This is a genomic window from Maribacter sp. UBA3344 (assembly GCF_002362375.1).
GTDB lineage: Bacteria > Bacteroidota > Bacteroidia > Flavobacteriales > Flavobacteriaceae > Maribacter > Maribacter dokdonensis.
In genome coordinates this window covers 57,672-115,342 of sequence record NZ_DERI01000010.1, presented here as the reverse complement: position 1 = coordinate 115,342, position 57,671 = coordinate 57,672, and the positions used below count along the sequence as shown (strand labels likewise).

The following is a 57,671-nucleotide window of genomic DNA, read 5'->3' as shown; positions in this document are numbered from 1 at the left end:
AGCATAATTTAGTCTATACCAACAATTTTACTACGCCTTTCAAAAAGCACGTTATCTACCCATTTGCCATGTAATTTTCCTATACGCTCGCGTTTACCTATCATTCTAAAACCTGTAGCTTCATGAACTTTTATGCTTCCATAATTTGTAGGGAATACGCCAGATTGTAATGTCCAGATGCCTTCTTTTTCACTTGCGATTATGACGTGTTCCAGTAACAATTTTCCAAGACCTTTACCTCTATTGTTACCAGCAATGTAAACGCTAATTTCTGCTACACCACCATAAACACATCTATTAGAAACGGGAGAGAGGGCAACCCAACCTAATATTTCACCATTGCTTTCAGCAACAAAACGACAGTTTTTCATGTGGGCTGCATCCCATGCTTCATAGCTTGGTGCACATGTTTCAAAAGTGGCTATGCCGGTTGAAATACCTTCTACATATATTTCTGATACAGCATTCCAATCAGTAGCCAACATTGCTCTTATGGTTATATTATTCATACTTTATTAGCTTTAATGGAATTCAATAATTTTAAGATTCATTAGCAACAATTACTTTTAGTAGTATTAAAAAATGAATTCAACAAGTCCTGTATTGCTGTCCATTTTTGGAGATTTATACAGTAACAAACTTTTTTGCCTTCAATTTCACCTCTAATTAAATCAATACTCTTCAATTCTTTTAGATGCTGCGATATTGTTGGTTGTGCCAAACCTATTTCATCAACAATATCATTGCAAATACAAGCATCTTGCCGACTTATGTATTGTAGTATGGCAATGCGAGCGGGATTAGAAAGCACTTTAAAAATAATAGCTAGGTCATTTTGCTCTGCATTGAATATTTGTGATTTCGTTAACCCCATAAGATATTTGTATATAGCAATATTACGATATTAAAAAATTAAAAAAAGCCAGATATATGATATCTGGCTCAAGTTATTTAGAACCAAGGTTTTTTACCTACTTGGTACGTGTTATAAAATTCTTCGTCTGATTTTGTTAGGTAGATGATACCTTCAATTAATCCAATAACGCTCGGTATCCAAATGAATAATAATCCAATGGCAAGGCATGACAATACCCAAGCAGCGATAGATACACCTAAAAGTATAAATCCTTCTTTTTGATAGCCTAAGATAAACTTGTGAACACCTAGTGAACCTAGTAATATGGCTAAAATACCTGCAAGGACCTTTTTGTTTTCTCCTCCTGCTCCACTAAAAGCTTCCCTTGCTCCAGCAGTAAATTCATCGGCAGTTTTCTTGGCATTCTCACTAAATTCTTTAGCTGATTCTTTTGCATCTTCAGAAAATTCTTTGGCCGATTCTTTTGCGCTATCAAAAGCATCTTCAGCCTTATCTCCGAAATTTTTATTCTCGTCTGACATTTTAATTGTTGTTTGGTGGTTAATAAGTGTTAAATGTAGCAATTATTTTAACATCATAAAAATGCTTTATCAACTGGTTCCCAAAGTTCTATCTTGTTTCCATCTGGGTCTAAAATCCAACCAAATTTTCCATATTCAAATTCTTCGATCTCACCAATTACCGTGACTCCCTCTTCTTTTAAAACTTTCAAAAGTTCTACAAGATTCTCAACCCTAAAATTCATCATAAAACTAGATTTGCTAGGGTTAAAATAGGTAGTGTCGTTATTCATAGGGCTCCATTGTGTAGAACAGTCGTTTCCTTCTTTGTCTTTCCACCAAAAAGTACAGCCATATTGATCGGTATTTAAACCTAAGTGTTTGTTGTACCAATTTTTTGAATGATCGGGATCTTTGGTCTTAAAGAAAAAGCCGCCTAGTCCCGTAACTCTTTTTTTCATATCTATTTATCTTTTAATAGTATTTTCATACAGATCGATCCAATTCTTTACGGTCATTTTAGTGCATAGTTCTTCTATTAAAGAATACGGGATGTCATCCATACTTTTAAATCGTATACAGCTTTTGCCCATATCCAATTTACGCTTGCAATATTTGGGGTATTCGTCCTTAAACCAACTCATTAATGTGTTGTCTGCATAAATACCGGAGTGGTACAGTGCAATATAATTTTTTTGCGATGCCAAATTAATGAAAGGTAGAGGTAGTTCTGGTTGAACATGATAACCTGCCGGATAAAGCGAATGTGGCACAACATAGCCCAGCATACCATAACTCAATTGCTCTGTAAAGCCCTTAGGCAAATTTTTAAGTAAAATTGCCCTTAACTTTTCAATTACCTCTTTACGTTCTTGTGGTAATTGAGCAATATATTCGTCTGGTGTGTTAGCTTTGTACTTCATTATAGCTTTCGAATTTTGCCTTTATTTTATCAACTACGGTTTGGGCCAATTTTATTTTGCTTTCTACCGTCCAACCGGCTACATGTGGCGATAGCATTACTTGGTCAGATGCAATTAAATACTGAAATGCCTCAGGAAGATTATCATCTGTGAACATGTTTTCAAACGAAGCTTTTTCATATTCCAATACATCTAAACCTGCCCCTAAAACTTTACCGGATTTTAAGGCATCAACTAAATCTTTGGTTTTTATACATTTTCCCCGGGCAGTATTAATAATCCAAATAGGTTTTTTGCACTTATCTAGATATTCTGCATCTATCATGCCTATGGTTAACTCTGTTTGGGGTACATGGAGGCTTATGACATCCACCCTGCTTTGAAATTCCATAATACCAACTTGGCGTGCGTTTTCATCTTCAACGCCGCCTTTAATATCGTAGCAGATCACTTCTTCCACATCAAAACCTTTTAGTTTTTTAGCAAAGGCCTTGCCCATGTTGCCATAACCGATAACACCAACTACTTTTCCTTCTAGTTCAATTCCGCGATTGCCTTCTCGGTCCCATTTGCCATTTCTAACTTCCTTGTCGGCAGTATTTAATTTGTTGAATAACGATAAAAGCATACCCAAGGCATGTTCACCTACGGCATTGCGATTGCCTTCAGGTGCAGCTGCTAAAAAAATACCCAATGATTTTGCATATTTGGTATCAATGTTCTCAAGTCCGGCTCCTAATCTGCCAATGAACTTTAGATTTTTTGCTTTATCAAGAAATTGTTTGTCTATTGTAAACCTACTTCTAATAATCAGACCATCATAATCAGCTATTTTAGCTTCTATCTGTTCTTTTGAAGAAGTATAATCTTCATCATTGGTAAAACCTAGTTCAGCAAACTGTTCAATTATTAATGGGTGGTTTATATCTATGTGTAATACTTTCATTTATGTTCAATTATATTTTGGGGTATTCTGTCTTTGTTTTTTCGTCTATTACATTACCGGTATGTGCAATGCCTTGTTTTTCAAATAACATAATATGCACTTCCTCATTGTCTTTGGTTAATGGGCAATGTTCTACACCTTTGGGTATAATAATTAATTCGCCTTGTCTTACCACTTCCGTACGGTCTCTAAATTGCATATATAGCGTACCTTTTGTCACTTGAAATAGTTCATCTTCATTGTCATGTGAATGCCATACAAATTCACCTTTAAGCTTAGCCAATAATACCTGCATATTATCCACGACGCCAATTTTGTGCGGATGCCAATACCCATCTACAAGTTTATGTTTTTCTTTAAGATTAATGCTTTTCATAGGGTTGCTTGCCTTATCCTTTTTGAAGGGTATGGCAAAGAATGATTTAATTAAGGTAAAATTGAATACAGTAAGATACGTAAAGCCTTAGTATTCTAAAAAAGATAGTGGGTTAATTATATGCCCAAAATCAATTTTGCGATAGAGAAGTAAATTAATATACCAAAAATGTCATTACTGGTCGTAATAAAAGGTCCTGTTGCAATGGCGGGGTCAATACCTCTTTTGTCTAAAAACAATGGCACAAATGTGCCTATGAAACCGGCTACTACAATAACGGCGATCAGTGATATGGAAATTGCCAATGAGGTGGGAAAATCCCCTTTCCAAATCCAAGTAAAAATAAGCAGTAAGCAAGACAGGATAAACCCGTTCAATAATGCCAATAACATTTCTTTTATCAATCTATTACTGATGCTTCCTTTAATGTCGTCATTGGCCAGACCTTGTACTATAATAGCACTAGATTGTACTCCAACATTACCTGCCATTGCCGCTATTAATGGTGTAAATAGAAAAAGTACGGTATACTCACGAAACATTTCTTCAAAACCGCCCATAATTACTGCGGCGGCTGCACCACCAAAAAGCCCTAAGATCAGCCATGGTAAACGAGCTCTAGTTAAATCCCAAATACTATCGTCTGCCTCAACATCTTGTGAAATACCCGCGGCCATTTGGTAATCTCGTTCCGCTTCTTCTTTAATGACATCTACAATATCATCAATTGTAATACGCCCCACCAACCTGCCAATTTCGTCAACCACAGGTATAGCTTCAAGGTCATATTTGCTCATAATCCTAGCTACTTCCTCTGGATCTTCATTAACGTTGACCGAATCTACATTTTTTATAAAAACATCCTTTATGTGGGTTTTGGTAGAAGTGGTCAATAAGTCTTTTAAGGATAAACGACCTTTTAGTTTATCTTCATCATCTACTACGTAGATAGAATGTACGCGGGTAACGTTCTCTGCTTGTGTGCGCATTTCTTTTACGCATGTAAGCACGTTCCAGTTTTCGTTCACCTTTACAAGCTCTTTTGCCATGAGTCCCCCTGCGGAATCTTCGGCATATCTTAAAAGATCAACAATATCTTTGGCATGTTCCCTATCTTCAATTTTAGAGATAACATCCTGTATTTGTTCTTTTGGTAGTTCACCAATAATATCGGCAGCATCATCTGTGTCAAGTTCTTCTAGCTCGCCCGCAATTTCCTTGGTAGATAAGTTACTAAGAATAGCTTCACGGACATCTTCATCTAGTTCTGTTAGAACATCCGATGTTTTATCGCTGTCCAATAATTTGATCAAATAAGTTGCCTGCTCCTTATCCAGTTCATTAATGATCTCCGCAACATCTGCATAATGCACGGTCCCTAACATAGCATTTAGTTCAGCGTCATTATTTTGTTCAATGAGCTGTTCTATTTCTGAAACTAATTCGTCTGTAAGTTTAAAGGGTGTCATCTGCTATTTTCTTCGTCAATGCAATAAAATCTTCGACCGATAATTGTTCCGGTCTAAGGTCAAATATAGTGTCTTCTCTTAGATTATCTGATAAAGTGAATGTTTTTAAACTGTTACGTAATGTCTTTCTTCTTTGGTTAAAAGCTGTCTTTACTACCCTATAAAGTAGTTGTTCGTCACAAGGGAGTTTAAAATTCTCTTTTCGGGTCAATCTTAAAACGCCCGATTGCACTTTTGGTGGGGGGTCAAAGACATCGGCTTCAACGGTAAATAAATATTCGGCATCATAAAATGCTTGTGACAATACAGAAAGAATACCATAGGCCTTGCTACCTTCTGAAGAACATATACGTTGTGCTACCTCTTTTTGAAACATACCCGAAAATTCTGGAATTTGATCTCGTAGCTCTAACATTTTAAAAACTATTTGGGTTGAGATGTTATAGGGGAAGTTACCCGTAATGCCAAACTGCTCATTGCCAAATAAAGTGGAGATATCGAAATTTAAAAAATCCGCTTCAACAACCTTAAAAGAACCTTCGCCTTGAAATGCCTTTGGATGCTCTAGTGGAAAAGTTTCGTTCAAGTAGTTGATAGACTCCGTATCTAAGTCCATGGCCACTAAATTACTGTTGCGTAATAGTAGGTACTTTGTTAATACCCCCGTACCTGGACCAATTTCAATTACATTTTTATAGTCTTTCTGTAATAACGTATCTGCTATTTGTTTGGCAATATTCTCATCTTTTAGAAAATGCTGGCCAAGGTGTTTTTTTGCTTTTACGGGACCTTTTTCTTGATGCTTTTTTTGAGCATATTTATCTCCATTGTATTTCTTTTTCTTTGTTCCCATAAATCTATTTTAAAAGCTTAAAATTTTGCAATATAAGCCCACGCTTTTTTACCGGATGCCAATTGAATTTCAATTCTTTCATACGCTTCGCCCTCGTATACATCGGCTTTTTGCAATTCTTGATGAGACAGGGTGTACACTTGGCCTTTAATGGAATCTTCCGCTTTTCCTGTATGTTGCAAAGTAGGGTAGAGGTCTGCTATTTTTTGGTCGGATATTATATATGACGGTAATTCATCTTCAAATCCGTTCAAAGGTCTTGCAAAAACTCCTAATTGAACTTCTCTTTCTTGTAAAGTGCCATATGTAAACAAAAAATGTGTTGCAGTAGCGCGTTGTACAAAATATTCATCTACAACTTCTAATTCTGTTTTGAAAGAAACCAACTGACCGGCAAATTTTTTCTGGATACTTTCCATGAGTGCCGGGGCATCTTCTTCATAGTAACGATCTAATGTTGCCTTATCGGGCACCGTATATTGCACGGAATACGTATAGCCTCCCATGTCTTCTTCTACTAGAACTTTGGTGAATTTTGCGCTCAAAAATTTACCGGTAGATAGTACTTGTGGTATATGGGTCTCTTTCATCCACTGCAGCCAAGAGTCATGTGCTGTTTCCTCTATATTGGTGGTAACGTTATATATGTACATGTATTATTGTTCAGATTGAATTGCAAAGTTAGTTCAACTAGACCTGACTATGAATTAGATATCCCTTGAATTTAATTAATGGAATCTCCCCTTAAAATTCTGAAGTTCTTGCGGGCTTCTGGGAAGTAGTAACTATCTTGATAGTTGTAAATGATTTTTTCATATTGCTCTTTTGCTTTTATGGGGTCATTGAACACTGTTCTGTAAAGTTCTCCCAAGGCATAATAAGCATCATCTGCAAGAATACCATTACCATAGAACGTGATGATTTTTTGGTAATTTAATTGCGCATCATCGTATTTTTTAAGTTTCTCGTATAATTGGGCTTGCTTTAATAAAGCCTCGTCCTCAATTTTTTCTCCCTTATGATTTTCTAGAATGTCACCCAAGGCATTGATCGCCTCATCGTTTTTATTTTGGTATGCTAAAAAATCTGCCCGTGCATATTTTTTCAATGCTGTTTGAGTAGAATCTTCTAATGAATTATCGGATATCAACAGGCTCAGCTGCATGGCATCATTTGCGATAAGCTGTGAGGTAGAGCTTCTTAAAACTTTTAGTTGAGTTAAGGCCCAATCAAAATCTCCCTTGTAGAAGCTGGTCTGTGCAACTTTAAACCGTGCATTTTGACCTAAAACGTCGTTTTTAAGTTTTTGCTGAATCTGTGAAAAATAGATGAGTGCTTCATTGAATTTTTTGTTGAACACTAAAATATCTCCAAGTGCCAATTTTAAATAGGCAGTGCCTCTATCGCTCATGGGCAGTTCAAGGCTGTTTTTCAATAATTTTTCGGCAGGTGCCGGGTCGTTCTTTTTAAAAGTTAGAAAATTGGCATAGGCTACCTGAAGCTGAAGGGTTTGTGATCTGTACCCATAAATATCCACAAGTTCCTCATATTTTTTTTGAATAACGTCTAACGTACTATCCGTTGCGCCAACCAATTCAATATCAATTAGATTTAATTCTGCATCTAGTTGAACTATTTTATCACTGGTGTTTTCAATGATATAGCTGTAAATATCTTTAGCAATTTCATATTCTTCATTCTCCAGAGCGCTTTGTCCTAAATTTTCTAAACGACTGGTAGAACTGCCATTCATACGCTTAAAAATGGCTTTTTCTTGCCTAAATGCACTACCGTATTGATTTTGTTTTTCAAATAACCAACTCAATAACTCGTTCCATAAAATATCAGGATTCTTTTGAGCGCGTTCCAATAACACTTTTTTTAGCAAAATGTTATTTTGGTTTTCCGGTTCTTCCGATACAAAATCGTCTATGCTTCTTAGAATATTGCTTTTTGAAGTTTTACCATCAATAACAAGATTTAAATACGAATTATACATAGCCTCAACGTTGCCCTGTTCCCCATAAATTCTTGCCAATTGAAAATTGAAGTTTAAAGCGGGGTTTAACTCCATTGATTTTTGAAAAGCCTTTATGGCCATATCCAAAAGGTTGTATTTCTGAAATTGAAGTCCCAAGGCATATCCGTAATTGGGATTTTTATCTATAATGGCCAAAGCTTTGTCGTAATTCTTTTGCGCCAGGTCTTGCTGTTCTTGTAGCGCATAATTGTAACCAAGGTCAATTAACAGGGTAGGGTAAGGATTGCGGTCATTTAACCGTGCATTCAAAAAAGATTCTGCTTTTTGGTATGCTTCCAACTGTTGGTAGCAAGCAACTAGGTCTTGCACATACTCTGTTCTTCGGGGATTTTTTTCTACCAATTTTTCGTAGAATACTACAGCTTTTTCAAAATCACCATCTGCAAAATATTGTTTGGCCAAAAAATCATCTTGGGCAAAACAAAATGTTGTAAAGGTTATGTATGTAATTAGAAAAAGGATAAACCGCATACTCAAAGATACATAGAATGCTGTAAGTTGTTACAAAGCATATATTATCACAGCATATTTTATGAAATGGTTACGGTGCCCTTATGAGACCCGTCGCAATTGGGCATTCTTTTTGAAAGTCCGCAAATACAATCATTAAGACCTTTTCCGCTTAAAATTCTATTGGTGTATTTATTGATTCGGGCTAACCTTGTCGAAGATTGTTTGGCTTTTGAAAAATATAATAAATATCCTTTTTGCCTACCAGGGGTCAATTTTTCAAATGCGTTTTTAAAAGTGGGATTTTCCTTAAAAATTATTTTCAATTCTTCAGGGACTTCATAGTCACTAACTTTTTTCGTGGGTATTATTAGATTTGATTTTTCAATTTCTACGGCTTCAAAAATGTAATCTTTGATCACCTTTTTCATTTTTAAAATATCTTCTGTATTCTTGAACCTTATTTGCCTGCCCGCTTGTACGTTTTCTGTCTGTTGTATTAAAATAGAATGCGGGTCTCTAAGCAGGGCACCTTTGTAAAATAGAAGAGCGCAGTATTGTTTGAAACCGTGAATTAAAACAATGTTCTTTCCATTTTTGGTGTAGCAAGGATGTTTCCATTTGAAGTCTTCTGTAACATCGCATACTAGGATTATTTCTCGGAGCAATGAAAGCTCATTCTTCCATACTTCTTGTTCGTTCAGAAAATCATCCACTTTTAGGTTCATACTTTTTCAATATTGTCTTAAGAACATTATGGTGTGAGCTAGTGTGAAACGACTTTAAGGCCTATTATGGATCCGATCAATGTAGTTAAAAATAGTATTCGTAAAAAAGTAGCGGGTTCTTTAAAAACAAATATGCCCACTAAAACCGTACCTACGGCTCCAATGCCTGTCCAAACCGCATATGCAGTGCCAATGGGAAGAGTTTGCGTTGCTTTTACCAAGAGTATCATACTTATAGCTAAGGCTATTAAAAAACCGATATACCATAAATACATTTCATTACCGGTAGATTCTTTTGCTTTACCCAAACAAAAAGCGAATGCTACTTCAAATATGCCGGCGATAATTAATATTATCCAATTCATAAGTAACAATTTTAAATATAAAAATCGAAGAATTAATTGGTATCAAAAAAAAACATCATGAAATTTATAAGTTTCATGACGTTTTAATGATTGTTGTAACCTTAAGTTAAATCAATCAATATTTAAAAGTTGGCTTTTGAGGATTTAATCAATCATATCAAACCCACAATAAGGTACTAACACCTCGGGAATTTTAATGCCATCTGGGGTTTGGTAGTTTTCTAAAATACCAGCTAATACACGTGGTAATGCTAATGAGCTGCCATTTAAGGTATGTGCCAATTGGCTTTTACCGTTCTCGTCTTTAAAGCGTAATTTTAATCTATTGGCTTGGTAGGTTTCAAAGTTTGAAACCGAGCTAATCTCAAGCCATCTATCTTGCGCAGTTGAGAAAACTTCAAAATCAAAAGTAAGCGCAGCGGTAAATCCTAAATCACCACCACAAAGTCTTAGTATACGGTATGGTAGTTTTAATTCACGTAGAATATTTTTCACATGCTCAACCATGCCGTCTAAAGCTTCATAGGATTTTGTAGGGTGTTCTACACGAACAATTTCAACTTTGTCAAATTGGTGTAAACGGTTTAGTCCACGTACGTGTGCACCATAACTACCTGCTTCTCTTCTAAAACATGGCGTGTAACCTGTATAAGTTATTGGGAAATCGCTTTCGTTTACAATAACATCTCTAAAAATATTGGTTACAGGAACCTCTGCCGTTGGTATCAAATAAAGGTCGTCTGCGGTTACATGGTACATTTGTCCTTCCTTGTCCGGTAATTGCCCAGTACCATAGCCAGATAGTTCGTTTACCAAGTGTGGTACTTGAATTTCAGTATAGCCTGCTTCAGTATTTTTATCTAAAAAATAAGCTATTAGTGCACGTTGTAACCTTGCACCTTTGCCTTTGTATACAGGGAATCCCGCTCCGGCAATTTTAACGCCCAATTCAAAATCTATGATATCATATTTTTTGGCAAGCTCCCAGTGTGGCAAAGAAGCTTCATCCAATTTTGGCACTTCGCCTTCACTGAATACTTCTTCATTATCCTCTTCAGAAGAACCTTTTACTACCGAGGTATGCGGAGTATTAGGTAATTGATATAATAATGATTTTAACTCTTCTTCAGCTGCATTTAAGTCGTCGCCTAATTGCTTAGACTCCTCCTTAAGTTTTACGGTCTGCTCTTTCAACAGATTTGCCTCTTGAACTTTACCTGTCTTGTACAATACGCCGATCTCTTTAGAAATCTTGTTAGATTCAGCTAAAACGTTATCTAAACTAGTTTGTGAAGCACGTCTTTTTTCATCTAATCTAAGCACATTGTCCACTAATGGTTGTGCATCAATATTTCTTTTTTCAAGAGCTAGGATAACTTCTTCTTTGTTATCTCTAATGGTCTGTATTTGTAACATTGTAGAATTGTATTTGGCTGCAAATTTACTTAATCTAATATTTTAAGTAGCTACTTTTTAAGACTAAACATCAATTATCTATTTTTCTGATTTGATGTAAGGGGATGGAAGAATCCAGCTATGGTGTTTTGTTCGGTACCATGTCTCGCCCGCCAAGTCGGTCTTTGAATCTATAAAGGGTTCGTACGGCTTACGGTTTATGCTAATTTTTGAATTTTCTAAGTATACGGAAACGTCCCTATTTTCCTCTTTGAATTCCTTTTTAAGATATTGGGCAAACTGCCAGGCAAAATCTGGGTAAGCAAATATCTTTCGCTCTTGACTACGAGATACGTAATCTTTGGGGTTGATTATAAAAACCTCTTCGGTATTCTTGTCCACTACTTTGTACCTGCCTTTGCCCTGTCTACTGCGTAACATCATACGCCAGCTCATTCTGTGTCCTTCTTCGGTCCATAGCACATCATCTTCAAAAGTATAATGTCTAACGGGTAATAACAGCTGTGTTAAAAAGTATACTGCAGCTACGATCAATAAGCTGTTTTTATAATTTGGGATGATGACTTTTGATGTAGTAAACGGAATTTTAGATTTAAAGAAAATTTTGCGGATGGTTTCAGGCTCAAAAAAGAAAACACTGAAGGCTATGGATAAATAAGGGAAAATACCAATTTGAAATATGATCGAATTAAATAGGTGAAAGAATAATGAAAGAAAGAAAGCCGCTTTTCTGGTCGGTTTCCAAAGTAATGCTGGTACAATGAGTAAATCAAACAAAATACCAACAGATCCTATAACAGTATGTATCCAAGGTTCCTGTAAAATATCGCCAACAAGCCAATAATTCCTCTTCGAATGCATTAAAACGGCTATGGTACTGAAGTCTAGCCAATCTCCATATATTTTAGCAATTGATGCGTATGTGTAAACAATGAAAAGTTGTAGCACCACGATCCATTTTATGTATGCATACATTGCATTGCTTTCTATTTTGGGGTTAAGCTTAACGTCTATTGAACGGCTTTTTTCGGCAGGAAAAAAGCACATGATCAATGAAATTAAAATAAGAAGATAGTAATGATTGTTATAGGCGGTCTTTTGCATTAAATAAGTAGCCGTCCACATGGTTGTAAACGTTATCATACTTGCCCGGTACTTAAAACCTAATGCAATGCATATGCCCATTAGCCCCATTATACCAAAGTAGAAATACATTCCGTTGCCTGGTAAAGGTTGTAAAAAATCGAAATCTATAAATGGAAATTTAAATTTTGGGGCAATTAAATTTCTATTCACCCAGCCGGTAGCAATAGCGCCAAAACATTCAAGTGAGATTAGAATGCCAAAGAAGATTCTAAAAATGATCAATGAGCTATTATCTATGCGTTGAAATAATAACCTATTAAGCATAATTACTTATTTATATAGTGAAGAGATTTTTCTTTGTCTATTGCCAATTGAGCCTTTAGGGCATCAACAGATTCAAATTTATGTTCATCTCGTAAACGAACCAAAATATTAACTTGTAATTTAAGATTGTATAAATCCGCATCAAAATCAAAAAAATTGACTTCTATGGATTGTTTGGTGCCGTCTACGGTAGGGTTAAAACCTATATTCATCATTCCGTAAACTATTTTACCGTTAATAGTACTATTTACGATATAGGCTCCATTTTTAGGTATAAGTTTATAATCTTCCGCAATGGAAAGGTTGGCGGTAGGGTAACCTAGTTGTTTGCCAATTCCCTTGCCTTTTATGATTGTTCCGGTAAGCATATATTCATAGCCTAAATAGCTGTTGGCGGTTTCAATATCACCTTCTTCCAAAGCTTTTCTGATCTTGGTGCTACTTACCGATACATCATCTATTTCTTGGGCGGGTATTTCGTCTACTGAAAATTCATACGTATTACCAAAAGTGACCAAGTCGTTTATGTTTGCATTACGATTTCTGCCGAACCTATGATCATAGCCAATAATTACTTTTTTGGTATTTAAGGTGTTAACCAAAATATCACGGACAAACTCTGTTGCCGTAAGTCTAGAGAATTCTTTTGTAAATGGGTGGATAATAAGAACATCTAACCCTAAGCGCTCTAAAATATTAATTTTCTCATCTATAGTGTTCAAGAGTTTTATATTGGCATCTTTCTGTAAAACCATTCTTGGATGCGGAAAAAACGTAAGAACCGATGATTTCAATGCCGTATTTTTGGCATGATTTATGATTTTATTAAGTATTTTCAGGTGGCCTATATGTACCCCGTCAAAGGTGCCTATGGTAATGACCGTAGGATATTCTTCTTTGTATTTGGAAATGTTGCGGACTGTAATCACCTTATGATAGAAAATAAAAAGACTTATATTTGATTTTGGTTAAAAGTCCCTTAATGATTGCAAAATTACGCCTAGTTTTTACAATTACCATAGTATTTCTTTCCTTTTCCGGTGTAGCGCAATCTACATATTGGAAAAATACGGAGTTGAACGGAGCGGCGAAGCGATTATCCAAACAACGCTTAAAAGTAAATAAAAGCAAGGCTTTTAAATTAGATCAAGAACAATTTACGAAGGTATTAAACGACGGTAAATCATCTAAAATTGTTTATTTCCCTAACGAGTTGGGTGAAATAATTCCCTTTTTAGTGGAAGATGCACATCTTTTTGCGAAAGGTTTAGCCGAGAAATACCCTTCCATAAAATCTTTTAAGGGAGTTGCCTTGAACGATGCAACAACGCAGATAAGGTTCAGTATGTCGCCAAAGGGTATACAAAGTACAATGAGTACATCTGGTGAAAATGGGGCTTTGTTCATGCAAAAATCTACTGATGATATTTATGTGTTGTACCGTAGAACGGAACAAGAGGAGAGTGATATAGATTTTGTTTGTAAAACAGTGCCGGAGGTTAAGGAGTATTCTCAGAATGTAACCGCTAAATTGGTAGATGATCAAACACTGAGAAAATTCAGGATAGCTATTTCTGCATCAGGTGAGTATACAGAATTTCATGGGGGAACCAAGGCAGATGCTTTAGCGGCCATAAATGCTACGTTGACAAGGGTCAACGCCGTTTTTGAAAGAGATTTGGCTATTACTTTAGAGTTGATCGCAAATACAGATCTTGTTATATATACCAATTCAGATACTGATCCTTACACCGGTAGTTTAAGCTCTCAGGTGCAAAACACCCTAACAAGTGTCATAGGAGAATCAAATTATGATATCGGGCATTTATTCAACCAACAGGATAATACATTAGATGGTAATTCTGGCTTTATTGGTGCTGTTTGCGTAGACGGAAGAAAAGGTAGTGGTTATACTACTTTGTCTTCTCCGGTCGGCGATGCTTTTGATATTGATCTGGTAGCGCATGAAATAGGGCATCAATTTGGTGCCAATCACTCTTTTTCACATACTTCAGAAGGCACTATAGTACAAGTGGAACCTGCCAGTGGTACAACTATTATGGGGTATGCCGGTATTACGGGGAATAATAATGTGGCCAATAATAGTGATGATTATTTTCACTACGTAAGTATTGTACAAATCAGGGATTATTTGGAAACAGTTTCATGTGGTAGTACCGAGGTACTTGGAAATACACCACCAACGTTAAGTCCATTGGTGAATTATAATATTCCAAAAGGCACACCTTTTGTGCTAACTGCAGAAGCTAACGATGTAGATACCGGTGATGTACTTAGTTATACATGGGAGCAAATAGATAACGGTATTGTAACCCAATCTACGTTCGGACCTACAAATCCGGCAGGAGCCAATTTTAGGTCTTTACCACCTTCACTAATTCCACAACGATATTTTCCTAACCTTACCCGTATTTTGAGCGGGGAACTTACAGAGGCGTTACCTTCAATTGGCGATGCTTGGGAAACTTTGTCAAACGTTGGCAGGGATCTCAATTTTTCAGTGACCGTAAGGGATAATGCCTTGAACGGAGGGCAATCTGTTTCTGATGAAATGACAGTTTCGGTGAGCGGTGAAGCCGGTCCTTTTTTGGTGAGTTCCCAAAGTACACAAGAGACCTTTGAAGCTGGATCGGTACAAACCATAACTTGGGATGTAGCCAATACGAACGTAGCACCGATCAATGCGGAAACGGTTACCATATTATTATCTACGGATCGTGGAATTACCTTTACTGAAATATTGGCAGAGAATATACTAAATGATGGAAGTCATGAAGTTATTATACCGAACCTTCCTACCAGTACAGGGCGTATAATGGTAATGGCGGATGATAATATATTCTTTGCAGTAAACGATGCTTTATTTTCCATAACACCTTCTGAAATTGTAATGGATTTTGATGAGGTAATATTTGATGTCTGTAAGCCAAATGATTTAAATGTTTCCTTTAATTACGAAACTAATTTGGGTTTTGATGAGGAAAGTACATTTAGTGTTCAGGATTTGCCTGCAGGCCTAACGGCAACCTTTACCCCGGCGACCGCAGATGCAACGGATACCGAAGTTAGTATAGCTATAGAAGGTGTGGCGGGTCTAAACATAGGAGAGTACCCTATAAAGGTGGTAGCTACATCCGCTACGGTCACTAAAGAAATTACGCTTCAAGTAAGGGTGTTTGAAGACAATTTTGAAGATGTTATTCTAGTAGCTCCTACAAATGGATTTGCAAATGCTTCTACAGATATTCTTTTGGAATGGGGTACATCGATCGGTAATACTCAGTACGAGTTGGAAATTGCGAGCGATTCTGCCTTTACTTCTATCGTAGAATCTGTATCCGTATCGGGTAGTTCCTACACGCCAACCCTTTTGGATAATAATAGCACATATTATTGGCGCGTAAAACCTAAGAACAATTGTGGTGAGGGAGATTTTAGTGAAGCCTTTAGCTTCTCTACCGTACATTTTAATTGTACCACAAAAGAATCTACTGATACGCCAATAGCAATATCAAGCAGCGGAACACCGGTAATAACGTCTAAGTTGATCTTTTTAGAAGATTTACCCATTGCGGATATTAATGTGCAGTTAGATATTGAGCATACTTTTTTAGCTGATTTGGTGGTCAGCTTAACTTCACCGGCAGGTACAACCGTTACCTTGGTTTCTAATTCTTGTGGTGATGCAAGTGACATTAATGCTATTTTCGATGATGACAGCCCTGCTTTTAATTGTGGTGTAAATCCTGGAATAGGTGGGTCTGTGAAACCATTGGGAACGTTAAGTTCCTTTAATGGGGAATCTATACTGGGTGAATGGACTTTGGAAGTAAAAGATAATGCGCCTTCTGATGGTGGACGCTTGGTTTCTTTTGCTCTTGAGGTTTGTGTTGAAGGTGACTTTAGACCAGATGCAGATAATGATGGTGTATTCGATGATGGTGACGATCTTTGTCTAAATACCCCGGAAGGGCAGGAGGTAGATGCTTCCGGTTGTGCAATTTATCGCTTTCCTTCAGAGAATTTTGTAATTACTTTAGAAAGTGAAACCTGTAGCGATAATAATGATGGGTCTTTGTCCATTTCCCCTAAATTGGCATTGGATTATCAAATTACCGTGTCGGGTAATGGGGTTGATTTAACGCAAAATTTTTCCAATAGCTTTAATTTGGCAAACTTAAGTGCGGGTACGTATACATTATGTATTACGGGTACGGATGGTACAGTCGTTTATCAAGAATATTGTGTTGAAGTACAAATAACCGAACCTGGTCCGTTAAACGTTTCTTCTAAAATTGCGGATGATGGGTCTTTAGTGACATTGAATTTGTCCGGGTCTTCATTTTATACGATAGAGTTGAACGGAATAGCCATACAAACGGAAGATTCTGTTGTGCAATTAGAACTGCAAAAAGGACTAAATTCTTTAAAGGTATATACTCCAATTGCCTGTCAAGGAGTTCATGAAGAGCAAATAGGTTTTTATGAGCGCCCGGTAGTTTTTCCAAACCCGGTAAAAGATGTAGTACAGGTGTATATAGGTGGGCAGCAAGAAGATGTTTTTGTAAGTATTTTTAGTATAGACGGTAGGTTTATCTATGATGAAACAACCACATTGGTGAATGGCATAATTCAGTTAGATTTAAGTGCATTGGCCGCGGGAATATACTATTTAAGGTATGAGGGAAATACAATTAATGGAACAACAAAAGTAATTAAGGAATGATACGTTTTCTAATGTTCTCTTTCTGCGTAGTTATAGCTTTTTCTAGCTGTAAAAAGAAGCGTTCTGCAACACCTCCAGAAGCAGTAAGTTTGGTATTCCCCGAAGAGAATTCTGAATGTACAACCGGTGTAAGCTTAGGTACTGAAACCAGTCAGGTAGAATTTAGATGGAACTTGGCGGATAATACGGAAACGTATGAGTTACGTGTTACCAATATTGCTACGAGTACGGTGCAAACCATTGTGTCTACTTCAAATTCAGCAAAGCTGCCTTTGGCCAAAGGAGAGCAGTTTTCATGGTTGGTACGATCACGTAATAGTGACGTAGAAGAAACGGTTTCCAGTGAAGAATGGTATTTTTATAATGCAGGGTCTAGAACTACATTTGCCCCCTTTCCGGCAACTATTGAGAGCCCGGCTTCCTCTTCAAGTGTTTTTAAGGACATCAATAATGAGGTAGAGCTAGTTTGGTCTGCATCTGATCTGGATAATGATATAACCGGTTATGAAGTCTATTTTTCGGTAGAAATGCCACCAATTGATCTTATACGTACGCTTTCATCAGATGTTACCAATATCAAAGTTTCGGTATCTTCAGATACGGTTTACTATTGGCGTGTAATTGTTATAGATGCAGAAGGTAATAGATCTAATACCGGGGTATATAGTTTTAAGGTGCTTTAATGCTAAGAATTGTTGAATTGATTCATTGTTCTGGCAATGCCGGCTAAGGCGAAAGAGTTGATAATCTCAGTTGATTTCTTTAATCGCTCTGGTAATAATGCTTGCTCGTCACTGTTCCATTGTCCTAACACGTATTCAACCTGTCTACCCTTACCAAAATCTGAACCTACTCCAAAGCGGTACCTGTTGTATTGAATGGTCTGTAGAAATAATTCTACATCCTTTAATCCATTATGGCCACCATTACTGCCTTTTGTTTTAATACGAATGGTTCCAAATGGCAGATTAATATCATCTGTAATTACAAGGACGTTACATTGCGGAATATTTTCTTTATCCATCCAATATTTCAATGCCTTGCCACTTCTGTTCATATATGTTGAGGGCTTAAGACAAATAATAGTTCTTCCTTTTACCTTATAAGAACCAATGTCTCCTAGTTTTGCCGTTTCAAAGGTAAAGTCGTTTGTTTTGGCTACTTCGTCCAGTATTTTAAAACCGATGTTGTGTCGGGTTTCGGTATATTCTTCTCCTATATTTCCAAGGCCAACGATCAAAAATTTTTTCATGGGATCTCTTTCTTCGATAATAATACTCTGTTTGGTAAAAAAGGATTTAAGTAAACGGAGCATTTGAACTATAATTTAGTGCGTAAAAATACAAAAGCATCCTGATACAAATACCAGGATGCTTTTTAATGAATTTTAAACCGTTAAGTCTATTCTTGAGTAGCTTCTTCAGATGCACCTTCTGCACCTTCAGCTCCTTCTTCATCTTCATCTTCATCATCAGTAACAACAGCGGTACGTGCAGTTTTAACCTGTACTACTACTTGGTTTTCTGGATGTAAAATAGTGAAATCATCACTTAATAATGATCCTACAGAAATATTCTGACCTATTCTTAATTTAGAAATATCGATATCGAAGAAATCTGGTAATTTGCTAGGTAAAGCTTTGATTGCAAGCTTACGTTTTCTGAACAATAAACGTCCACCATTACGAACACCCGGTGAATTCCCTTGTAATCTTACAGGAATGTTCATGGTAACCATTTTATCATCGAATAACTGATAAAAATCAATATGGATGATGGCATCCGTTACAGGATGAAATTGAATATCCTGTAATACTGCATTAACAGTTTCTTTGCCTTCCAACTCAATTGCAACAGTGTGTGCATTTGGAGTGTAAACCAAGTCTCTGAACGTTAGTTCATCTGCTGAAAAGTGTAATGGTTTATCCCCTCCGTATACCACGCAAGGCACCTTTCCAGCATTACGTAGGGCCTTCGTTGCCTTCTTGCCCACGCTTTCTCTTTCTGATCCTTTAATTGTAATTGACTTCATTATGTGTATTAAAAATTAATATTCTTGTTTTGACTTCTTCGTTACATTAAAAACTTAGAAGATATGGAGTTATTGTTGTGTACCTTGTCCATGACATCGGCAAATAAATCTGCACAACTTAAAACTTTTACTTTATCACTCTTTACCTCCGCCGGGATTGAATCTGTAATGATCAATTCCGTAAGTTTTGATTTCTCAATTTTCTCGTAAGCATCTCCTGATAATAGACCATGTGTAGCAATGGCCCTAACGCTCAAAGCGCCACGTTCCATCATTAGGTCCGCTGCTTTGGTCAATGTACCTGCCGTATCTACCATGTCATCTGCAAGCACTACATTTTTACCTTTTACATCACCAATTAGTTCCATGTGTGAAATAACATTGGCTTTAGCTCTTTGCTTGTAACATACTACAACATCACAATCTAAAGCTTTTGAATAAGCGTAAGCTCTTTTTGATCCACCCATGTCTGGTGAAGCTATGGTAAGATCTTTTAAACCTAAACTTTTTAAATAAGGCAAAAACAATGTTGATGCGAATAAGTGGTCAACCGGTTTTTCAAAAAAGCCTTGTATTTGATCAGCATGTAAATCCATGGTGATAATTCTAGTTGCCCCAGCTGTTTCTAACATTTTAGCGACCAATTTGGCAGCAATAGGCACTCTAGGTTTGTCTTTTCTATCTTGTCTTGCCCAGCCAAAATACGGCATAACGGCTGTAATATGACGCGCAGATGCTCTTTTGGCAGCATCTATCATTAATAACATTTCCATTAAGTTCTCTGGACCGGGATGTGTTGATCCAATAAGAAATATACGGGTTCCTCTTATTGATTCTTCAAAAGAAGGTTGAAATTCACCATCACTATATCTGGAGAATATAACATTACCTAATTCCATACCATAGGCTTTGGCAATTTTTTCTCCTAAGATTTTACTTTGTGTACAAGCAAATATTTTCGGTTGCGGAACTTGGTATGGCATGTCTTTGTTTATTGTTTCCCAAATAGTTACTTCCTTGTATGGCGGCAAGCACTTGTTTTTTAGAAGGTGCAAATTTAAAAATTAATTTTGGTTGCTAATGCATAAATATTGATATTTTTAGTGGTAGAAAGAAAATTATTATTTAATTTTGCAGTCCTATTTTGATAAGATGCCAATTTTGAATGGCAAATATGCTCGAGTGGCGGAACTGGTAGACGCGCTGGATTCAAAATCCAGTTCTTCGGAGTGTGGGTTCGATTCCCACCTCGAGTACGATTAACAGATTACATTACACCAAAACCCTGTAAACTATATGTTTTACAGGGTTTTTTCTTTTTAACGATATCATTTAGGACCATTTAAAACCATCTGGCAGGTGTCTAATTCGGGCGCACTAGAAAGATAGTAGTTACTGCGCCCGAATTGATTTTAATTCTCTTATTTACAGTAGCTTACAGCGTTGACTTTTGTGAATTATTTTCTATATTTAAGTATTTTAAATCGAAAATTAATGCAGAATTCGTTGTCCGTTTTATTTTATCTCAGGAAAAAGGCTACTGGTGACCTATCTATGGCCACCATTTATCTACGAATAACTGTCAATGGTAAAAGAGCAGAAGTCAGCACTTTGCGGAAAATACCTATATCAAAATGGAATGCTAAAGCAAACCGGGTTATTGGATATAGCATAGAAGCGAGACAGGCTAATCGACAGCTGGATATAATCAAAAATAGGATTTATGAGATTTATCAGAATCTTTTAAACCAAGATATCGAGATTGTAACGGCAAAAGGTATAAGAGATGAATATATTGGTGTCAATAAAAGTCGTAAACTCATTCTAGAAATGTTTGAAGAACACAATCTTACAATGGAAAGGTTGGTAGGAAAAGAGTTTTCTTTTAGGACCTTACAAAGGTATAAAACTACCAAAAAGCATCTTGCCAAATACATTAAATCTAATTACAAGTTAGATGATTACCCTTTAAAGGGTATAGATGTCCAATATATCAATGGGTTCATTTACTTCTTAAAGACCAAACAAAATCTCTCGCATAATTCAGCTTTAAAGTATGTTGCTTATTTTAAAAAAATCATAAGGGTGGCTTGTGCAAATGGATGGTTGGATAAGGATCCGTTTTATAATTTCAAACTGCGGGCGAAGACCATTGATAAGGAGTTTTTAAGAAAAGATGAAATTGATAAACTCATTGAAGCTGACTTTTCAATTCCTAGGTTGTCGCAGGTTAGGGATGTTTTTATTTTTAGCTGTTACACAGGTCTTGCCTATGTTGATGTTGCAAAACTCAAAGAAGACGATATTGTAATAGGCATGGATGGTGGACGATGGATAAAAGTAAACAGGACGAAGACAAAAACATTAAGTAGTATTCCAATTTTACCCGTTGCCGAGCAAATTATATCCAAATATGCTAGTATGATAAATTATGAAAATAAGCTACTACCTGTTTATAGTAATCAGAAAACAAACGGGTACCTTAAAGAGATTGCTGATCTTAGTGGTATAACGAAGAAATTAACCTTTCATATGGCTAGACATACGTTTGCAACTACTATAACTTTATCTAATGGTGTACCTATTGAATCTGTTAGTAAGATGTTAGGACACAAGTCATTGAAAACGACTCAACATTATGCAAAAATATTAGATATTAAACTCTCCGAGGATATGAAAAAGCTTCGATTGCGATTTGAAAATGAAAGCAAATTATTCGCAAAGAATATTACTTAGTATGCGATTTTATATTCGGATTTTTAGTTTTTCAAAAACAAATTTATTTAGAAATATTCCAAATAGATGGTTATGCCATAATTGTTTTGCTAAATAATGAGCATATTCATATCTTACTTAACTATATATTAAATATTTCTCAAATTATGGCAAACGTACTCTGGTTACAAGGAGGGGCATGCAGTGGAAACACAATGTCCTTCTTGAACGCCGAAGAACCAACTGTGGTGGAACTTATCACCGACTTCGGATTAAACATACTATGGCACCCAACAACAGGTTTACAGATTGGGGACCAAGTTCAAGACCTATTAAAGGATATCCTTGCGGGAAAGGTACAGATGGATATTCTTGTATTTGAAGGGTCGATTATTCAAGGTCCTGATAATACAGGTACCATGAATTTATTTGCTGATCGACCTATGAAGGACTGGATTAAAGAACTTTCTGAAGTTGCTGGCTATGTTGTTGCTATTGGTGATTGTGCAACTTGGGGAGGTATACCTGCTGTGGCACCAAACCCTAGTGAATCTACTGGAATGCAATTCCTTAAAAAGAACAAAGGGGGCTTCCTTGGAGCCGACTATGTGTCCAAAGGCGGTTTGCCAGTTATAAATATACCAGGTTGCCCTGCGCATCCGGATTGGATTACTCAGATATTAGTGGCAATTTCTGTTGGTAGAATAGGTGATGTTTTAATAGATGATTATCAAAGACCAAAAACGTTTTTTACAGACTTCGTTCAAGATGGTTGTACTAACGTTACCAATTTTGCACAAAAAGTTGACGGGGGGTTCGGTCGCCGCGGCGGATGTTTATTCTATGAAGTGGGTTGTAGAGGTCCAATGACGCGTGCGAGTTGCAATAATATTTTATGGAATAGACAATCAAGTAAAACCCGTTCAAACCATCCTTGTTTAGGATGTACCGAACCAGGGTTTCCTCATAATGATTTGATGAAAGGTAGTGTTTTGAAAACTATGAAGCACTTAGGGGTTTTTCCAAAAGAAGTTCCAGAGGGAAGAACAAAACTAGCATACTATTTAGAGGCAGGTTTTCAAAAAGTTATGCCAACAAACAAAAAAATAATGGAAACTTCCAAATAAATAGAATCTTAAAAGAAAAACAAATGTCAGTTACAGAATTAAATATATCTCCTGTTGGCCGTGTTGAGGGCGATTTAGATGTAAAGGTCTATATCGAAAACGGTAAAGTAACTCGAGCTCATACTCAGGCGGCCATGTTTAGAGGTTTTGAGAAAATTATGGAGGGCAAAGACCCGCAATCGGGACTCATTGTCACACCTAGAATTTGTGGAATCTGTGGAGGTTCACACTTGTATTGTGCGTCATCTGCGCTGGATACGGCATGGGGAACAAAACTAAGCCCAAATGCACTTTTGTTAAGAGCTATTGGCCAAGCTTCGGAAACCTTACAAAGTATCCCAAGATGGTACTATGCCATTTTTGCTACGGATTTAGCAAATAAAAAATATGCAGATCAACCTCTTTATGAAGAAGTTGTAAAACGATGGTCTGCTTATGTTGGTGAAACATTTCAAAAAGGATTAACAGCGAGTGGATTACCAGTACAGATTTACGCTTTGTTTGGTGGTCAATGGCCGCACTCCAGTTATATGGTGCCAGGCGGTGTTATGTGTGCACCTACATTAAAAGATATTACTCGGGCACATGCAATTTTGGCACAATTTAAAAATGATTGGCTTGAGCCGATTTGGTTGGGTTGTTCTATTGAGCGATACATGGAAATTAAGTCTTGGGATGATATGTTGGCTTGGGTTGATGAAAATGAATCTCAAAAAAATAGTGATTTAGGTTTATTGATAAGAGCTGGTATTGAATTCGGATTGGATAAATTTGGTCAAGGCGTTGGTAAATTCCTGGCTACAGGAACATATTTACACAAAGACAGATATAACAATCCCACTATAGAAGGTAGGAACGATGCTTTGATTCAATCAAGTGGATTCTTTGATGGAGAAAACTATCATGAGTTTGATCATATGAAGGTAAGCGAGCATGTAAAGCATTCATGGTATAAAGATCAAGAAGATGGTCTTCACCCTTGGGATGAGCCGTTACCAACTCCAATGAAGTCGCAAACCTTACATGATAGCGATTTTGATAATCAATATAGTTGGTCAAAATCACCTCGTTATGATGGGCAGGCAGCAGAAGCTGGACCATTGGCGCGTGTAATAATGAACTCTAATCCTGCGAACAAAGACCACCAGATTCAAGATCCTTTGTTTGGTGATATTATGAAAAAACTAGGTCCTAGTGTATTCACTAGGGTATTGGCAAGAGTTCATGAAGCTCCAAGAATCTATAAGTTTGTAGAACAATGGTTATCTGAAATTGATTTGGATGGTGAGTTCTACATCAAGCCTGTTGAGAAAGATGGAAAAGGTTTTGGAGCTACCGAAGCCGCCCGTGGTGCTTTAGCGCACTGGATAGAGATTAAGGACGGTGTAATCAAAAATTATCAAGTGATGGCACCGACAACATGGAATGTTGGTCCGCAAGATGGTAATGATAATCCTGGTCCAATTGAAGAAGCGCTAATTGGTATAGACATCGAAGACCCACTAGATCCAGTAGAAGTAGGTATTGTAGCTCGTTCCTTCGATTCTTGCTTGGTTTGCACGGTGCATGCCCACGATGCTAAAAGTGGCGTAGAGCTATCACGATTTAAACTATAACCTTTGTCATATAGTTTTATAAGGACTTTCCTGAGGGGTAACCTCAGGAAAGTTTTTTAATTTAACTGAAATTAAAAAGATATGAAGACGGCAATAATGGGGTTTGGAAATCCGGTCAGAAGCGATGATGCTGTAGGTATTTATGTGATTGAACAACTACGAGAAAAACTTCCTGAATCTGAAAATATTAATATTTTCGATATGGGTACAGCAGCCTTTGAAGTGTTATTCGGATTAAAAGGTCATAATAAAATCATTTTGGCAGATGCAGTTTTAAACAGTAATGAGCCTGTTGGCACTTTATTCAAGGTGCCAGCGGAAGAAGTTATGAAAGCACCTGAAGATGACCCCTTGGTTTTTCTCCATGGAATGAAATGGGATCAGGCTTTATCATACACCAAAAAAATATTACAAGATGAGTATCCTGAAGATATTCAGGTATATTTAGTGGCAATTGAAAATACTAAACTAGAAGTTGATTTAAGTGATGTTGTAAAAGAAGCCGGAGACAAAGTAGTTCAGCATATTTTAGAAGACCTAAATTTATCGATTCCGATGTGATTACGAAAATTAACTTAAAGACTTCACATATTTATTTGGACCATGAATTGGTTGAACCAATTTTTGGTGAAATCCATTATGCTTATGTGACCTATGTTAAAGAACAAGGTAACATTTTGATTACACCTGTTTCCAGTCAATGGTTTGTTAAACTTTACAAACCAACGCAGTTTCTTTTAAAATCCCGTAATTTGAAAGGCGATAAAACACTTGCGATACGGGAGATTTTGATAGACAACGATTTGGATACGACAGATAGGCCATTAGGCTACGAAATCATTGAGAAAACCAGCTTGATAAAGGTGAATATTTCATGACGAAGCAAAAAAACAACTGGCTTTTGGATTCAGAGGTACAATACAAAGTTACCCCTGTAAAAGGTCGTTGGGAAGTTTCACTTATTTTTATCAATACAAAAGACCCGAATCAGGTTTTGATTAAAACTATTGGTGATTACCGTTCTGAGCGACTAGCTGAAATTTATGGAAGAAGTATGCAGCAAACGGCGGCAAAAGACCCTAGAGGTTCACAAAAAGTAGATAAAGATGCTTACAATATTAACAACAACTGACACTAACCAAAAAATTCTAAATACTATTGCGTCTATTGATAGATTAGATGAATTGGTTACTGTTACTCAGGATTCAAATACCATAACTGATTTTAAAACCTTAGTGATAAATTCTGATGAGATTATAGTTCCTTTGGATTGGTATGATTTGGAACCACCTTATGTGTTTCCAACTACCCCATTTACTAAAGAAAACTTACTCGCTTTGGTTTTTTATAAATTAGGAAATCAACAGAAATCATTTGAGTTTGTTTCAGAAGAATCTCTTTTATATCAGCATCTTTTGATTGCTACCCATTTACAGTTTGGATACGAGATTTCGTCCTCCATGGTTGATTTCTGTTATCGTACATCACTACACAATAATGCCGTAGTGAACTACTATGGGATAGTCGAAGGTCCTAAAAGCAACGAAGAACTTAAAAAGGAATTTTCCGAAGCACTTTCCAAAGCTGAAAATGATGAAATCAGAGTATTTACGGCAAAACATTTTCTAAACTTACTTCTAGACTATGGGGAATTGAAGGAAGCAAAACGACTAGTAGAAGCACAACTTTCGATTGCCATCTCTAATGACGCTAAAAATGCAATGAGCACGCATTTAGCCGGAATTCTAATGGCAGAATTAGAGGTGCCTTATAGTAAGAAAAAGTTAGATGAAGTTCACGATGTGCAATTATCAGCAATTGCTTATTACGAGTCAAAAAATCTAAAAGTACAAGCAGGTATGTTGTTAGTTGATGCAGCGGAAATCGCCAATTTCAAGAAAGATTATATTGCATCAAAAGAACTGATCAATAAGGCGATTCAATATTTTAAACAAGCGGATATTCCAGAATTTTTAGGGGAAGCGGGATTCAAAAAAGGTATTCTCTTATATACATGGTCAAAAAATGGAAGTCCACAATATTACAAAGCAGCTATAAATGCTTTTCAAGATGTATTAAAAGTTTTTAAGCGGGATACACATCCGCAGAAATTCGCTGATGTTCATCACAATCTGGCTTTGATATATTCAGAAATCCCTGTTAGTTCAGAGGAAAAGGCAATGTGGACCGCCTTTTGCGCGTCTTCATTTAAAGAGGTTTTGGCGTTTTATACTAAAGACAAGTACCCGTATGAAAACGCTATGGCCAGTCATAACTATGCAACAGCTTTGATGGATTTTCCACCAGCTAAAATCCATGATAATTTAAAAAAAGCAGCTCTGCTTTTTAACGAAGCCCTTGATGTACGAACGGCAAACGCTTATCCTTTTGAACGTGCATTGACACTTCTCAACCAATTGGAATTGGGCTGGCTCACTCACAATGAAGATAGTTTGGGAGAACTTGAAAAATATGAAGATATGAAGTCAAAAGCCGAAGAAGTTTTGGTATTGGTTAGCGATGCTAATTTGATTTCACAGGCGAACGACCATTTAAAAGAACTAGAAAAAGTTAAAAGTTTAATTTAATGCATGAAACATCTATAGTAAATAGCATTATGCGAACGCTTGAACAAGAGTTTGAAACCGAAAAATTGAATAGGTTAAAAGCTATTCATTTGAAAGTTGGTATACTTTCAAATATCGAACCACGACTTTTACACAATGCTTATAGTGCTTATCATATAACAAATCCCGGTTACCATCATGTCGAAATGCATATAGAATCAACTAGTCTGAAAATACATTGTGAATTTTGTGACTATATTACCGACGTAGAGAAATATCGATTCATTTGTAATCAATGTGGAAAGCCCAGCAAGAATGTGATTCAGGGCGAAGAAATGCTGATTCACAAAGTGGAATTCGAAGACTGACCTTGCTGGTCGGGTGATTATTAAAAGTAAAACCACATGTGGTTTCCCAAATAAAAAAGAAAATGGTAGAAAAATCAACAAAAGCAGCACGAGGAACGGTGCAATGCGAAAACACCAATATCAATTTGCTCAAAGCCAATGATTTTGTAGCGGATATAATTAAGAAGGAGATGGCAAATAAAGGAACCCTTCTAATAAATATTACATCTTCCGCAGGAAGTGGTAAAACCACTTTGATGCAAAAAACTGCTCAAAAATTAAAAGATAAAATTACCATGGCAGTTATGGTAGGTGATTTAGAAACCGAACGTGACGCCGACCGTATTCGCGAAACGGGTATTCAGGCGCTTCAAATAGTTACAGGCGGTATTTGTCATTTAGAAGCTCAAATGGTGCATCAAGTACTTGACCAATTTGATTTAGAGAGCATCGATTTACTTTTTATAGAAAATGTAGGAAACTTGGTCTGCCCCTCATCTTTTGATTTGGGCGAAGATTATCGTGTAACGTTAATGGCCACTACCGAGGGGGATGACAAACCAAAAAAGTACCCAAAAATGTTCTTGACCAGCGATATGATGTTGGTTTCCAAAGCGGATTTATTGCCTTATGTACCATTTTCAGTAGAAGCTGTAACTAAAGATGCTAGAGAGGTAAATCATGAGCTGGAAGTACTTCAAATCTCCGCTCTTTCAGAGGAAGGTATTGATGAATGGTGCGAGTGGCTGCTAGCAAAAATCAAACAGAAGAAGGATAATGCCTAAATGCAACAAACCTTTCAAATTATTATTTCAGGTCAGGTACAAGGGGTGGGTTTCCGTCCTTTTATTTATGGCCTAGCCGATCAATTTCAATGTAACGGTTCAGTTTGTAATAATGAGGATGGTGTTTTAATCCATTTAAACTCGGTTGAAGAAAAAGCAAGGGACTTCCTAACTACTATTCTTAAGAGTGCTCCTGAAGTTTCTAGTATTCAATCATATTCTATTTCAGAAATCGCTTTTCGAGAATTTGATGACTTCAGAATAGTTCATTCGGAATCAAATCATAAAATCAACATTCCACTTACGCCAGATTTTACGATTTGTGAATCATGCAAAATAGAAATAAGAGATACAAACAATAGGCGATACGGTTATGCCTTTACTACTTGTACCAACTGTGGACCTCGCTATGCGGTGACAAAAAAGTTTCCATTTGAACGCGCCAACACGACAGTTTCTGCTTTTGATATGTGCATTGCATGTCAAACAGAATATACCAATCCCAATGACCGGCGATTTCATTCGCAGACTAATAGTTGTGCTGACTGTGGTATCAAGTTGAAAGTTACCACATCTGATGGAAAAACAATAGTTGATGCTGATTCAGAAATCATCAAAAAAGTTTCAAAATTTATATTAGATGGTGACATTGTAGCAATAAAAAACACAAATGGCTATCTACTTTGCTGCGACGCTAATAATAAATTAACCATTGAACGTTTGAGAGCAAAGAAAAAACGACCGACTAAGCCTTTTGCGATGCTCTATCCTTCTATCGAAAGAGTAAAGAACGACTTTAAGCTTAGTTTGTCGGAAGAAAAAGCACTTACTTCTTCGGTATCGCCCATCATTATTTTGAATCCGAAGGAGAGCATAACAGATTTAGAGCAAGAAAGTATCGCTCCTAATTTAAATCAGTTTGGTGTTATGTTACCATCTTCAGCACTACTAGTACTTTTGATGGATGAGCTGAAAATACCCATCATCGCAACAAGTGGCAACATTCATGGTTCGCCGATTATATCTACAAAAGAAGATGCAATTCAACAGCTTTCGGGAGTAACCGAGTATTTTTTACATCACGATTTAGAAGTTGCTTTTCCACAGGATGATTCGGTTGTTCGTTTCGCTGGTGAGCAACAAATTATACTTCGCCGTTCTCGAGGACTTGCCCCAAACTATTTAAAAGGAACACAATCTAATCCTGTAAAAGTTTTGGCAATGGGGGCTCATCTAAAAAGCACGTTCAGCTACGTGCCAAATGCACATACCTACGTGAGTCCCTATTTTGGAAACTTAGATAATTATGATGTTCTAGTGCGCTATCAAGAAAGTATTGTTAAATACAAGGAACTTTTTGAAAGCCAACCAGAAGTTATTTTGATTGATTCACATCCGCAATATCAAAGTAGTATTTTGGGTAAAGCGTTTTCCAAAAAAAGCAATACAAAACTAGTTTCCATTCAGCATCACAAAGCACATTTCGCTAGTGTATTGGGTGAACATGATTTATTTAAATCCAAGGAAAAAATATTAGGCGTTGTTTGGGATGGAACAGGTTTCGGTGACGATCAGGCCATTTGGGGAGGGGAATTTTTCAATTATGAAAAACATAAAATGAAACGCCTTTCGCACTTTGAGTATGTAGATTGGATTGCTGCTGATAGAATGGCGATAGAACCACGTTTGGCATTGCTCAGTATACTTCCATGTTCAAAAAGAGAGCTTGCCAAGTCTAAATTCTCCGAAACCGAATGGAAAGTTTATAACAGGATGTTAGAAATTAACAGCTTAAAAACTTCCTCAGTTGGTAGATTGTTTGATGCTGTCGCATCCCTATTGGATATCATTGATAAGACTTCTTACGAAGGAGAAGCGGCAATGCTTTTAGAAAATCAAGCCAGGAATTATGACGGTAATGATTATATCGATTTTTTAGAAGACTTAGCATTTGAGAGAATTCCATCAAAAACTCTCATTGCTAATATCCAAAAGGCAAAAGAAGAAGGAATTTCTAAATTTAGAAACGCCAATAGTTTTATCCATACCCTTGCTTTGGTTATTTTGAAAATTGCCAAGCAAAATGACTATGAAACAATTGCTTGCAGCGGCGGCGTTTTTCAAAATTCCCTTTTAGTCACAAAACTGTCGCAACTATCGCAAAAGCAAGGGATAAAATTAAAATTTAATCGTATATTGTCTAGTAACGATGAGAATATTTCGTTCGGTCAGCTGTGTTATTATCAGTATATAAAAATTTAGACTATGTGTTTAGCAATTCCAGGAAAGATAAAAAGCATTGATATGCAATATGATGGCAGGGTACGTATGGCCAAAGTATTGTTCGGCGGTATTATGAAAGAAGCTAGTTTAGAGATGTTGCCAGATGCCAATATTGATGATTATGTATTAGTTCATGTTGGCGTAGCTATTAGCAAAGTTGATGAAGAGGAAGCACAGAAAACTTTTAAATATCTTGAAGAAATAGGCGAGCTGGGAGACCTAACCGATGTAGATGAATATTTGCCAAAAACGAACTAAAACCAGCAGCTATGAAATACATGTCCGAGTATCGCGATCCAGAACTAGCCAAAAAATATTTAGAGGAAATCAAAAATACCGTTTCCAGACCTTGGTCCATTATGGAAGTTTGCGGTGGACAGACGCATAGTCTAGTGAAAAACGGTATCATAGACATGTTGCCAGATTCGATTACCATGATTCATGGTCCTGGTTGCCCCGTTTGTGTGACTCCTTTAAACCTTATTGATAAAGCGGTGTATTTAGCCTTCGAGAAAGAAGTCATTCTTTGTTCTTTCGGGGATATGCTTCGCGTACCAGGCTCTCAAAAAAGTCTTTTAGAGGTTAAAGCTGAAGGTGCTGATGTGCGCATTTTATATTCCCCTTTAGAAGCGGTGAAAATTGCAGAAGATAATCCTGACAGAGAGGTGGTTTTCTTTGCTGTTGGCTTTGAAACTACGGCTCCTGCCAATGCTTTATCCGTTGTTCATGCACATCGTAGAGGTGTCAAAAATTATTCCATTTTAGCATCTCATGTATTGGTTCCGCCAGCTATTAAAGCTGTTATTGATGATGAAGAAAGTAAAATTGACGGCTTCTTAGCGGCAGGTCATGTCTGTACGATTATGGGGAACGCGGAGTACCATCTGATATCGGCCAAATACAAAGTGCCGATTGTAGTAACCGGTTTCGAACCCTTGGATGTTTTACAAGGTATTTTGATGGTCATCCGTCAATTAGAACAAAGCAAATCCTCAGTTGAAAATCAGTATGCACGTATCGTTCGTGAAGATGGTAATCTTGAGGCACAAAAAGTAATTAATGAAGTGTTTGAAGTGCGTAATCAGATGTGGCGCGGAATCGGTGAAATTCCTGAAAGCGGATATGCCGTCAGAGAAAAGTACGCTGAATTTGATGCTGCTAAAAAATATAATGTTACCATTGACGAGGCTCCTGAAAATCCAGATTGTATTTCAGGACAGATTATGAAGGGAATAAAAAAACCTTTCGAATGCTCCCAATTTGGAAAGAAGTGTAAGCCTACAAATCCACTTGGAGCACCCATGGTTAGCAGTGAGGGAGCTTGTGCCGCGTACTATCATTTTTCTGGATTAGTGGAAGCATAATCATATTAAATGTCGGAAAACAATAAAATACGCATGCAGCTGCAATGCCCCATGCCCAAACTTGACTTTGATGTCATTACCCTAGGTCATGGAAGTGGCGGGGTTTTAACAAACAAACTTCTGGATAGTGGTGTTTTCGATCTGTTAAGCAATGATATTCTGGATGAACGTCATGATGGTGCTTTTATAGATCTGCAAGGTAAAACTGCTTTTTCAACGGATAGTTTTTTAGTTTCTCCTATTTTTTTTCCAGGAGGAAATATTGGAGAGCTCGCTGTAAACGGAACGGTCAATGATTTGGCTATGTGCGGTGCCACACCTAAATATCTTTCGTTAAGTTTTATTATTGAAGAAGGACTTCCCGTGAAAGAATTTTGGGATATTCTGGTTGCTATTAAATTCGCTTGTGAAAAAGCTGGGGTGCAAGTAGTAACTGGCGATACTAAAGTTGTTGAGAAGGGAAAAGGAGATAAAATTTTTGTGAACACATCAGGAGTTGGCCCGATACATCCAAAGTCTAACATTAGTGCAAAGAACATTACAGTTGGAGATAAAATAATTATCAGTGGTAATGTCGCCTCCCATGGAATGGCTATTATGTCTGTTCGGGAAGGTTTAGAATTTGATTCTGAAATTGAGAGCGACACCGCCAATTTGAATCATACAATCATTGACTTGATAGAACAATTTGGGGAGAACATTCATTTATTGACAGACCCCACGCGTGGCGGAGTCGCAACCGTTCTAAAAGAAATCGCCCAATCGTCGGAAATAGGAATTGATTTAGTTCAAAGAGATGTCCCTATGGATGAGCAAGTTGCAAGTGCCTGTGAATTATTAGGTCTAGACCCCTTATATGTAGCTAATGAAGGACTATTCATTGCCTTTGTTTCCGAGTCAGAAGCCGATACAATTTTAGCTGTTTTGCAACAGGATGAAAATGGGAAAAACGCTAGAATTATTGGAAGCGTAGTTGCTGAACACCCTAGACAAGTCATCATGGAAAGTGCTATTGGCGGTAAACGAGTCATCAGTATGTTACCTGGAGAGCAACTACCAAGAATCTGTTAGTATGAATTTTGAAACCCTCGGTGAACACGTTGACAATTCTTATGTTTTTAAAGGGTCTAAAGAAATGCCATTTTTGGCTCCAAGAGGAGTTTTTGTAGCAAATAATCACCTATTTGTATCTGATACAGGTCGTAACCGTGTTTTTATTTGGAATGACTTGCCAACAGTTGAATTTCAAGAACCCGATGTAGTTTTGGGTCAATCGGATGTATTAGAAACCGGGAGAAATTCTGGGGGAGTAGTTACTGCAAAAACATTGCTTTATCCTTCGGGAATATGGAGCAATGGTAAAATTTTGATTATTGGTGACGCATGGAATCATCGCGTACTTGTTTGGCATTCATTACCGACAAAAAATGGACAACCAGCTGATATAGTGATAGGTCAGCCTGATTTCTATTTAAACCAACCCAACGTGGCAGGTATCGGAAATAACCCTTCGGCAAAAACTTTAAACTGGCCCTACGGTGTTTTTTCAGATGGAAAAAGCTTGTGGATAGCAGATACGGGTAATCGTAGAATTCTATTCTATGAAGATATTCCAAACACTAATTTCACCGCCGCGGATAAAGTAATAGGAAAGTCTAATTTCGATACTCGCGATTATGAAAATAATGAACCCATTTGGCCTTATTCGATTAAAGTAAATACGAAGAAACAGATGATTGTTGCTGATACGCAATTCTACCGTAACCTTATATGGAATAATGCAGACGAAGCTTTTTCAAAACAAGCAGATGTAATTGTGGGTCAAACAGATTTCGACGCAAGTGGTCAAAATCAATTTAGTTTGTTTCCTACTCCGAGATCACTAAATTGGACATACGACGCCTGTTTCTATAAAGATGGTCTCTTAGTTAATGATACGGGCAATAGCCGAATCTTATGGTTCGAAGAAGTACCGATAAAAAACAATGTAGAAGCAACAGCGGTAATCGGCAAGCGGGATTTTAATACAGGTAGCGAAAACAAAGAAACCATGCATGGCACTTCAAGCTCATTGTATTGGCCTTTTTCAATCTGTACGCAAAATGATAAACTGATTATTGCTGACACTGGAAATCATAGAGTTGTTATTACTGATTTGAAGTTTTAAAGGCTAAGATAAAGCCAATACGCACCAATTGCGATTGCAAAAATACCCCCTGATAGGCGAATTGTTTTGAAAAGAAATTTACTCTTTTGACCTTTAGAATAACTAGTGATTATTCCCAGTAAAAAGGTGTAAATCGTCATAGCCAACAAAGTTCCTAATCCAAAGCCAACTATGTATTGAATACTATCCAATTGGTTTTCAAACCCCAATACCGGTAGGAGCAAAATAAAATGCGCTATTCCTGCAAGTCCATGTAGAACCCCGATTCCAAAAGATGACCACAGATTTTGTTTCGGTTTCTTATCATGGTTATGAGAATGTTCAAATTTATTAGTATCATGATTGTGTTCATGAACATGAATATATGGTTCTTCCCCGCCATGGACATGTGGATGCTTATGTCTCTTGCTTTTGTAAAACATACTAAATAAAGCCCAGAGACCAACAGCAATTAATACAACTCCAACCAGCTGTTCGCTATGTTCCGATATCTTTTCTATTGGAATATATTCTTTGAACAGTAGAAAAAGTAATCCTATTAAAAGCATTCCTGTCAAATGTCCAAAACCCCAGAACAGTCCAATTTTCCAGACTTTACGTCTAGTTTCAATTGCTAACGGAGTTACAGCCGCCAGATGGTCAGGGCCTGAGACTACATGTAGAATTGAGGCTGCTAGGCCAGCGAATAAGGGAAAAGTAATCATAGATGATATTTCAGAAACAATGTAGTGAATTATTGTAAAAAATTTTAAAAAGGGTGTAAATAAAATAGTCCAATACATTGTGATGGAATTTTATTGTAATCTGTGTTAGAATGATTTTTAAGGTCCACTCAGCACTTTCCTTTACATTTCGCTCAATAAGTTGCATCGCAGGAAAAGAGCTTCCTTACATTAGTTCTTAAACCCAATTCTTGATGTAGACTTACCCTAGCATGTATTCTCTTCACTACGCCGGAAAGAAAATTTCCATTATGAAATAAACATCCGAAATCAAGTTCGCTGAAACCGTAACCGACTATCAACTTTTCTCTACAAAGGTTTAAAATTTAGACTGAGACGGACTGCATAACCGTTCGCCTACTCACTTTTATAAGTCCTTATTCAATCGAAATTTTAGAAGTGGTTCCAGAAAAGATAACAGCGAAGGCTCTATGGGAAGTAATTGGAACATCTCAATACCAACTTAAACATCGGCTTTTATAAAAAGAGAAATAGTAATAGGAGGGCTTTCTACTGTTTCAAAAAGAAAAGAAAAACGCTCGGGATATAATAAGTAGATGGACAAATGCCATTTTGGCAACTAATTGACACCAATCGATACCATTGAATATGGCTTCGATATTGCACTACATTGAAATGTTGGAGTCGAAAAACCTTTCTTTTTCTTTTCATCAGCAGAAGTTTTGAAAATTATATTGAACTAAATCCTTAATCGAAGTTTATGGATAGAAACAGTAAAAAACGCTTTTGCCTTTAAGCTAAGAAGTACGACGGTTCTGAAAATGAAATGAAGGAATGGAGTAGCAAGAGGGTAACCTGCTGGCGCACGGTTACATTGTTCAATCCATTCATTTTTAGAAGATTACGATTTATACAGTCGCTCTAAATCTTTGCTTTTTAGTAAAAAAGGGCTTAATGGCCTGAAAACCAGTTTAAAATTTAGTAAAAAATGGATAACGAATTCAAGAACGAGCCCTTTCTGACCCTGAAGATGAAACGGAGCGTTGTCAAGCGCTTTCGAAGGTTTTGCCGTGTAACAGGTACTTCACAATCACTTGGAATGTCCGATATGCTCGATTTTTTCGAAAGGCACAAGGTACTGCCCAAAGATGAGATTCCCAACCACTTGGTGCAAGTGGAAAAGCGCCTGCTAAAAAGAATCAATGCGGTTATAGCCATTATGAAGGATATGGAGAAAACACAGACCAAGCCAACGGTAGGAATGCTCGAAGCGCTTTTTACCGTCAATGAGAAAAAAGAGGACACACCCCGGTTCGTGGAGAAGAAACAGAACAACAGGACCCTAGAAGAGGAACTGGAACATTGGAAGAAATCCAACGAATGAGGTTTTTAATATGTCAATACTTGACTTTCACATAACCCGAAATAACAGAAAATGGAAAAAGTAAACTACATCGCACATCTAAATGCAGCTTTCGATCGCTTTAACAATGATTACAGGATCAAACAGGGACATATTACACTTTACCTGGCCTTCTTTCAGAAATGGAACCGTAAGTTCTTTAAAAGGACGATTATGGTGAACAGGCAATTGATTATGGAGAACGCCAAAATAAGGTCTAAGACGACCTACCATAATTATCTCAAAGATTTGAACGGATGGGGCTATCTGGAATACTTTCCCTCCTATCATCCATCGGTGGGTTCCAGGATAAGGATGACCAATTTCGGTACAAGCTCCAGCACGAGTAGTGGTGTCGGTACGGTCCAAAAAATGGACGGCCGCGTTCCGGAACCGGGCCGTGGAATGGTACCTTCCTTAAAACAGAAAACAAAAAAAAACTTTTATAAACTGGCGACCCCCTCCAATGAAAATGAAGTTTTGAATTATTTCAGGAAAAACAACTGGCCGGATATCGAAGGAAAGAAATTTTATATACATTATGAATCGAAAAACTGGAAATTGGAAAGGGGGTTGAAAATCAAGGATTGGAAAGCCGCGGCCAAAAGTTATGTGAAGCTGGGCTATATTCTAAAACAGGAATGGAGAAGTCCAATTTCTGGCTTCATGGACCATTTAAGATCACCTAAGGTAGATAGGTATGATGAGCCTTTATAGTTTGCTGTCAGAAATACATAATAGAAAATTATGTTTGGAGCATTTTACTATGTTTTACCATGATAAAATATAAAAAAATGTTAAAGGTTGCAGATTCGGGTGCACTCCAATTATATTCCTTTCAAAGGCTTATATATAAGGCGCTAATAGGAAATATTTGCACTCCCACCTCGAGTACTTACAAACCCTATTAATCAATTGATTAATAGGGTTTTTTGATTTTGGAAAATTCTGATATTGCTAATGTTGATTTTTGTGGAATAATGGAACTTACTATTTAATTAGTTTGTTATGCTATCCATTTTAATTTTCTTCGCTCTTGCCTTTTTAGGTGTAATTTTCTCATTTACCTTCAATTGCTCCATAATACTTTCAGCCAAAAATTTTGCCAAATTTACAGGTACGGCATTACCGATCATCTTATAACCTGCTGCTATTTTTTTGTAATGGAAAGTAAAATCATTGGGGAAAGTCTGTATTCTTGCACATTCGCGTACACTTAACCTTCGGTAAAGGTGTTCTTTTCCTGGTACAAAGATTCTAACATCTTTATCTATCAGTTTCATTTTGGGCGCCTGTGGGTGTATAGGGGCATGTCTGCCGCCAGCTTGTATGGTAAAAGATTGTTCGTCCCAATTACGCACCCGGTTCCTGGACATAAACATGGTAGAAAAACCACCGATCATATATTCATGATTGGCTACCTTACAATTTGTACCATTGGTGTTATTGTATTCCAATGCAGGTATGGCGTTACTTTTTAGGTCATGTATGGCAGTTTCAAGAGTTACTTTAGGAAAGGTACGGGTAGGAAATTCATATTTAAAATTCAAATCTTTTCTAATACCTATAAAAAACACCCTTTTTCTATCCTGTGGTACATTGTAGTCGCTTGCATTTAGCATTTGAAATGATAGGTCATAACCTACACCTGCATTTTTTAAAAGTTTTTTAATGCCATCAAGAGCAGTGCTGTGCTTATGAATAAGCATACCGCTTACATTTTCTGCTAAAAAGAATTTGGGTTGTTTGGCTTCAAGAATTCTAATGAAATCATAGAAGAGTTGCCCTCGTTTATCTTGAATGCCTCTGGCAGCACCTGCTGCACTCCAACTTTGGCAAGGTGGTCCGCCAATGATTCCGTCACAATCGGGAACTTCATCGGCAGGGATGTCTACAATACTTCTTTTGTCAAAGATAGTATCCGGATGATTTTTCTCGTACGTTTCCCAAATATCCTTATCATATTCGTTTGCCCAAATGACATTGAAGCCTGCTTGTTCAAAACCAAGATCTAAACCGCCCGCTCCGGCAAAAAAGGATACTACATTCATTTTTTTGTGCTATTCAATTGTTTTTGTTCTAAGCAATATCTTGATTTTAAATGCTATTGTTATTACAAAAATACATTTTAGATTTTCAAAATGCTTTTAAACCAAGTATCTATTTCACTTGTATGGTCTGCTTCTTATTTTTAATATTCGCTACATTGGCTTCAAAAGACTTAATAATTTTACGGTCTTTTATGACAACATGCATTCCTACCTCGCAATGAATACCGGTATAACTTACATTTGGCATATTCTTAAATGTAGGGATGTTCACATCATCTAAATATATAAATTGTGTAGGGGTAAAATTGTAAGAGCAATAGATAAGAAGATTATCTATGATGATATATTTTGAGTGAATGTCATTATTGATAAAGTATGTTACGTTTTTGGTGTTTTTAAGCTGAGCGTAAAATTTTTGGAAATTCCCGGTGTTTACCGGACTTCTGAATTTTACATCCTTAAATTTTTGTTCGTCTTGGGGTAATGGAGCAAATGTTTGAGATAAACAGGTGACGCTGATTCCTTTGTCTGCCATTTTTAGTACCACGCCCAATATACCTTGTCTGGTTTCATTTTTTTCTAAAGTAGAGTGATGTGTGGCGTTGAAATTATAATTAAATGCCGCTAAATGTTGCGCGCAAAGGATTATTTTTTCTTTTGCCGCTTCTAGGTAATTGATCAAAGTTATTTCTAGGTGGTTAGCAGAGTTGTCGTAAAAAGGAGCGGTGATATATATTGAATCGGAAAATTGAAATACTGCCTTATCATGGGTATTACATGTTGTATTCAGTGAAGACCTGTAATCTTTTATGGCAATAGAACGCTCTATCAAATTCTTGTAAAACGTGTTGGCCGTTTCTTCATAACCAGGTTCGTTTTCAATACAGATCATAGATTCATTTTTCACCAAATCCCTTACGGCTAAATTAGATGAGCTCATTAATAATAAATAGCCGTTTTTCTTTTTTATGTAGGCAGATTTTATATGCAGGGAATACGGTAAGGTGCCCCTTGAGAATTTTTTAATATTCGCGCTGCGAACATATAGGTGGGAGAATACATAAAAATGAAAATTTTTGAGAGATGTAGATCTGTAAACTTCACCAAAAATCTTCCTTGCTAAATTATATTTGGTAAGTTCTTGAGTTGTTTTTTTTCCGGTATCAAGGTTTTTTAAAACTTTAGGATTGTTATTGTCATAGCCCTCTAGCGGAATAGTAATTACATTTACCGTAATGCCATTTGCGGCTACCTCTTTAAGATAGTTGTACAAATATTGATTGTTGAACAGGTACCATGAAATATTGATTTCCTCAATATTGTTCTTGTCCTTTTCAATAGTGCGTATAAATTTTTGAAGTAAGAAAGGGGAGCCACCCTGTTCATAAAAATCGAATTGATTTTTATAATTATCAGGTTCATCAAAATAGCAATGGATGGGCATACTCAGTGTTGGTTATTTTACACTGATCAAAACCGCTTCACAACTTTGTAAATCTGAGTTAAGAACAATATTTTCTGATTTTTTTCCGTCGGTGATTTCCACGGCTACGGTATTTGGGGGCGAGTCGCCTAGGTTATGGGCATAGAGAAAAAGATCGTTAGATTTATTGGGGTCTAATTTAATTTTAAACTCTTTTTTCCAATAGGTTAGATAATACTTTTTTACTACTTGTACTCCGTTAAGGTAAATAGATACGATGTCACCATCTTGCCTACCATGGTCCCAAATTTTTACAATAATGTGTTCAGAATCGAATTCAAATTCTTTGGTGTAGGAGATTTTTCTTCCATCAAAACTTTCTCTTACTTCAGGTTTCTTTTGGGCTTGGGCAACTTCTGTTTGCGCCGGGACAATTTGTTCCTTTGTTTTTACTTTAGATTTCTTTCTCTTTTTTTTAGGGGCAACCGTATTGGCATTTGCTAATTGCTGCTTTTTCTTTCTTTCGTCAGAGGCTGCATTGGTAATGGTAAAAAAAGGTGTTACCCTTTTGGCAATATTGTATTTGTCATCAGGAAATAATTCTATGGCAACTACCTGGTATCTATTGCCAGAACCTATATTTTTTGCTAATTCTATTCCGCTTTCAAAACCATCGTTCTTAAAAGAGCCTAGTTCTTGTACTACCATTTCATTTCTAACTAGAAAAAAACGAATAGACTTACTGGTATCTATTTTTACGGTATTCCACTCTAATGTTATTTTTTCTGGAATATTCCAGATTGTGTTTTCATTTGGAGAAGTAATGTTTATCGTAGATATCTCTTGCGTGTGGGCAATAGTAGATGATAATAATAAAACAAATAAAAATATAAAATGAAGTTGGCGCATATGTACGTTCTTACCCTAAAGATAGTCTTATAGAACCAATTGTTCAAGACCTTTGTAATCTACAAGATATATGGCATTTAACGTGAAACTATATTAAATTAATATAAATGCTGATATTTTTTTGAAATAATATAAAGGATGAATATTTGCAAAGGAAGGTGAGTTGTGTGTTTTATTGTATTGATAGTAAGCAGTTTATAGTGCAATAGGCTTTAAGTATATGGTCATTTTGGTTCAGAATTTTTTTCTTCATTTTTCAATGTTAAAAAAAATGGAAATAATCCTAATAATTGGAAATAATCCATAATTTAGCTATCCCGAATTTTTAGAGCGATAGTTATGAACAAGACCATTCTTCATATAGATTTAGATACTTTTTATGTGTCTGTAGAACGATTAAATAATCGTGAGTTAAAGTATAAACCTTTGTTGGTGGGCGGTACAGGAGACCGTGGAGTGGTAGCAGCATGTAGTTATGAAACCCGTGGCTTCGGGGTACATTCTGGTATGCCCATGAAAATGGCAAGAGAACTTTGCCCCGAAGCTGTTGTCATTAGAGGTAATGCGGGTGACTATAGTAAGCACTCAGATATCGTAACCGAAATTATAAAAGAGTATGTGCCCGTATTCGAAAAATCGAGCATAGATGAGTTTTATGCAGACCTCACCGGTATGGACCGTTTTTTTGGTTGCTACCAATATGCATCTGACATGCGAAAGAAGATTATTAGGGAAACGGGGCTTCCTATTTCTTTTGGACTTTCAGCAAATAAAGTGGTTTCTAAAGTGGCTACGAACGAGGCAAAACCTAACAATCAATTAAAAATAGATGAGGGATTGGAAAAGCCTTTTCTGGCACCGCTGTCCATCAAAAAAATACCTATGGTGGGCGATAAAACCTATCAAACATTACGAAATTTAGGATTGCGCCAAGTACGTACTGTACAAGAAATGCCCATGGAGGTAATGCAGCGTGTGTTGGGTGCCAATGGTGGCGTTATTTGGAAACGAGCCAATGGCATTGATAATACACCCGTGATTCCGTTCAACGAACGAAAGTCTATCTCTACAGAACGAACTTTTGATAAAGATACTATTGATGTCAACAGGCTGCGCGGTATTCTCATTGCTATGACCGAAAACCTAGCCTACCAATTACGAAGAGGCGAGAAGCTAACAGCTTGTATTTCGGTAAAGATCAGATATTCAGATTTTAATACTTACTCAAAGCAAATGCGTATTCCGTATACCAGCGCAGATCATATTTTAATACCTAAAATTTTAGACCTGTTCAAAAACCTGTATAACCGTAGGTTGCTAGTACGCTTAATAGGTATACGTTTTAGTCATTTAGTATCGGGTAATTACCAGATTAATTTGTTCGATGATACCGAAGAAATTTTAAGCCTTTACAATGCTATGGATAACATACGAAAACGCTACGGAGATAAAAGTGTATTACGGGCATCGGGCATGGGAGCAAAAACAATAGGAAGAATGCATAATCCCTTCAACGGATTACCACCAGTAGTATTGGCGCATCGGAAGATTTAAGCCCTTAGCCCTCAAAGGGGGAATGAAGTGATGTTGGGTGTTGGTGTCCGGTCGAGCGCAGTCGAGACCTGTTGTTTGTTGAGGAGAGAAAAGAAGTTGGAATATAGAGAAGAGAGAAGAGAAGAAGAAAGGGAGCGCATTGCGCAACACGCTGAGCGCCACACGCAAAGCGCAAAAAAAAAGCACACTGCGCGTAGCGTCAAGCGAACAGCGCAAAAAAACGAACAACTAACAACGAACAACCATCAACGAAAATAGTGTACCTAAACTGTCACACATATTACAGCCTTCGTTACGGAACCTTCTCGGAACTGGAGCTCTTGCAATTGGCAAAAAATCATGGGGTTACGCAACTGGCATTGACCGATATCAATAACACATCGGCTTGTTTAAATTTTGTTCGTAAAGCTCCAGAATATGATATAAAACCCATTTTAGGAATCGATTTTAGAAACGGGGTTGAACCTTGTTTTGTGGGTATTGCCCAGAATAACGAAGGGTTTTTAGAACTCAACGATTTTTTATCGCATCACATTCATCATGAAAAGAATATTCCTGAAATAGCTCCGCAGTTTAAAAATGTCTTTGTTATTTATCCTTTTGAGAAAGTGTTAGAGAGTGAAAAGAAAGTCTTTGCAGAGCATGAATTTATTGGGGTTTCGGTCAATGAGCTAAAACGGTTACGATTTTCAAAGTTGTTAGAGCAGCACGATAAAATTGTATTGTTACAACCTGTAACCTTTAGAAATAAGCGCGATTTTAATGCACACAGGTTGCTACGCGCCATTGCTAATAACACCTTGTTGAGTATGCTGTCGGTTACTGAGCAAGCCAATGAAGATGAGAAAATGTATGCCATACCAAATTTGGCAGCGCATTTTTCCGAACATCCTTTTATTTTAGAAAATACCCAGCGTTTAATGAATAATTGCGCTATTCATTTCGATTTTAGCTTGGAGCGAAAACCACAGAATTTAAATGTGTATTTAGGGAGCAAGGCAGAAGATGAGGAGTTTTTAGAACAGCTGTGTCAAGAGGGCTTGCCTAAGCGGTATCCAGAAATAAACCAAGCTGTTTTAGATCGCTTAGAGAAAGAGCTCTACCTCATTAAAAAAATGGATTTTGTCTCTTACTTTCTTATTAATTGGGATATCATCTCTTATGCCCGTAAGCAGAAATTCTTTTATGTGGGGCGTGGTAGTGGTGCCAATAGTATTGTAGCATATTTACTTTTTATAACGGATGTAGATCCCATGGAGCTCGATTTGTATTTTGAGCGTTTTATTAATCTGTATCGTGTAAATCCCCCCGATTTTGATATTGATTTTTCGCATCGGGACAGACCGGTAATGACGGAGTATATTTTTAATCGGTTCAAGAATGTTGCTTTGTTAGGTACCTATGTTACGTTTCAGTCTAGAGGGGTAATCAGGGAATTAGGTAAGGTATTTGGTTTGCCAAAAGATGAAATAGATGTATTGTGTAACGGTGATTTTCAAGCCAGCAGGTTAGATAATATATCGGCTTTGGTATTAAAATACACCCAGTTGCTACACGGCATGCCCAATTATTTGAGTATTCATGCTGGCGGAATCTTAATTACCGAGAAACCCATTCATTGGTTTTCGGCAACCAATATGCCCCCAAAAGGATTTCCTACCACACAATTTGATATGGTGATCGCCGAGGATGTCGGTATTTTTAAGTTCGATATTCTTGCCCAGCGCGGACTCTCCAAAATAAAAGAAACGCTCGATATTTTGGAACGTGATCGCCCTGAGGAATTTGCCAAATTCGATATTCACGATATCAAAGCATTTAAAAACGACCCGAAAATCAATAACATGGTAAAAACAGCGCAGTGTATGGGTTGTTTTTATGTAGAATCGCCCGCTATGCGTATGTTGTTGAAAAAGCTTGAAGTAGATACCTATTTAGGTTTGGTAGCGGCAAGTTCTATAATTCGCCCTGGAGTGTCTAAAAGTGGTATGATGCGCGAATATATTCTTCGGCATCGTAACAAGGGCAGGGCAGAAGAGTTGGCTCACCCGGTAATGCTAGAAATTATGCCAGAGACTTACGGAGTTATGGTGTATCAAGAAGATGTGATAAAAGTTGCCCACCATTTTGCCGATTTAGATTTAGGTGAAGCCGATGTGTTACGGCGTGGAATGAGCGGTAAATTTCGCTCGCGAGAAGAGTTTCAAAAAGTACAGGATAAATTTATAGATAACTGTCGTAAAAAAGGCTATACAGAAAAGCTTATTAATGAGGTGTGGGATCAAGTAGCAAGTTTTGCTGGCTATGCTTTTGCAAAAGGGCATTCGGCATCATACGCAGTAGAAAGTTACCAGAGTTTGTTTTTAAGGGCGTATTTTCCGCTAGAATATATGGTGGCGGTACTGAATAATGGTGGCGGATTCTACAAACCCGAATTCTATGTGCACGAAGCCCGTATGTTGGGCGCAACCATACATCCGCCTTGCGTAAATAGAAGTAATACGGGTAATTGCATTTATGGTAAAGATTTGTATTTAGGGTTAGGCTATCTACGAGAATTGGAACAACGGGTTATGGAGCGTATTTTAAAAGAGCGCTTTCTTAATGGGAAGTTTCATTCGTTAGAAGATTTCTTAGATCGGTTGATTATCTCCATAGAGCAAGTGAGTATTTTAATACGGATTGATGCTTTTAGGTTTACAAAAACCAATAAGCACGAATTATTATGGAAAGCACATTTGTTCTTAAATAAGACTAAAAAAGTGGACCACCCTAAATTGTTTGCGCCACGACACCAACATTTTGAAATCCCATCATTATATAGCACCCATTTAGAAGTTGCCTTTACACAATTAGAGTTGTTGGGCTTTAGTTTGTGCAGTCCGTTTCAGTTGTTGTTAGAGCCGCCGTTAAACACTTGTGGTAGTAAAGATTTGGAGCGGTATTTAGGTGAGAATATAGATATCTACGGATATCTAATTACAGTAAAGCGCACCAGAACACATACAAAGAAAGCTATGTACTTTGCAACACTATTAGATCAACAAGGGCAGGTTTTTGATACGGTTTTATTTCCGCCCGTGGCAGCAAAATATATGTTTAAAGGACGAGGAATTTATCGGTTTTATGGTAAAGTAGTCAGTGAATTTGGTTTTCTAAGTATAGAAGTTATAAAACTACAAAAGCAAGATTTTATACAAGACCCTAGATATGCCGATATGAAAACTAGCGTCAAGGTTTTTGACCAAAAGAAAACTGGAGAAGAGAAAATAGAAATCAGAGAATAGAGGAAGCGCTATTTGCAAAGCCCTATATGCTCTGCGCAGATAAAGCGTCTTATAATGTCCAGCGCATAGCGCCCAGCGTAAAAGCCATCAACCGGCAACTAACAACTAACAACCGTCCTCAAAAAGCCTCTAAAACATAACCGAATATCCAATACAGAATAAGAAATACAAAAACGGTTCCTATGCAGCCACATTTACCACCACCTATTTTCTTTGCGCCATACCACGCACCAATAATTTGAATTAATTTTTTCATGGGTGCAATTTATAATATTGTTTGGTTACTATTGATGTAAAAAGTTGCTCAAAAACTTGTTTCAATAAAAAATCTCTTTTTCTTATTAAGAGCATAGATGCTATTAAAATGAAAAAGAGATGTATTTGAACGGAGTTACTAATTAATTTTTGAAAGACTTATCTAAAAACTCATAACGTTCATCATTGGGAGCCTTTATCAGCTTACTTTCAGTGTCTAGGACCATAACCGGGGGAGTTGTGTCGTTGGGTTTGGCAGGATCCCATTTTGGTAGTCCTTCACCATTTGGGTTTCCGGTTTTAATAAAATTCGCGAAATACGTCATCATCTCTTTAGAAACTTTGTAATCATCCGCAGTCCATGCATAATCATCAACCAAATGAAGGTTGCCCATACAATATTCAATTTCACAAGCGTGCGGAGCACCAACAGCTACTGGAGCAGGAGGTGTGTCTGAGCCTTTTGCCACAGTGCCACCAGCTAAACCAGATGCTAAAGTATTATCAACTAAAGGTGGTCTCAATTTGCTGTATAAATATCTGTAAACGGGTTGGTCACTATTTTTTCTATGTAAATCGAACCATTTCCAAGTACTATAAGAGATAAATCTATCAGATGCTAAAGCAGTAGCAGATAATTCAATTTCTTTTTCAGAACTATGAGGGTATAGTTCTAATACCTTTTTATATTCTTTTGGGTAAGCTTCTTTTACTTTGTTTACATAGTTTTCATCTGTATAAGGACCTTGTGTAAAAGCCATACCTGGTATCTCGGCAGAATTCCACCCTAATAATAATGGGACCATAGCCTGTTCTTTATTTTCAAAGATTTCAGGTAGCGTTTTGGGTAAAAAGTAACCGTCTAGAACAGTAGGGAAACCAAATCTTTTTGACTCATTATATATTTCGTATACTTCTCTGGTGCTCAATTTACGTAATGCTGCAATAGATGGGTAACCGGTATTTTTAGCAAATTCCTCACCCATGTTTTCTGCATCTTTCAATGGAACAGGTGACATAGTAGGGTTGATGCCAGCACCACTTTCACCAATAGCGCCTGCAATAAGATTTTTTGACAAGGGAGATGCCATTTGTTGACTTGTACCAATAGATCCTGCAGACTCTCCGGCAATAGTTACTTTATTAGGATTGCCTCCAAAAGCGGCAATATTTTTGTTTACCCATTTTAGAGCTGCATTTTGATCTAACAATCCATAATTTCCAGAAGCCTTATACGGAGCCTCTGCACTTAATTCTGGGTGTGCCAAAAATCCGAATATATTCAATCTATAATTCGTTGTAACAACGACAATACCTTCTTTGGCCATACTCTCACCATCATAACGAGGCTCTGAACTATCACCGGCAACATTCCCGCCGCCATAGAAATATACAAGAACGGGAAGGTCTTTCGTGTCCATTTTTGCTGGTGTCCAAACGTTTAGGTATAGGCAATCTTCGCTAACGCCATTAGACCTAGAATGCATATCACCGAAAACCATAGTTTGCATTGGTCTAGGACCAAATTTTTTAGTCTCTTTTACGCCTTCCCAATTATCTAAAGGTTGAGGGGCTTTCCATCTTAGCTCACCTACTGGAGGTTTGGCAAATGGTATGCCAAAGAAACGTTGAATTCCGGTGTGAGTGTCGTAATTACCTTCGATGATTCCGTTTTCAATAGATACTTGAACAGGAAATGAATTAGTTTCTTGTGCGTTTGTAAAATTGAAGGTCAACAAAAGGCTGAATAGGATAATTTTAAGATTTCTCATGATGATTAAATGTGTTATTGTCTCATTTTGTAACAATAATACATTTATTTTTTAATTATATGAAAATCTGACCATTAAAATTTAGTATTATTGATAAAATTTACTATCAGATATTGATGATTTAAGTTGTTGTAATCATTGTAGTAATATAAAATTAATTGTTGTTGATACGTATTTCATAAAAAAATAAAGCTTATGCGGTCTATATTTCTAATTCTGTTTCTTGTTATTTCTTCATTTGGATTTTCACAACAAACCCGATTAGAAGAGCTGAACTCTTTGGTGAAGCCCAGAATGCGAGTAATAATAGATAATGATTTGGGAGGTGATCCTGACGGACTCTTTCAATTAGCACACCACTTAATGTCACCATCAGTAGAAATAAGAGGGATAATTGCTTCCCATTTATATGAACAAGGTTTTGGCGGACCTGGAACTTCAGAATACGCAAAAGAACAGGCGATGAAAGTCATTAATATCTTGGGGCTCGAAAATTCTGTTAATGTGTATATAGATAAAAGCCGAAGTATGGTCGATGTTACAAAACCTATAGATAGCGAAGCAGTCCAGGTAATCATTAAAGAAGCAATGCGTACCGATACAGATTTGCCTTTGTATGTTGTTTGTGGTGGAGGTTTAACTAACATCGCAAGTGCTTACTTGCTTGAACCTGAAATTGCAGAAAAATTAACCTTGGTTTGGATCGGCGGTCCAGAATATACAGATATCGCAATTCCGCCACCTGGGTATACTACTTTAGAGTATAATTTAGGAATCGATATTAAAGCCGCTCAAGTTATATTCAATGATTCAGACATCAATATATGGCAAGTACCAAGAAACGTTTATCGACAACCTATAATGTCAGATGCCGAACTATTGATAAAAGTTAAAGGTAAAGGCAAGCTTGGTAATCATTTATTTAATGTGATGAAAGAGGCTTATACGAAATTGGATAAATGGAATATTCCTATGGGGGAGGTGTATATATATGGCGATAATCCGTTAGTGCTTCTGACCGCTCTTCAGTCGTCATTTGAGCCAGACCCATCATCGAGTAGCTATGTTATAAAACAAGCTCCAATTATAAATGAAGAGGGTTTATATAAAGTCAATTTAAAAGGGCGAAACATTCGAGTATATCAACAGCTTGATAATCGCTTGTTGTTTGACGATTTCTTTACGAAGTTGGTGTTGTTGGGGGTTGAAAAATAAGGTTATCGACTGCTTAAACGTTCTAAAATATCGATAACCAAAAGTCCTTCTTCAGCAGAGCATGGGTTTTTATTGTTTCCTAAAAAGAAATTAACAGTTGCTTCGATCATAGGCTCTTGAACATGTTTAGGATTGTTGAATTCAAATACTCTTTCCTCTGTTTTGGATATAAGGTGAACTTTCGATCCAAAAAACGAAAATTTGATACATCCGTTTGTTCCATATATAATACACTCATCTTTTTGGTTTATTTCGGCGGCATTAAATTGCCAAAGACCTCGAAATTGTATACCATTTTTAAATGCGATAATACCGTTAACGATTTCATTTACCTTGTTGTTGATTTTGGTTGGCGTGGTAAGGCCATATAACTTGTCAATGGACCCGAAAAAATGAATCATTAAATCTAAATGATGAGGTGCCAAATCGAAAAAATACCCACCACCTGATATTTCTGGTTGTATTCTCCAATTCTCTTTTTTGTCAGAAGCAAATAGTTCATTTTTAGATTGTAAAACTTGTAATCCAACGTGAAGCACATTGCCAATAGCATTAATTTCTAGTAATTCTTTTACTTTTAAGAAAGCGGGTAGTTTACGTCTGTAATGAGCCATGGTTAATTTACCTGTGCTATCTACTAATGCTTCACAAATTTGGTTAGCTTCATTTGGGTTCAGTGCCATTGGTTTTTCTAAATACACATTTTTATTTGCCTTTAGAGCCTGTATGGTATAGGTAAGGTGAGAAGATGGGGGAGTGGCAATATATACTGCATTGATATTTGGGTCGTGTATAATATCATCAGCATTGGTAGTCCATAACGGTACCTCATGGCGTTGTGCAAAATCTTTGACCTTAGCTTCATTTCTGCGCATGACCATTAGCAAGTTGGAGTTTTCCACTTTTTGAAAAGCAGGCCCACTTTTTACTTCGGCAACATCTCCACAACCAATTATTCCCCAATTAATTTCTTTCATTTAAGGTTCTCTTTTTATTTCTTACTAAAGTTACAAATTAGGGATGGGTTATCTTTTTTAGGTATAGAATTCTTAATAATGAATTTGTTGAATTATTTTTGAGCAAAATGATATAAATGGCATCAGGATTTTTTGCAGTATTGGATGACGTAGCGGCAATGTTGGACGATGTAGCGTCAATGAGTAAAATAGCTACTAAGAAAACGGCTGGTATTCTCGGTGATGATTTAGCGGTAAATGCAGAAAAAGCATCAGGATTTGTCTCTCAAAGAGAATTACCGGTACTTTGGGCAATTACTAAGGGTTCTTTGCTCAATAAGATTATAATTCTACCTATCGCCTTTTTGTTGAGTGCTTTTTTGCCTTGGGCGGTTACAGTGATTTTAATTTTAGGAGGTGTTTATCTTGCTTTTGAAGGTGCCGAGAAAATTTATGAATTTATTGTACCTCACAAGCATGACCATGTTTCTGCCGATACTCAACCAATGAGCAAGGCGGAAATTTTAGAACTGGAAAAGTCAAAAGTGAAATCTGCTATTCTAACGGATTTTATTTTGTCAATAGAAATCGTGATCATTGCGTTAGGAACTGTTATTGAAGAACCTCTAGCTACTCAAATAGCTGTTGTTTCAGTTGTTGCTTTGTTAGCTACGGTTGGAGTATACGGTATTGTAGCTTTAATAGTTCGTATGGATGAGTTTGGAGCTAGATTAATTAACATAAATGAAGAGACCAATACCATTTCAGATAAAATAGGGCAATTTTTTGTAAGCGCATTACCTAAGGTGATTAAAGCGCTTGCTGTTGTAGGTACAATAGCATTACTTTTGGTTTCTGGCGGAATATTTGTACACAATATTGAATTTTTGCATCATCTATTGCCTAATGTTCCAGGTGTTATTGTGGAATTTTTAACTGGACTTGTAGTAGGGTTTGTAGCTCTTTTGATTTTTAAAGGAGTTAAATCAATATTGAAAAAATAGGTTCTTGAGTTTAGTTGTTTAGTATGCACGTGCTTCTCCTTTAATGGCATTATATACAGTCATGAATATAATTTTTGCATCTAATCCTAGTGACCATTTTTCCATATAAAAAATATCATAACGAACCCTGTTAATGATATCTGCTTTTTCAATAATTTCTCCTCTACAACCTTGTATTTGTGCCAAACCAGTTATTCCCGGCTTTATAAAATGACGAACAAGATACTTGTCAATAGAGCTTTCATATTCCTGTGTATGAACTACCATATGTGGTCTTGGACCTACAACACTCATATTACCCATTAGAACATTAAAAAATTGGGGTAGTTCATCAATACTGGTTTTTCTTAAGATTTTACCTAATCTTGTAACCCTAACATCGTTTTTAGAAGCCATTTGTGTATCACTTGTTTCGCTTTTGGTCATTGATCTAAACTTGTAACACCAAAAAATTTGCCTATTTACCCCATGACGCTTTTGTTTAAAAAACAATGGACCTTTAGAATCTATCTTCATTAAAACATAAACTATTGGCGTTAGCCAAGATAAAATAAATAGAATGGCAACACTTGAAAAAGCAATGTCGAAAATACGTTTAATTAAATTTGAATAATTTAAATCTAAAGGTGATGTTCTTAAATTTAAAATAGGGACGGCACCATATAGTTCAATTGACATAGTATTGGAAAATAGCTCTTTATGATCTGGAATTATTTTAATTCTTTTCAAACTATTGTCGGCAATTTTTATTAAATCTTGAATTTCTACTTTGGTCAATTTAGAGGCCATACAGTAGACTTCTTCAATGTTATTTTCAAAAATATAATGAAATGAACTTTTTATGTCTCCTAAACAATTCTGATTATTTGTTTTAGAATTGTCGAAATACCCAACATAGGAATACCCATACTCAGGATTGTCAAATATGCGCTTTAGTTTCTGTAGGTTGTTATCTTTACCTATTACGACTACCTTGGTATTTTTATTTCTTCTTTTTCTATATAAATTCCTCCCCCAATAAAATATGACCCTAAAAATGGTCAATAATGTGCAAATTTGAATATAGACCAATATTAAATAAGTAGTCTTGTAATAATGAGCACCAAAAAAAATAAAAGAGGAAAAATATGCTAGTCCATATATAGTAAATAGGGTTATAAAGTTTTTAATATTCGTCAAAAAACCATCTCTTCTTGCCGTTGGGTAGAAGTTTAGGCCATATGTAGTTAATAGCCATGCAATATTATAGTATATAATGCTATAAATGTTCAGATATGTTTCGGGAGTATATATATAAAGCAAAACGTTAATAATAGAGATATGTACTATTAACGATATTGGTATTATAAAAAGAGATTTCTTCATTATAGCTTTTAAAATGGTTGGTTAAAGAGCTAATAATAGGTTGTTACATCTAGCCAATAACTATTGGTTATTGGCTAGGAGTACATTTGGGGTTGATAGAAACCTAATAGATATTCTTAATTTTTACCTAAGTACCAAGAGTAAACTTTTTGCACACCTGTTTCCAAGGAAATAGTATGTTTCCAGCCTAAACCGTGCAGTTTACTTGGGTCGGTGAGTTTTTTTAATGTTCCATCTGGCTTATCGGTATTAAAATATAAATTCCCTTTAAAATTTACTTTTTGTTTTATTAATAACGATAAATCCTTTATAGAAATGTCAATGCCGGTACCAATGTTTATATGAGTATTACGTATTTCCTTGTTATCATTGGAATAACAATCTGTAAAGTCTCTTTGTTCCATTAAAAAGACACAGGCATCTGCCATATCTTCACTCCAAAGGAATTCTCTCATAGGATTTCCAGACCCCCATATTTCTAAGTCAACGGTATTGTCATCTTTCATTGTTATTCCGTACTTATCTAAAATGGAAAGTATATCTTCTTTGCTAGAATCGCCGCTCACACCTTCAATGGGTAATGAATTTAAGTCTGTAATTATAGATTCCCAATCATTATTTTCTAGTGCTTTCCCCAAATGCATTTTTCTAATTAATGCTGGTAGCACGTGAGATTTTTCCAAATCAAAGTTGTCATTAGGACCGTATAAGTTGGTAGGCATAACTGAAATGAAGTTAGTGCCATATTGAAGATTGTAACTTTCACACATCTTAATGCCTGCTATTTTAGCTATAGCGTATGGTTCATTCGTATATTCTAGAGTGTCTGTTAATAAGTAATCCTCTTTCATCGGTTGAGGGCAATTTTTGGGATAGATGCATGTGCTACCCAAAAAGAGTAATTTTTTGACACCATTTAGGTAGCTTTGATGAATTACATTATTCTGAATCATCAAATTTTCGTAAATAAAATCTGCTCTATACGTATTGTTGGCAACTATGCCTCCAACTTTTGCTGCAGCTAGTATTACATATGCTGGTTTTTCCGCTTCAAAAAATGCGGCAACCTTTGTGGGATCAGTTAAGTCTAATTCTTTATGTGTTCTATAGATTAAATTAGAATACCCTTTGCTTTCAAGATTCTTGACGATTGCACTGCCCACAAGACCTCTATGACCTGCAATGTAAATTTTGGCTTCTTTGTTTAACATGTGATGTGTTTTACCTTCTGATTAGACGTATTAATTAATTTTATTCGAAATAATTGAAAGTTTCATATCCACCATCTTTTAGATATTGATCTTTTTTCATCAATTTCAGATCATGTGTCATCATATCTTTTACCAAAGCCTGTAAATCATATTCAGGAATCCATCCTAATTTGGTATTTGCTTTTGTAGCATCTCCGATTAACAATTCTACTTCGGTTGGTCTAAAATACTTAGGGTCAACAGATAATATTTCTTTACCAATTTCTAATTGAATGTCTGGATTAGTACAAGATTTTACAAATCCCTTTTCATCAACACCTTCACCTTTAAATTCTAATTCTACGCCCAATTCTGCGAATGCCATTCTTACGAACTCCCTAACAGGAGTAGTTTTGCCAGTGGCAATAACCCAATCTTCTGGTTCATCTGCTTGAAGAATCATCCACATCATACGTACGTAATCTTTGGCATGCCCCCAATCACGCTGGGCATCCAAATTACCCAAGTACAATTTATCCTGTAACCCTAAGCCTATTCTTGCCGCTGCTCGGGTGATTTTTCTTGTGACAAAAGTTTCCCCTCTAATTGGTGATTCATGGTTAAATAAGATACCATTGCAAGCATACATATTATATGCTTCTCTGTAATTTACCGTAATCCAAAACGCATACATTTTAGCAACAGCATATGGACTTCTTGGGTAAAAAGGTGTAGTTTCCGATTGTGGTACTTCTTGCACTTTACCGTATAATTCTGAAGTAGACGCTTGGTAAATTCTTGTTTTTTTCTCCAACCCTAATAAACGAACTGCATCTAATATTCTTAAAGTACCTAATCCATCAGCATTTCCAGTATATTCCGGTACTTCAAAAGATACATGAACGTGACTCATGGCCGCTAAGTTATATATCTCGTCAGGCTGTATCTCTTGTATTAATCTGATCAGGTTAGTACTATCGGTCATGTCACCATAATGAAGCACAAAATTTCTATGTTCAACATGTGGATCTTGATATAAGTGGTCTATTCTATCTGTGTTAAAAAGAGAAGCTCTTCTTTTAAGTCCGTGAACTTGGTATCCTTTTTTTAATAAAAACTCGCTTAAATAGGCTCCGTCTTGACCTGTTACTCCTGTGATTAATGCTACTTTCATTTTAATGTGAAATAAATTTTATAGTATTTTGGTTTAAGTATTTAGTTTTTTAATATAATCGATAATTTGTTAGAGCCATACTATGTCTTGAAATGAATATTTCTGGAGAGGTCATTTATAACTACTTCAAATTAATGTGAAACTGTATATTGCCATTAACTATATTGCAATTATTCGCTTATTCTTATTTAGTGAAAAAAATATTGAATAATTTATTGGTAGTAGTCAATGGTTACAACAAATTTAGAACATTATTTATGTTTTAAAGTACAATGAAATTAAACCTTAGGCCATTTAATGATTTATTCGATAAACTGTGTTTTTGGTGGGCAATTTTTGAGATTTTTAAAAGTAAACTACATTTTAAATGTAAGATTCTACTTGCTTTATTTAATTTTATGTATTAAATGTCCATAATCTATATCCATTTGCAATTTGTTAGATGGTGTATATGGGCAAAATAGAATAATACAATTGCAACGTTAAATATCAAATGAAAATTTTATATAATGTAACAAGTATTATACAATTGCATTATTGATATGTGTAATGTTAAATTTTAAATAATATTATAACAAATGATGATTTTTTATTAATTTTATTCTGTTAATTGTAGGTATTATTTGTTTTAAAGTATTTTAATCCGTTATTGTTTTTCCCCGTTTTTTTATCAACTTAAACCACTGTATGATGATAGCTAGCATTTTAGATGAGCGGCTAGTATCCTGTTATCAAAGGATAAAACTAGTTTCTCTTGAAAATTATTACGTACTACTTAAGCCTTACATGAAGGTCATGAAAAGTAGTCAAATGAAAAAAACTGACATAAATATGATTCTGGATAGAAGTAAAACGGACTATGATCAAAGTACTTTTATTGAAGAAAATCAAATAATATATGCCAAATTAATGACGGAAAGGTTGTTGAAGGGCTAATACAGTTTTTTGATAAATTATACTAAGTATTTATAAATGCCAACTTGGTAATTTATAATGAAAAGGTATAGTCCAAACTTTATTGGGTTGTACCTTTTTTTGTTGTTATATACATCATTAATAAGGGTCTTAAGTAGGGGGCTAAAATCTTCGCTTTTTTACAAACAACTCTTTTTATATACAGATTAGCGAATCTAAGTCCATATTGTTAGCAATATAAATATATTTATCCCAAGATTTAAATAATTACACCCATTAAGGTGAAGTTGTGTGAATTTAAACGTGTTTCCCTTATCTTAATAATTAACCTATTTAGTATAGAATCTTGGAAGTTTTAACACCTTTTAATCCTTTTGAAGGACCTGAGATTAAGCATATTTTGCAAACGACCGATGCGCAAGAGGAAATTTGGTATTCTTGTTATTTTGGTGGTGAGGCGGCAAATATTGCTTACAACCTTTCCCTTACTATAAAACTGCGAGGACAGCTCAATGTAAATGCGTTGCAATTGGCGGTAGATGAGTTGATTGCGCGTCATGAGTCACTAAGGTCTTCATTTAGCCCAGATGGTAAGTATATTAACGTTTTTTCATCGGTGTTTATTAATATCGACCTGGTGGATTATAGTCAACTTTCAGTTGAGAAAGCCAAGGAGGCAATACATAATTATACTGAACAGGATACGAATACTTCTTTTGATCTTACCAAAGGACCATTGATCAGGTTTGCACTGCTTAAACTTGATGAGGAAGTTTATAATTTTACAATTACCGCACACCATATTGTTTGCGACGGATGGTCCGTTGGCATTATTATGCAGGAAATAGGCGCGCTATATTCGTCTAAAGTACTCCATAAATCTCATAATCTTCCGGTAGCAACACCGTACACTGCCTATGTGACTCAACAAGAGGAATTAAAAACCAATGGCGAGTTTGAAAGAGCTGAAACGTACTGGTTGAACCTTTTTAAAGGTGAGATTCCCAAAACAAATTTACCTACCGATTTTGGACAAGTAACGAAAAGAACCTATAACGGTGCTCGTATAAATCAAACTTTAGATAAAGAAATTGTAAAGCGCATAAAAGATACTGGTATTAAAGCTGGTTCTAGTTTAGTTTTGACCTTAATGGGCGCATTTGAAATATTGCTCTACAAAACTACGGCTCAAAAAAGTATAGTGCTAGGGCTTCCTGTTGCGGGGCAATCTAACATGGGCGTTAAAAATTTAGTGGGTCATTGCGTTAAGCTGCTTCCTATGAAAAGTGAGCTTAATGATGATGATAGTTTTATTGATTATTTAAAGAAACGTAAATCTGACAATTTTGATGCGTTCGAAAATCAAGAACTCACCTTTGGTAGCCTTTTGAAAAAACTGAACATCCCTAGAACACCAGGTAGGGTTCCCTTGGTTCCTGTTGTTTTTAATGTGGACATGAATTTAGATGATGATGTTGCTTTTGAAGGGTTAACCTATGATTATCATAGTAATGCTCGTAATTTTGAAACTTTTGAATTGTTCTTGAATGCTACAGGCTCCAATGATAATATAACACTTGAGTGGTCTTACAATACCAACTTATTTGAAGAGAACACGATACTAAACTTAGGTAGTGCTTTTAAGACCATTATTAACCAATTGGTTGAAAACCCTTATGCCAAACTATCTGAAATAATTGATAAAGAACCAAAGCAGATCGGTATTGAAGGTGCTTCAATGGCTTTACCAAATACCAACTTACACGAGTTATTCCATAAACAAGCTGAAATTACCCCAAATGCAACAGCACTGGAGTTTAATAAAGAGAAAATTACTTATGCAGAAATGCAAAATAGGATCAATGCTACAGCCGGTTATTTGTGGCAAAAAGGCATTAAGCCAGGGGTTACGGTTGCAATTTCCTTAGAAAGATCTCCAGATTTAATTATTACGCTATTTTCCATATTACAATGTGGAGCTAGATATATTCCTATAGATACCGGTTATCCGGATGTTCGTACAAAACTGATGATAGCCGATGCTCATGCCACTTTTTTCATTTGCACTACATCTAAGAAGGAACTGGATCACAGTTGTCAAACAATTTTCGTGGAGGATATTGTAGCCAACGGGAATGAGGATTTTCAGAAAATAGATGTATCTGCAGATTCGGGCGCCTATATCATTTATACTTCGGGATCTACGGGCAAACCTAAAGGTGTACAGGTAACGCATAAAAATGTGATTAACTTGTTATATTCAATGGGTTCTGAGCCAGGTATTTCAGAACATGACAGAATATTCGCAACTACGACCATTTCGTTTGATGCTATGGTCATGGAGATATTTTTACCATTAATCCACGGAGCAAGTGTAGTATTGGTAGATGAAAACACTAGAAAAGACGGACAT

General features: G+C 36.4%; 54 protein-coding genes and 1 tRNA gene (2 of these 55 cut by a window edge). 26 read left to right on the top strand and 29 right to left on the bottom strand.

Going from position 1 to position 57,671, the window contains the following annotated elements; all coding sequences use genetic code 11:
• Positions 1-7: the end of a lysophospholipid acyltransferase family protein gene (locus tag B2Z27_RS07455; RefSeq protein ID WP_286813194.1), read on the top strand. 1,814 nt of this gene lie to the left of the window's left edge; 7 of the gene's 1,821 nt are visible here — the last part of the coding sequence; the start codon falls outside the window, past its left edge; it ends in the stop codon at positions 5-7.
• 1 nt (position 8) lies between these two features.
• On the opposite strand, the gene B2Z27_RS07450 is transcribed toward B2Z27_RS07455, so the two are convergent.
• The 16 genes from B2Z27_RS07450 to B2Z27_RS07370 all read right to left on the bottom strand — a co-directional run bounded on the left by B2Z27_RS07450 (position 9) and on the right by B2Z27_RS07370 (position 13,283).
• A complete protein-coding gene (locus tag B2Z27_RS07450) occupies positions 9-509 on the bottom strand; it encodes a GNAT family N-acetyltransferase (protein WP_286813192.1) in 501 nt (166 codons plus the stop codon).
• A 41-nt stretch (positions 510-550) separates the two neighbouring features.
• Positions 551-874, bottom strand: coding sequence for an ArsR/SmtB family transcription factor (locus B2Z27_RS07445; RefSeq protein ID WP_286813190.1), 324 nt, complete (start codon positions 872-874; stop codon positions 551-553).
• 77 nt (positions 875-951) lie between these two features.
• Complete coding sequence (locus tag B2Z27_RS07440) at positions 952-1,398, bottom strand: NINE protein (RefSeq protein WP_286813188.1); 447 nt, start codon at positions 1,396-1,398, stop codon at positions 952-954.
• A gap of 53 nt (positions 1,399-1,451) precedes the next feature.
• Positions 1,452-1,838 (bottom strand): VOC family protein, encoded by a 387-nt coding sequence (locus B2Z27_RS07435; protein WP_058104121.1) that lies wholly within the window; start codon positions 1,836-1,838, stop codon positions 1,452-1,454.
• A 6-nt stretch (positions 1,839-1,844) separates the two neighbouring features.
• Positions 1,845-2,300: a DUF1801 domain-containing protein gene (locus B2Z27_RS07430; protein WP_091607340.1), complete on the bottom strand. Its 456-nt coding sequence runs from the start codon at positions 2,298-2,300 to the stop codon at positions 1,845-1,847.
• Entirely contained in the window at positions 2,284-3,246 is a 963-nt protein-coding gene (locus tag B2Z27_RS07425; protein ID WP_071341103.1) for a 2-hydroxyacid dehydrogenase, read from the bottom strand. The genes B2Z27_RS07430 and B2Z27_RS07425 overlap by 17 nt, the downstream gene beginning before the upstream one ends.
• A 10-nt stretch (positions 3,247-3,256) precedes the next feature.
• Complete coding sequence (locus tag B2Z27_RS07420) at positions 3,257-3,622, bottom strand: cupin domain-containing protein (RefSeq protein ID WP_286813187.1); 366 nt, start codon at positions 3,620-3,622, stop codon at positions 3,257-3,259.
• A 116-nt stretch (positions 3,623-3,738) separates the two neighbouring features.
• On the bottom strand, positions 3,739-5,091 hold the full coding sequence (mgtE, locus tag B2Z27_RS07415) for a magnesium transporter (RefSeq protein WP_058104117.1): 1,353 nt from the start codon (positions 5,089-5,091) through the stop codon (positions 3,739-3,741).
• Positions 5,078-5,944 (bottom strand): 16S rRNA (adenine(1518)-N(6)/adenine(1519)-N(6))-dimethyltransferase RsmA, encoded by an 867-nt coding sequence (gene rsmA, locus B2Z27_RS07410; RefSeq protein WP_286813186.1) that lies wholly within the window; start codon positions 5,942-5,944, stop codon positions 5,078-5,080. The genes mgtE and rsmA overlap by 14 nt, the downstream gene beginning before the upstream one ends.
• A gap of 17 nt (positions 5,945-5,961) precedes the next feature.
• Positions 5,962-6,597, bottom strand: a complete 636-nt coding sequence (locus tag B2Z27_RS19830; protein WP_339633006.1) for a DUF4286 family protein — start codon at positions 6,595-6,597, stop codon at positions 5,962-5,964.
• 71 nt (positions 6,598-6,668) lie between these two features.
• Positions 6,669-8,456: a tetratricopeptide repeat protein gene (locus B2Z27_RS07395; RefSeq protein WP_286813184.1), complete on the bottom strand. Its 1,788-nt coding sequence runs from the start codon at positions 8,454-8,456 to the stop codon at positions 6,669-6,671.
• 59 nt (positions 8,457-8,515) lie between these two features.
• Positions 8,516-9,163, bottom strand: coding sequence for a DUF1801 domain-containing protein (locus tag B2Z27_RS07390; protein WP_286813183.1), 648 nt, complete (start codon positions 9,161-9,163; stop codon positions 8,516-8,518).
• A 38-nt stretch (positions 9,164-9,201) separates the two neighbouring features.
• Positions 9,202-9,528, bottom strand: coding sequence for a DMT family transporter (locus tag B2Z27_RS07385; protein ID WP_215998535.1), 327 nt, complete (start codon positions 9,526-9,528; stop codon positions 9,202-9,204).
• Positions 9,529-9,672: 144 nt separating this feature from the next.
• Complete coding sequence (gene serS, locus B2Z27_RS07380) at positions 9,673-10,944, bottom strand: serine--tRNA ligase (RefSeq protein ID WP_286813182.1); 1,272 nt, start codon at positions 10,942-10,944, stop codon at positions 9,673-9,675.
• A gap of 78 nt (positions 10,945-11,022) precedes the next feature.
• On the bottom strand, positions 11,023-12,354 hold the full coding sequence (locus B2Z27_RS07375; RefSeq protein ID WP_286813181.1) for an HTTM domain-containing protein: 1,332 nt from the start codon (positions 12,352-12,354) through the stop codon (positions 11,023-11,025).
• A gap of 2 nt (positions 12,355-12,356) precedes the next feature.
• The gene (locus tag B2Z27_RS07370; RefSeq protein ID WP_286813180.1) at positions 12,357-13,283 is read right to left on the bottom strand and encodes a bifunctional riboflavin kinase/FAD synthetase; all 927 of its coding nucleotides are present in this window, start codon (positions 13,281-13,283) and stop codon (positions 12,357-12,359) included.
• 53 nt (positions 13,284-13,336) lie between these two features.
• Here B2Z27_RS07370 and B2Z27_RS07365 point away from each other — a divergent pair, with 53 nt between their 5' ends.
• The gene (locus tag B2Z27_RS07365; RefSeq protein WP_286813179.1) at positions 13,337-17,101 is read left to right on the top strand and encodes a reprolysin-like metallopeptidase; all 3,765 of its coding nucleotides are present in this window, start codon (positions 13,337-13,339) and stop codon (positions 17,099-17,101) included.
• The gene (locus B2Z27_RS07360) at positions 17,098-17,784 is read left to right on the top strand and encodes a hypothetical protein (protein WP_286813178.1); all 687 of its coding nucleotides are present in this window, start codon (positions 17,098-17,100) and stop codon (positions 17,782-17,784) included. Before B2Z27_RS07365 ends, B2Z27_RS07360 begins: the two co-directional genes overlap by 4 nt.
• Positions 17,785-17,786: 2 nt before the next feature.
• On the opposite strand, the gene pth is transcribed toward B2Z27_RS07360, so the two are convergent.
• The 3 genes from pth to B2Z27_RS07345 form a co-directional block, all read right to left on the bottom strand.
• Entirely contained in the window at positions 17,787-18,416 is a 630-nt protein-coding gene (pth, locus tag B2Z27_RS07355) for an aminoacyl-tRNA hydrolase (protein ID WP_286813177.1), read from the bottom strand.
• A gap of 86 nt (positions 18,417-18,502) precedes the next feature.
• Positions 18,503-19,132: a 50S ribosomal protein L25/general stress protein Ctc gene (locus tag B2Z27_RS07350; RefSeq protein ID WP_286813176.1), complete on the bottom strand. Its 630-nt coding sequence runs from the start codon at positions 19,130-19,132 to the stop codon at positions 18,503-18,505.
• A gap of 41 nt (positions 19,133-19,173) precedes the next feature.
• Positions 19,174-20,115, bottom strand: a complete 942-nt coding sequence (locus tag B2Z27_RS07345) for a ribose-phosphate pyrophosphokinase (RefSeq protein ID WP_286813217.1) — start codon at positions 20,113-20,115, stop codon at positions 19,174-19,176.
• 193 nt (positions 20,116-20,308) lie between these two features.
• Between B2Z27_RS07345 and B2Z27_RS07340 the strand changes: the two genes are divergently transcribed.
• From B2Z27_RS07340 to B2Z27_RS07275, 15 genes are all read left to right on the top strand, one after another.
• A tRNA-Leu gene (locus B2Z27_RS07340) sits at positions 20,309-20,388 on the top strand.
• Positions 20,389-20,626: 238 nt separating this feature from the next.
• Positions 20,627-21,868 (top strand): site-specific integrase, encoded by a 1,242-nt coding sequence (locus B2Z27_RS07335; RefSeq protein WP_210708478.1) that lies wholly within the window; start codon positions 20,627-20,629, stop codon positions 21,866-21,868.
• Positions 21,869-22,014: 146 nt separating this feature from the next.
• Complete coding sequence (locus B2Z27_RS07330) at positions 22,015-22,974, top strand: hypothetical protein (protein WP_210708477.1); 960 nt, start codon at positions 22,015-22,017, stop codon at positions 22,972-22,974.
• Positions 22,975-22,997: 23 nt separating this feature from the next.
• Positions 22,998-24,590, top strand: a complete 1,593-nt coding sequence (locus B2Z27_RS07325; RefSeq protein ID WP_210708476.1) for a nickel-dependent hydrogenase large subunit — start codon at positions 22,998-23,000, stop codon at positions 24,588-24,590.
• Between the two features lie 81 nt (positions 24,591-24,671).
• Entirely contained in the window at positions 24,672-25,151 is a 480-nt protein-coding gene (locus tag B2Z27_RS07320; RefSeq protein ID WP_210708475.1) for a hydrogenase maturation protease, read from the top strand.
• Positions 25,148-25,468, top strand: a complete 321-nt coding sequence (locus B2Z27_RS07315; protein WP_210708474.1) for a hypothetical protein — start codon at positions 25,148-25,150, stop codon at positions 25,466-25,468. The genes B2Z27_RS07320 and B2Z27_RS07315 overlap by 4 nt, the downstream gene beginning before the upstream one ends.
• Positions 25,465-25,722, top strand: a complete 258-nt coding sequence (locus B2Z27_RS07310) for a hypothetical protein (RefSeq protein ID WP_210708473.1) — start codon at positions 25,465-25,467, stop codon at positions 25,720-25,722. The genes B2Z27_RS07315 and B2Z27_RS07310 overlap by 4 nt, the downstream gene beginning before the upstream one ends.
• Positions 25,697-27,178, top strand: a complete 1,482-nt coding sequence (locus B2Z27_RS07305; protein ID WP_210708472.1) for a hypothetical protein — start codon at positions 25,697-25,699, stop codon at positions 27,176-27,178. Before B2Z27_RS07310 ends, B2Z27_RS07305 begins: the two co-directional genes overlap by 26 nt.
• Positions 27,178-27,525: a hydrogenase maturation nickel metallochaperone HypA gene (locus B2Z27_RS19865; RefSeq protein ID WP_210708471.1), complete on the top strand. Its 348-nt coding sequence runs from the start codon at positions 27,178-27,180 to the stop codon at positions 27,523-27,525. Before B2Z27_RS07305 ends, B2Z27_RS19865 begins: the two co-directional genes overlap by 1 nt.
• A gap of 62 nt (positions 27,526-27,587) precedes the next feature.
• Positions 27,588-28,289 (top strand): hydrogenase nickel incorporation protein HypB, encoded by a 702-nt coding sequence (gene hypB / locus B2Z27_RS07300; protein ID WP_210708470.1) that lies wholly within the window; start codon positions 27,588-27,590, stop codon positions 28,287-28,289.
• Complete coding sequence (gene hypF / locus B2Z27_RS07295; protein ID WP_210708469.1) at positions 28,290-30,551, top strand: carbamoyltransferase HypF; 2,262 nt, start codon at positions 28,290-28,292, stop codon at positions 30,549-30,551.
• A gap of 3 nt (positions 30,552-30,554) precedes the next feature.
• Positions 30,555-30,830 (top strand): HypC/HybG/HupF family hydrogenase formation chaperone, encoded by a 276-nt coding sequence (locus tag B2Z27_RS07290; protein ID WP_210708468.1) that lies wholly within the window; start codon positions 30,555-30,557, stop codon positions 30,828-30,830.
• Between the two features lie 11 nt (positions 30,831-30,841).
• Positions 30,842-31,936: a hydrogenase formation protein HypD gene (hypD, locus tag B2Z27_RS07285; protein ID WP_210708467.1), complete on the top strand. Its 1,095-nt coding sequence runs from the start codon at positions 30,842-30,844 to the stop codon at positions 31,934-31,936.
• 9 nt (positions 31,937-31,945) lie between these two features.
• Positions 31,946-33,007, top strand: coding sequence for a hydrogenase expression/formation protein HypE (hypE, locus tag B2Z27_RS07280; RefSeq protein WP_244745324.1), 1,062 nt, complete (start codon positions 31,946-31,948; stop codon positions 33,005-33,007).
• 1 nt (position 33,008) lies between these two features.
• Positions 33,009-34,103: a hypothetical protein gene (locus B2Z27_RS07275; RefSeq protein WP_210708466.1), complete on the top strand. Its 1,095-nt coding sequence runs from the start codon at positions 33,009-33,011 to the stop codon at positions 34,101-34,103.
• On the opposite strand, the gene B2Z27_RS07270 is transcribed toward B2Z27_RS07275, so the two are convergent.
• A complete protein-coding gene (locus B2Z27_RS07270; protein WP_210708465.1) occupies positions 34,100-34,885 on the bottom strand; it encodes a sulfite exporter TauE/SafE family protein in 786 nt (261 codons plus the stop codon). The genes B2Z27_RS07275 and B2Z27_RS07270 overlap by 4 nt on opposite strands.
• Positions 34,886-35,774: 889 nt before the next feature.
• Here B2Z27_RS07270 and B2Z27_RS07265 point away from each other — a divergent pair.
• A complete protein-coding gene (locus B2Z27_RS07265) occupies positions 35,775-36,170 on the top strand; it encodes a BfmA/BtgA family mobilization protein (RefSeq protein ID WP_317197112.1) in 396 nt (131 codons plus the stop codon).
• 51 nt (positions 36,171-36,221) lie between these two features.
• Positions 36,222-36,905 carry a hypothetical protein gene (locus tag B2Z27_RS07260; protein WP_210708463.1) on the top strand — a complete coding sequence of 228 codons (684 nt, stop codon included), beginning with the start codon at positions 36,222-36,224 and terminating at the stop codon, positions 36,903-36,905.
• A 281-nt stretch (positions 36,906-37,186) separates the two neighbouring features.
• On the opposite strand, the gene B2Z27_RS07255 is transcribed toward B2Z27_RS07260, so the two are convergent.
• From B2Z27_RS07255 to B2Z27_RS07245, 3 genes are all read right to left on the bottom strand, one after another.
• The gene (locus B2Z27_RS07255; protein ID WP_286813175.1) at positions 37,187-38,239 is read right to left on the bottom strand and encodes a DNA cytosine methyltransferase; all 1,053 of its coding nucleotides are present in this window, start codon (positions 38,237-38,239) and stop codon (positions 37,187-37,189) included.
• A gap of 109 nt (positions 38,240-38,348) precedes the next feature.
• Entirely contained in the window at positions 38,349-39,683 is a 1,335-nt protein-coding gene (locus B2Z27_RS07250; protein ID WP_286813174.1) for a phospholipase D-like domain-containing protein, read from the bottom strand.
• Between the two features lie 12 nt (positions 39,684-39,695).
• Positions 39,696-40,571 (bottom strand): hypothetical protein, encoded by an 876-nt coding sequence (locus B2Z27_RS07245; RefSeq protein WP_286813173.1) that lies wholly within the window; start codon positions 40,569-40,571, stop codon positions 39,696-39,698.
• 339 nt (positions 40,572-40,910) lie between these two features.
• Between B2Z27_RS07245 and dinB the strand changes: the two genes are divergently transcribed.
• Together dinB and B2Z27_RS07235 are read left to right on the top strand one after the other, a co-directional pair.
• On the top strand, positions 40,911-42,125 hold the full coding sequence (gene dinB / locus B2Z27_RS07240) for a DNA polymerase IV (RefSeq protein WP_286813172.1): 1,215 nt from the start codon (positions 40,911-40,913) through the stop codon (positions 42,123-42,125).
• A 257-nt stretch (positions 42,126-42,382) separates the two neighbouring features.
• Entirely contained in the window at positions 42,383-45,412 is a 3,030-nt protein-coding gene (locus B2Z27_RS07235; RefSeq protein ID WP_286813171.1) for a DNA polymerase III subunit alpha, read from the top strand.
• A gap of 118 nt (positions 45,413-45,530) precedes the next feature.
• Here the strand turns inward: B2Z27_RS07235 and B2Z27_RS07230 are convergent, their stop codons facing one another.
• Both B2Z27_RS07230 and B2Z27_RS07225 read right to left on the bottom strand, forming a co-directional pair.
• Complete coding sequence (locus tag B2Z27_RS07230; RefSeq protein WP_027065147.1) at positions 45,531-45,668, bottom strand: hypothetical protein; 138 nt, start codon at positions 45,666-45,668, stop codon at positions 45,531-45,533.
• A gap of 142 nt (positions 45,669-45,810) precedes the next feature.
• Positions 45,811-47,439: a carboxylesterase/lipase family protein gene (locus B2Z27_RS07225; RefSeq protein WP_286813170.1), complete on the bottom strand. Its 1,629-nt coding sequence runs from the start codon at positions 47,437-47,439 to the stop codon at positions 45,811-45,813.
• A 195-nt stretch (positions 47,440-47,634) separates the two neighbouring features.
• Between B2Z27_RS07225 and B2Z27_RS07220 the strand changes: the two genes are divergently transcribed.
• Positions 47,635-48,654 carry a nucleoside hydrolase gene (locus B2Z27_RS07220; RefSeq protein WP_286813168.1) on the top strand — a complete coding sequence of 340 codons (1,020 nt, stop codon included), beginning with the start codon at positions 47,635-47,637 and terminating at the stop codon, positions 48,652-48,654.
• A gap of 2 nt (positions 48,655-48,656) precedes the next feature.
• On the opposite strand, the gene B2Z27_RS07215 is transcribed toward B2Z27_RS07220, so the two are convergent.
• Positions 48,657-49,631 (bottom strand): Gfo/Idh/MocA family protein, encoded by a 975-nt coding sequence (locus B2Z27_RS07215; protein WP_286813167.1) that lies wholly within the window; start codon positions 49,629-49,631, stop codon positions 48,657-48,659.
• Positions 49,632-49,747: 116 nt separating this feature from the next.
• Here B2Z27_RS07215 and B2Z27_RS07210 point away from each other — a divergent pair, with 116 nt between their 5' ends.
• On the top strand, positions 49,748-50,614 hold the full coding sequence (locus B2Z27_RS07210) for a DUF808 domain-containing protein (protein ID WP_286813166.1): 867 nt from the start codon (positions 49,748-49,750) through the stop codon (positions 50,612-50,614).
• 18 nt (positions 50,615-50,632) lie between these two features.
• Here B2Z27_RS07210 and B2Z27_RS07205 read toward each other — a convergent pair whose 3' ends face one another.
• The 3 genes from B2Z27_RS07205 to gmd form a co-directional block, all read right to left on the bottom strand.
• Positions 50,633-51,979, bottom strand: coding sequence for an exopolysaccharide biosynthesis polyprenyl glycosylphosphotransferase (locus B2Z27_RS07205; protein ID WP_286813165.1), 1,347 nt, complete (start codon positions 51,977-51,979; stop codon positions 50,633-50,635).
• Positions 51,980-52,095: 116 nt separating this feature from the next.
• Positions 52,096-53,190: a GDP-L-fucose synthase family protein gene (locus tag B2Z27_RS07200; RefSeq protein WP_286813164.1), complete on the bottom strand. Its 1,095-nt coding sequence runs from the start codon at positions 53,188-53,190 to the stop codon at positions 52,096-52,098.
• A gap of 40 nt (positions 53,191-53,230) precedes the next feature.
• On the bottom strand, positions 53,231-54,343 hold the full coding sequence (gene gmd, locus B2Z27_RS07195; RefSeq protein WP_286813163.1) for a GDP-mannose 4,6-dehydratase: 1,113 nt from the start codon (positions 54,341-54,343) through the stop codon (positions 53,231-53,233).
• Positions 54,344-55,153: 810 nt separating this feature from the next.
• Between gmd and B2Z27_RS07190 the strand changes: the two genes are divergently transcribed.
• Both B2Z27_RS07190 and B2Z27_RS07185 read left to right on the top strand, forming a co-directional pair.
• Positions 55,154-55,279 carry a hypothetical protein gene (locus tag B2Z27_RS07190; RefSeq protein ID WP_286813161.1) on the top strand — a complete coding sequence of 42 codons (126 nt, stop codon included), beginning with the start codon at positions 55,154-55,156 and terminating at the stop codon, positions 55,277-55,279.
• Positions 55,280-55,604: 325 nt separating this feature from the next.
• Positions 55,605-57,671: the 5' portion of a non-ribosomal peptide synthetase gene (locus tag B2Z27_RS07185; protein WP_286813160.1), read on the top strand. It continues 1,893 nt past the right edge of the window; 2,067 of the gene's 3,960 nt are visible here — the first part of the coding sequence; the start codon lies at positions 55,605-55,607; its stop codon lies off the right edge, out of view.

Excerpts from the sequence above, each read along its gene's own strand:
- B2Z27_RS07450 (WP_286813192.1), bottom strand. The coding sequence starts at position 509 with ATGAATAATATAACCATAAGAGCAATGTTGGCTACTGATTGGAATGCT.
- B2Z27_RS07290 (WP_210708468.1), top strand. The coding sequence starts at position 30,555 with ATGTGTTTAGCAATTCCAGGAAAGATAAAAAGCATTGATATGCAATAT.
- B2Z27_RS07445 (WP_286813190.1), bottom strand. The coding sequence starts at position 874 with ATGGGGTTAACGAAATCACAAATATTCAATGCAGAGCAAAATGACCTA.
- B2Z27_RS07275 (WP_210708466.1), top strand. The coding sequence starts at position 33,009 with ATGAATTTTGAAACCCTCGGTGAACACGTTGACAATTCTTATGTTTTT.
- B2Z27_RS07200 (WP_286813164.1), bottom strand. The coding sequence starts at position 53,190 with ATGTTAAACAAAGAAGCCAAAATTTACATTGCAGGTCATAGAGGTCTT.
- B2Z27_RS07350 (WP_286813176.1), bottom strand. The coding sequence starts at position 19,132 with ATGAAGTCAATTACAATTAAAGGATCAGAAAGAGAAAGCGTGGGCAAG.
- B2Z27_RS07375 (WP_286813181.1), bottom strand. The coding sequence starts at position 12,354 with ATGCTTAATAGGTTATTATTTCAACGCATAGATAATAGCTCATTGATC.
- B2Z27_RS19865 (WP_210708471.1), top strand. The coding sequence starts at position 27,178 with ATGCATGAAACATCTATAGTAAATAGCATTATGCGAACGCTTGAACAA.
- B2Z27_RS07230 (WP_027065147.1), bottom strand. The coding sequence starts at position 45,668 with ATGAAAAAATTAATTCAAATTATTGGTGCGTGGTATGGCGCAAAGAAA.
- hypD (WP_210708467.1), top strand. The coding sequence starts at position 30,842 with ATGAAATACATGTCCGAGTATCGCGATCCAGAACTAGCCAAAAAATAT.
- serS (WP_286813182.1), bottom strand. The coding sequence starts at position 10,944 with ATGTTACAAATACAGACCATTAGAGATAACAAAGAAGAAGTTATCCTA.
- B2Z27_RS07210 (WP_286813166.1), top strand. The coding sequence starts at position 49,748 with ATGGCATCAGGATTTTTTGCAGTATTGGATGACGTAGCGGCAATGTTG.
- B2Z27_RS07360 (WP_286813178.1), top strand. The coding sequence starts at position 17,098 with ATGATACGTTTTCTAATGTTCTCTTTCTGCGTAGTTATAGCTTTTTCT.
- hypB (WP_210708470.1), top strand. The coding sequence starts at position 27,588 with ATGGTAGAAAAATCAACAAAAGCAGCACGAGGAACGGTGCAATGCGAA.
- rsmA (WP_286813186.1), bottom strand. The coding sequence starts at position 5,944 with ATGGGAACAAAGAAAAAGAAATACAATGGAGATAAATATGCTCAAAAA.
- B2Z27_RS07310 (WP_210708473.1), top strand. The coding sequence starts at position 25,465 with ATGACGAAGCAAAAAAACAACTGGCTTTTGGATTCAGAGGTACAATAC.
- B2Z27_RS07255 (WP_286813175.1), bottom strand. The coding sequence starts at position 38,239 with ATGAATGTAGTATCCTTTTTTGCCGGAGCGGGCGGTTTAGATCTTGGT.
- pth (WP_286813177.1), bottom strand. The coding sequence starts at position 18,416 with ATGCTCCGTTTACTTAAATCCTTTTTTACCAAACAGAGTATTATTATC.
- B2Z27_RS07345 (WP_286813217.1), bottom strand. The coding sequence starts at position 20,115 with ATGCCATACCAAGTTCCGCAACCGAAAATATTTGCTTGTACACAAAGT.
- dinB (WP_286813172.1), top strand. The coding sequence starts at position 40,911 with ATGAACAAGACCATTCTTCATATAGATTTAGATACTTTTTATGTGTCT.
- B2Z27_RS07420 (WP_286813187.1), bottom strand. The coding sequence starts at position 3,622 with ATGAAAAGCATTAATCTTAAAGAAAAACATAAACTTGTAGATGGGTAT.
- B2Z27_RS07440 (WP_286813188.1), bottom strand. The coding sequence starts at position 1,398 with ATGTCAGACGAGAATAAAAATTTCGGAGATAAGGCTGAAGATGCTTTT.
- hypE (WP_244745324.1), top strand. The coding sequence starts at position 31,946 with ATGTCGGAAAACAATAAAATACGCATGCAGCTGCAATGCCCCATGCCC.
- hypF (WP_210708469.1), top strand. The coding sequence starts at position 28,290 with ATGCAACAAACCTTTCAAATTATTATTTCAGGTCAGGTACAAGGGGTG.
- B2Z27_RS07335 (WP_210708478.1), top strand. The coding sequence starts at position 20,627 with ATGCAGAATTCGTTGTCCGTTTTATTTTATCTCAGGAAAAAGGCTACT.
- B2Z27_RS07265 (WP_317197112.1), top strand. The coding sequence starts at position 35,775 with ATGGATAACGAATTCAAGAACGAGCCCTTTCTGACCCTGAAGATGAAA.
- B2Z27_RS07225 (WP_286813170.1), bottom strand. The coding sequence starts at position 47,439 with ATGAGAAATCTTAAAATTATCCTATTCAGCCTTTTGTTGACCTTCAAT.
- B2Z27_RS07245 (WP_286813173.1), bottom strand. The coding sequence starts at position 40,571 with ATGCGCCAACTTCATTTTATATTTTTATTTGTTTTATTATTATCATCT.
- B2Z27_RS07270 (WP_210708465.1), bottom strand. The coding sequence starts at position 34,885 with ATGTATTGGACTATTTTATTTACACCCTTTTTAAAATTTTTTACAATA.
- B2Z27_RS19830 (WP_339633006.1), bottom strand. The coding sequence starts at position 6,597 with ATGTACATATATAACGTTACCACCAATATAGAGGAAACAGCACATGAC.
- B2Z27_RS07305 (WP_210708472.1), top strand. The coding sequence starts at position 25,697 with ATGCTTACAATATTAACAACAACTGACACTAACCAAAAAATTCTAAAT.
- B2Z27_RS07330 (WP_210708477.1), top strand. The coding sequence starts at position 22,015 with ATGGCAAACGTACTCTGGTTACAAGGAGGGGCATGCAGTGGAAACACA.
- B2Z27_RS07325 (WP_210708476.1), top strand. The coding sequence starts at position 22,998 with ATGTCAGTTACAGAATTAAATATATCTCCTGTTGGCCGTGTTGAGGGC.
- B2Z27_RS07320 (WP_210708475.1), top strand. The coding sequence starts at position 24,672 with ATGAAGACGGCAATAATGGGGTTTGGAAATCCGGTCAGAAGCGATGAT.
- gmd (WP_286813163.1), bottom strand. The coding sequence starts at position 54,343 with ATGAAAGTAGCATTAATCACAGGAGTAACAGGTCAAGACGGAGCCTAT.
- B2Z27_RS07215 (WP_286813167.1), bottom strand. The coding sequence starts at position 49,631 with ATGAAAGAAATTAATTGGGGAATAATTGGTTGTGGAGATGTTGCCGAA.
- B2Z27_RS07435 (WP_058104121.1), bottom strand. The coding sequence starts at position 1,838 with ATGAAAAAAAGAGTTACGGGACTAGGCGGCTTTTTCTTTAAGACCAAA.
- B2Z27_RS07250 (WP_286813174.1), bottom strand. The coding sequence starts at position 39,683 with ATGCCCATCCATTGCTATTTTGATGAACCTGATAATTATAAAAATCAA.
- B2Z27_RS07430 (WP_091607340.1), bottom strand. The coding sequence starts at position 2,300 with ATGAAGTACAAAGCTAACACACCAGACGAATATATTGCTCAATTACCA.
- B2Z27_RS07425 (WP_071341103.1), bottom strand. The coding sequence starts at position 3,246 with ATGAAAGTATTACACATAGATATAAACCACCCATTAATAATTGAACAG.
- B2Z27_RS07190 (WP_286813161.1), top strand. The coding sequence starts at position 55,154 with ATGAAAAAAACTGACATAAATATGATTCTGGATAGAAGTAAAACGGAC.
- B2Z27_RS07260 (WP_210708463.1), top strand. The coding sequence starts at position 36,222 with ATGGAAAAAGTAAACTACATCGCACATCTAAATGCAGCTTTCGATCGC.
- B2Z27_RS07220 (WP_286813168.1), top strand. The coding sequence starts at position 47,635 with ATGCGGTCTATATTTCTAATTCTGTTTCTTGTTATTTCTTCATTTGGA.
- B2Z27_RS07385 (WP_215998535.1), bottom strand. The coding sequence starts at position 9,528 with ATGAATTGGATAATATTAATTATCGCCGGCATATTTGAAGTAGCATTC.
- mgtE (WP_058104117.1), bottom strand. The coding sequence starts at position 5,091 with ATGACACCCTTTAAACTTACAGACGAATTAGTTTCAGAAATAGAACAG.
- B2Z27_RS07390 (WP_286813183.1), bottom strand. The coding sequence starts at position 9,163 with ATGAACCTAAAAGTGGATGATTTTCTGAACGAACAAGAAGTATGGAAG.
- B2Z27_RS07365 (WP_286813179.1), top strand. The coding sequence starts at position 13,337 with ATGATTGCAAAATTACGCCTAGTTTTTACAATTACCATAGTATTTCTT.
- B2Z27_RS07395 (WP_286813184.1), bottom strand. The coding sequence starts at position 8,456 with ATGCGGTTTATCCTTTTTCTAATTACATACATAACCTTTACAACATTT.
- B2Z27_RS07205 (WP_286813165.1), bottom strand. The coding sequence starts at position 51,979 with ATGAAGAAATCTCTTTTTATAATACCAATATCGTTAATAGTACATATC.